General features: G+C 38.8%; 66 protein-coding genes, 3 tRNA genes and 1 other RNA gene (2 of these 70 running past the window's edge). 38 read left to right on the forward strand and 32 right to left on the reverse strand.

The features are described from left to right. From A994_RS00680 to A994_RS00720, 9 genes are all read left to right on the forward strand, one after another. Positions 1-228: the final stretch of a DNA-directed DNA polymerase gene (locus A994_RS00680; RefSeq protein WP_048203982.1), read on the forward strand. The gene continues 1,563 nt to the left of window position 1, outside the view; the window shows 228 of its 1,791 coding nt (coding positions 1,564-1,791); its start codon lies beyond the left edge, outside the window; it ends in the stop codon at positions 226-228. A gap of 74 nt (positions 229-302) precedes the next feature. Beyond that, positions 303-1,463: a nicotinate phosphoribosyltransferase gene (locus tag A994_RS00685; protein WP_004029317.1), complete on the forward strand. Its 1,161-nt coding sequence runs from the start codon at positions 303-305 to the stop codon at positions 1,461-1,463. Between the two features lie 72 nt (positions 1,464-1,535). Further along, positions 1,536-2,099: a cysteine hydrolase family protein gene (locus tag A994_RS00690; protein WP_004029319.1), complete on the forward strand. Its 564-nt coding sequence runs from the start codon at positions 1,536-1,538 to the stop codon at positions 2,097-2,099. 460 nt (positions 2,100-2,559) lie between these two features. After that, positions 2,560-2,799 (forward strand): hypothetical protein, encoded by a 240-nt coding sequence (locus tag A994_RS00695; protein ID WP_004029320.1) that lies wholly within the window; start codon positions 2,560-2,562, stop codon positions 2,797-2,799. An 82-nt stretch (positions 2,800-2,881) separates the two neighbouring features. After that, complete coding sequence (locus A994_RS00700; protein ID WP_004029322.1) at positions 2,882-3,853, forward strand: prenyltransferase/squalene oxidase repeat-containing protein; 972 nt, start codon at positions 2,882-2,884, stop codon at positions 3,851-3,853. A gap of 75 nt (positions 3,854-3,928) precedes the next feature. Then, a complete protein-coding gene (locus A994_RS00705) occupies positions 3,929-4,456 on the forward strand; it encodes a cysteine hydrolase family protein (protein ID WP_004029324.1) in 528 nt (175 codons plus the stop codon). Positions 4,457-4,587: 131 nt separating this feature from the next. Further along, entirely contained in the window at positions 4,588-5,052 is a 465-nt protein-coding gene (locus tag A994_RS00710) for a GNAT family N-acetyltransferase (RefSeq protein ID WP_004029325.1), read from the forward strand. A gap of 150 nt (positions 5,053-5,202) precedes the next feature. Continuing rightward, positions 5,203-5,928 (forward strand): class I SAM-dependent methyltransferase, encoded by a 726-nt coding sequence (locus A994_RS00715; protein WP_004029326.1) that lies wholly within the window; start codon positions 5,203-5,205, stop codon positions 5,926-5,928. Positions 5,929-6,024: 96 nt separating this feature from the next. Next, complete coding sequence (locus A994_RS00720; RefSeq protein ID WP_004029328.1) at positions 6,025-6,756, forward strand: 4Fe-4S double cluster binding domain-containing protein; 732 nt, start codon at positions 6,025-6,027, stop codon at positions 6,754-6,756. A gap of 82 nt (positions 6,757-6,838) precedes the next feature. On the opposite strand, the gene A994_RS00725 is transcribed toward A994_RS00720, so the two are convergent. Next, a complete protein-coding gene (locus A994_RS00725; RefSeq protein WP_004029330.1) occupies positions 6,839-7,351 on the reverse strand; it encodes a nitroreductase family protein in 513 nt (170 codons plus the stop codon). A gap of 400 nt (positions 7,352-7,751) precedes the next feature. On the opposite strand from A994_RS00725, the gene A994_RS00730 reads away from it, so the two are divergent. Together A994_RS00730 and A994_RS00735 are read left to right on the forward strand one after the other, a co-directional pair. Next, a complete protein-coding gene (locus A994_RS00730) occupies positions 7,752-8,096 on the forward strand; it encodes a winged helix-turn-helix transcriptional regulator (protein ID WP_004029331.1) in 345 nt (114 codons plus the stop codon). 122 nt (positions 8,097-8,218) lie between these two features. After that, a complete protein-coding gene (locus A994_RS00735; RefSeq protein ID WP_004029332.1) occupies positions 8,219-8,992 on the forward strand; it encodes a phosphatase PAP2 family protein in 774 nt (257 codons plus the stop codon). An 83-nt stretch (positions 8,993-9,075) separates the two neighbouring features. Here the strand turns inward: A994_RS00735 and larB are convergent, their stop codons facing one another. Continuing rightward, the gene (gene larB, locus A994_RS00740; RefSeq protein WP_004029333.1) at positions 9,076-9,840 is read right to left on the reverse strand and encodes a nickel pincer cofactor biosynthesis protein LarB; all 765 of its coding nucleotides are present in this window, start codon (positions 9,838-9,840) and stop codon (positions 9,076-9,078) included. Positions 9,841-9,991: 151 nt separating this feature from the next. Here larB and hypF point away from each other — a divergent pair, with 151 nt between their 5' ends. Next, positions 9,992-12,304: a carbamoyltransferase HypF gene (gene hypF, locus A994_RS00745; RefSeq protein ID WP_004029334.1), complete on the forward strand. Its 2,313-nt coding sequence runs from the start codon at positions 9,992-9,994 to the stop codon at positions 12,302-12,304. A 168-nt stretch (positions 12,305-12,472) separates the two neighbouring features. On the opposite strand, the gene A994_RS00750 is transcribed toward hypF, so the two are convergent. Continuing rightward, on the reverse strand, positions 12,473-12,976 hold the full coding sequence (locus A994_RS00750; protein WP_004029335.1) for an ArsR/SmtB family transcription factor: 504 nt from the start codon (positions 12,974-12,976) through the stop codon (positions 12,473-12,475). Between the two features lie 384 nt (positions 12,977-13,360). On the opposite strand from A994_RS00750, the gene grpE reads away from it, so the two are divergent. The 4 genes from grpE (at position 13,361) to A994_RS00770 (ending at position 18,300) form a co-directional block, all read left to right on the forward strand. After that, positions 13,361-13,906 carry a nucleotide exchange factor GrpE gene (grpE, locus tag A994_RS00755; RefSeq protein ID WP_004029336.1) on the forward strand — a complete coding sequence of 182 codons (546 nt, stop codon included), beginning with the start codon at positions 13,361-13,363 and terminating at the stop codon, positions 13,904-13,906. 13 nt (positions 13,907-13,919) lie between these two features. Then, positions 13,920-15,794 (forward strand): molecular chaperone DnaK, encoded by a 1,875-nt coding sequence (dnaK, locus tag A994_RS00760; protein ID WP_004029340.1) that lies wholly within the window; start codon positions 13,920-13,922, stop codon positions 15,792-15,794. A 464-nt stretch (positions 15,795-16,258) separates the two neighbouring features. Continuing rightward, positions 16,259-17,434 (forward strand): molecular chaperone DnaJ, encoded by a 1,176-nt coding sequence (dnaJ, locus tag A994_RS00765; protein ID WP_004029341.1) that lies wholly within the window; start codon positions 16,259-16,261, stop codon positions 17,432-17,434. 482 nt (positions 17,435-17,916) lie between these two features. Next, positions 17,917-18,300, forward strand: coding sequence for a carboxymuconolactone decarboxylase family protein (locus tag A994_RS00770; RefSeq protein ID WP_004029342.1), 384 nt, complete (start codon positions 17,917-17,919; stop codon positions 18,298-18,300). 137 nt (positions 18,301-18,437) lie between these two features. Here A994_RS00770 and A994_RS00775 read toward each other — a convergent pair whose 3' ends face one another. After that, entirely contained in the window at positions 18,438-19,085 is a 648-nt protein-coding gene (locus A994_RS00775) for a DedA family protein (RefSeq protein ID WP_004029343.1), read from the reverse strand. A gap of 288 nt (positions 19,086-19,373) precedes the next feature. Here A994_RS00775 and A994_RS00780 point away from each other — a divergent pair, with 288 nt between their 5' ends. After that, positions 19,374-20,228: a hypothetical protein gene (locus tag A994_RS00780; protein WP_004029344.1), complete on the forward strand. Its 855-nt coding sequence runs from the start codon at positions 19,374-19,376 to the stop codon at positions 20,226-20,228. Positions 20,229-20,449: 221 nt separating this feature from the next. Next, positions 20,450-20,929 carry a DUF308 domain-containing protein gene (locus A994_RS00785; protein ID WP_004029345.1) on the forward strand — a complete coding sequence of 160 codons (480 nt, stop codon included), beginning with the start codon at positions 20,450-20,452 and terminating at the stop codon, positions 20,927-20,929. Positions 20,930-21,119: 190 nt separating this feature from the next. Here A994_RS00785 and rnpB read toward each other — a convergent pair. The 5 genes from rnpB to A994_RS00805 all read right to left on the reverse strand — a co-directional run bounded on the left by rnpB (position 21,120) and on the right by A994_RS00805 (position 23,017). After that, positions 21,120-21,426: RNase P RNA component (gene rnpB / locus A994_RS12805), an RNA gene on the reverse strand. Between the two features lie 14 nt (positions 21,427-21,440). After that, positions 21,441-21,515: transfer RNA gene (locus A994_RS00790), tRNA-Met, on the reverse strand. A 140-nt stretch (positions 21,516-21,655) separates the two neighbouring features. Then, positions 21,656-21,979 carry a DUF1622 domain-containing protein gene (locus A994_RS00795; protein WP_004029346.1) on the reverse strand — a complete coding sequence of 108 codons (324 nt, stop codon included), beginning with the start codon at positions 21,977-21,979 and terminating at the stop codon, positions 21,656-21,658. 27 nt (positions 21,980-22,006) lie between these two features. After that, entirely contained in the window at positions 22,007-22,594 is a 588-nt protein-coding gene (locus A994_RS00800) for a hypothetical protein (protein WP_004029347.1), read from the reverse strand. Between the two features lie 3 nt (positions 22,595-22,597). Further along, positions 22,598-23,017 carry a hypothetical protein gene (locus tag A994_RS00805; protein ID WP_004029348.1) on the reverse strand — a complete coding sequence of 140 codons (420 nt, stop codon included), beginning with the start codon at positions 23,015-23,017 and terminating at the stop codon, positions 22,598-22,600. A gap of 404 nt (positions 23,018-23,421) precedes the next feature. Here A994_RS00805 and map (A994_RS00810) point away from each other — a divergent pair, with 404 nt between their 5' ends. Both map (A994_RS00810) and map (A994_RS00815) read left to right on the forward strand, forming a co-directional pair. After that, on the forward strand, positions 23,422-24,348 hold the full coding sequence (gene map / locus A994_RS00810; RefSeq protein ID WP_048203985.1) for a type II methionyl aminopeptidase: 927 nt from the start codon (positions 23,422-23,424) through the stop codon (positions 24,346-24,348). Between the two features lie 339 nt (positions 24,349-24,687). Next, a complete protein-coding gene (gene map, locus A994_RS00815; RefSeq protein ID WP_004029350.1) occupies positions 24,688-25,614 on the forward strand; it encodes a type II methionyl aminopeptidase in 927 nt (308 codons plus the stop codon). A 243-nt stretch (positions 25,615-25,857) separates the two neighbouring features. Here the strand turns inward: map (A994_RS00815) and frhB are convergent, their stop codons facing one another. From frhB to frhA, 4 genes are read right to left on the reverse strand one after another with little or no spacing between them, the layout of a single operon-like run. Further along, positions 25,858-26,742, reverse strand: a complete 885-nt coding sequence (gene frhB, locus A994_RS00820) for a coenzyme F420 hydrogenase subunit beta (protein WP_004029351.1) — start codon at positions 26,740-26,742, stop codon at positions 25,858-25,860. Positions 26,743-26,753: 11 nt separating this feature from the next. Then, the gene (gene frhG / locus A994_RS00825) at positions 26,754-27,542 is read right to left on the reverse strand and encodes a coenzyme F420 hydrogenase subunit gamma (protein WP_394295002.1); all 789 of its coding nucleotides are present in this window, start codon (positions 27,540-27,542) and stop codon (positions 26,754-26,756) included. A 5-nt stretch (positions 27,543-27,547) separates the two neighbouring features. Then, positions 27,548-28,021, reverse strand: a complete 474-nt coding sequence (gene frhD / locus A994_RS00830; RefSeq protein ID WP_004029353.1) for a coenzyme F420-reducing hydrogenase, FrhD protein — start codon at positions 28,019-28,021, stop codon at positions 27,548-27,550. Between the two features lie 9 nt (positions 28,022-28,030). Then, positions 28,031-29,248 (reverse strand): coenzyme F420 hydrogenase subunit alpha, encoded by a 1,218-nt coding sequence (frhA, locus tag A994_RS00835; protein ID WP_004029354.1) that lies wholly within the window; start codon positions 29,246-29,248, stop codon positions 28,031-28,033. A 375-nt stretch (positions 29,249-29,623) separates the two neighbouring features. Here frhA and A994_RS00840 point away from each other — a divergent pair, with 375 nt between their 5' ends. From A994_RS00840 to A994_RS00860, 5 genes are all read left to right on the forward strand, one after another. Beyond that, on the forward strand, positions 29,624-30,073 hold the full coding sequence (locus tag A994_RS00840) for a PepSY domain-containing protein (RefSeq protein ID WP_004029355.1): 450 nt from the start codon (positions 29,624-29,626) through the stop codon (positions 30,071-30,073). Further along, on the forward strand, positions 30,074-30,793 hold the full coding sequence (locus tag A994_RS00845) for a proteasome assembly chaperone family protein (RefSeq protein WP_004029356.1): 720 nt from the start codon (positions 30,074-30,076) through the stop codon (positions 30,791-30,793). It begins immediately after the preceding gene. Positions 30,794-30,801: 8 nt separating this feature from the next. Beyond that, positions 30,802-30,875 (forward strand) — tRNA-Arg (locus tag A994_RS00850). Between the two features lie 123 nt (positions 30,876-30,998). Continuing rightward, positions 30,999-31,073, forward strand: a tRNA-Arg gene (locus tag A994_RS00855). Between the two features lie 62 nt (positions 31,074-31,135). Then, positions 31,136-31,852 (forward strand): hypothetical protein, encoded by a 717-nt coding sequence (locus A994_RS00860; protein WP_157787241.1) that lies wholly within the window; start codon positions 31,136-31,138, stop codon positions 31,850-31,852. A gap of 577 nt (positions 31,853-32,429) precedes the next feature. On the opposite strand, the gene A994_RS00865 is transcribed toward A994_RS00860, so the two are convergent. The 11 genes from A994_RS00865 to A994_RS00915 all read right to left on the reverse strand — a co-directional run bounded on the left by A994_RS00865 (position 32,430) and on the right by A994_RS00915 (position 39,797). Further along, positions 32,430-33,668, reverse strand: a complete 1,239-nt coding sequence (locus A994_RS00865; protein ID WP_004029358.1) for a TIGR00375 family protein — start codon at positions 33,666-33,668, stop codon at positions 32,430-32,432. Between the two features lie 97 nt (positions 33,669-33,765). Further along, positions 33,766-34,539, reverse strand: coding sequence for a proteasome assembly chaperone family protein (locus tag A994_RS00870; RefSeq protein WP_004029359.1), 774 nt, complete (start codon positions 34,537-34,539; stop codon positions 33,766-33,768). Positions 34,540-34,613: 74 nt separating this feature from the next. Continuing rightward, positions 34,614-34,784 carry an RNA-protein complex protein Nop10 gene (locus A994_RS00875; RefSeq protein WP_004029360.1) on the reverse strand — a complete coding sequence of 57 codons (171 nt, stop codon included), beginning with the start codon at positions 34,782-34,784 and terminating at the stop codon, positions 34,614-34,616. Next, positions 34,781-35,560 carry a translation initiation factor IF-2 subunit alpha gene (locus A994_RS00880; protein WP_004029361.1) on the reverse strand — a complete coding sequence of 260 codons (780 nt, stop codon included), beginning with the start codon at positions 35,558-35,560 and terminating at the stop codon, positions 34,781-34,783. Before A994_RS00880 ends, A994_RS00875 begins: the two co-directional genes overlap by 4 nt. A gap of 8 nt (positions 35,561-35,568) precedes the next feature. Further along, complete coding sequence (locus A994_RS00885) at positions 35,569-35,745, reverse strand: 30S ribosomal protein S27e (protein WP_004029362.1); 177 nt, start codon at positions 35,743-35,745, stop codon at positions 35,569-35,571. Between the two features lie 8 nt (positions 35,746-35,753). Then, positions 35,754-36,035 (reverse strand): 50S ribosomal protein L44e, encoded by a 282-nt coding sequence (locus A994_RS00890; RefSeq protein ID WP_004029363.1) that lies wholly within the window; start codon positions 36,033-36,035, stop codon positions 35,754-35,756. A 113-nt stretch (positions 36,036-36,148) separates the two neighbouring features. After that, positions 36,149-37,162, reverse strand: coding sequence for a DNA replication complex subunit Gins51 (locus tag A994_RS00895; RefSeq protein WP_004029364.1), 1,014 nt, complete (start codon positions 37,160-37,162; stop codon positions 36,149-36,151). Positions 37,163-37,175: 13 nt separating this feature from the next. Then, positions 37,176-37,910 (reverse strand): proliferating cell nuclear antigen (pcna), encoded by a 735-nt coding sequence (gene pcn / locus A994_RS00900; RefSeq protein ID WP_004029365.1) that lies wholly within the window; start codon positions 37,908-37,910, stop codon positions 37,176-37,178. An 18-nt stretch (positions 37,911-37,928) separates the two neighbouring features. Further along, positions 37,929-38,786 (reverse strand): CvpA family protein, encoded by an 858-nt coding sequence (locus A994_RS00905; protein ID WP_004029366.1) that lies wholly within the window; start codon positions 38,784-38,786, stop codon positions 37,929-37,931. A gap of 26 nt (positions 38,787-38,812) precedes the next feature. Continuing rightward, on the reverse strand, positions 38,813-39,127 hold the full coding sequence (locus tag A994_RS00910; protein ID WP_004029367.1) for a transcription factor S: 315 nt from the start codon (positions 39,125-39,127) through the stop codon (positions 38,813-38,815). Between the two features lie 265 nt (positions 39,128-39,392). Further along, positions 39,393-39,797: an NUDIX domain-containing protein gene (locus A994_RS00915; RefSeq protein WP_004029368.1), complete on the reverse strand. Its 405-nt coding sequence runs from the start codon at positions 39,795-39,797 to the stop codon at positions 39,393-39,395. 6 nt (positions 39,798-39,803) lie between these two features. Here A994_RS00915 and A994_RS13335 point away from each other — a divergent pair, with 6 nt between their 5' ends. Further along, complete coding sequence (locus A994_RS13335) at positions 39,804-39,950, forward strand: hypothetical protein (protein ID WP_192812690.1); 147 nt, start codon at positions 39,804-39,806, stop codon at positions 39,948-39,950. Between the two features lie 49 nt (positions 39,951-39,999). On the opposite strand, the gene A994_RS00920 is transcribed toward A994_RS13335, so the two are convergent. From A994_RS00920 to hpt, 5 genes are all read right to left on the reverse strand, one after another. Beyond that, the gene (locus tag A994_RS00920) at positions 40,000-40,704 is read right to left on the reverse strand and encodes an endonuclease dU (protein ID WP_081580310.1); all 705 of its coding nucleotides are present in this window, start codon (positions 40,702-40,704) and stop codon (positions 40,000-40,002) included. Next, positions 40,616-40,963: a DNA-directed RNA polymerase subunit L gene (locus A994_RS00925; RefSeq protein ID WP_004029370.1), complete on the reverse strand. Its 348-nt coding sequence runs from the start codon at positions 40,961-40,963 to the stop codon at positions 40,616-40,618. The genes A994_RS00920 and A994_RS00925 overlap by 89 nt, the downstream gene beginning before the upstream one ends. 1 nt (position 40,964) lies before the next feature. Continuing rightward, positions 40,965-41,534, reverse strand: a complete 570-nt coding sequence (locus A994_RS00930) for an exosome complex RNA-binding protein Csl4 (protein ID WP_004029371.1) — start codon at positions 41,532-41,534, stop codon at positions 40,965-40,967. A gap of 593 nt (positions 41,535-42,127) precedes the next feature. Further along, a complete protein-coding gene (dph2, locus tag A994_RS00935) occupies positions 42,128-43,117 on the reverse strand; it encodes a diphthamide biosynthesis enzyme Dph2 (protein ID WP_004029372.1) in 990 nt (329 codons plus the stop codon). Between the two features lie 45 nt (positions 43,118-43,162). Then, positions 43,163-43,741 carry a hypoxanthine/guanine phosphoribosyltransferase gene (gene hpt / locus A994_RS00940; RefSeq protein WP_004029373.1) on the reverse strand — a complete coding sequence of 193 codons (579 nt, stop codon included), beginning with the start codon at positions 43,739-43,741 and terminating at the stop codon, positions 43,163-43,165. A 610-nt stretch (positions 43,742-44,351) separates the two neighbouring features. Here hpt and A994_RS00945 point away from each other — a divergent pair. The 8 genes from A994_RS00945 to A994_RS00980 all read left to right on the forward strand — a co-directional run bounded on the left by A994_RS00945 (position 44,352) and on the right by A994_RS00980 (position 50,917). Continuing rightward, positions 44,352-45,683 (forward strand): signal recognition particle protein Srp54, encoded by a 1,332-nt coding sequence (locus tag A994_RS00945; RefSeq protein ID WP_004029374.1) that lies wholly within the window; start codon positions 44,352-44,354, stop codon positions 45,681-45,683. A gap of 301 nt (positions 45,684-45,984) precedes the next feature. Beyond that, positions 45,985-47,205 carry a tRNA pseudouridine(54/55) synthase Pus10 gene (locus tag A994_RS00950; RefSeq protein WP_004029375.1) on the forward strand — a complete coding sequence of 407 codons (1,221 nt, stop codon included), beginning with the start codon at positions 45,985-45,987 and terminating at the stop codon, positions 47,203-47,205. 303 nt (positions 47,206-47,508) lie between these two features. Beyond that, positions 47,509-47,802 carry a 50S ribosomal protein L21e gene (locus tag A994_RS00955; RefSeq protein WP_004029376.1) on the forward strand — a complete coding sequence of 98 codons (294 nt, stop codon included), beginning with the start codon at positions 47,509-47,511 and terminating at the stop codon, positions 47,800-47,802. A gap of 5 nt (positions 47,803-47,807) precedes the next feature. Continuing rightward, positions 47,808-48,149: an RNA polymerase Rpb4 family protein gene (locus A994_RS00960; protein WP_004029377.1), complete on the forward strand. Its 342-nt coding sequence runs from the start codon at positions 47,808-47,810 to the stop codon at positions 48,147-48,149. Positions 48,150-48,288: 139 nt separating this feature from the next. After that, positions 48,289-48,867: a DUF655 domain-containing protein gene (locus A994_RS00965; RefSeq protein ID WP_004029378.1), complete on the forward strand. Its 579-nt coding sequence runs from the start codon at positions 48,289-48,291 to the stop codon at positions 48,865-48,867. A gap of 60 nt (positions 48,868-48,927) precedes the next feature. Continuing rightward, a complete protein-coding gene (gene rsmA, locus A994_RS00970; RefSeq protein ID WP_004029379.1) occupies positions 48,928-49,782 on the forward strand; it encodes a 16S rRNA (adenine(1518)-N(6)/adenine(1519)-N(6))-dimethyltransferase RsmA in 855 nt (284 codons plus the stop codon). Beyond that, positions 49,766-50,161 carry a carboxymuconolactone decarboxylase family protein gene (locus A994_RS00975; protein ID WP_004029380.1) on the forward strand — a complete coding sequence of 132 codons (396 nt, stop codon included), beginning with the start codon at positions 49,766-49,768 and terminating at the stop codon, positions 50,159-50,161. Before rsmA ends, A994_RS00975 begins: the two co-directional genes overlap by 17 nt. Before the next feature lie 159 nt (positions 50,162-50,320). Continuing rightward, complete coding sequence (locus A994_RS00980) at positions 50,321-50,917, forward strand: HemK2/MTQ2 family protein methyltransferase (protein ID WP_004029381.1); 597 nt, start codon at positions 50,321-50,323, stop codon at positions 50,915-50,917. Positions 50,918-50,975: 58 nt separating this feature from the next. Here the strand turns inward: A994_RS00980 and A994_RS00985 are convergent, their stop codons facing one another. After that, positions 50,976-51,989, reverse strand: a complete 1,014-nt coding sequence (locus tag A994_RS00985) for a hypothetical protein (protein ID WP_004029382.1) — start codon at positions 51,987-51,989, stop codon at positions 50,976-50,978. A 57-nt stretch (positions 51,990-52,046) separates the two neighbouring features. After that, the gene (locus A994_RS00990; protein WP_237739673.1) at positions 52,047-53,051 is read right to left on the reverse strand and encodes a hypothetical protein; all 1,005 of its coding nucleotides are present in this window, start codon (positions 53,049-53,051) and stop codon (positions 52,047-52,049) included. Between the two features lie 472 nt (positions 53,052-53,523). Here A994_RS00990 and A994_RS00995 point away from each other — a divergent pair, with 472 nt between their 5' ends. From A994_RS00995 to amrS, 4 genes are all read left to right on the forward strand, one after another. Beyond that, complete coding sequence (locus A994_RS00995; RefSeq protein ID WP_004029384.1) at positions 53,524-53,922, forward strand: Zn-ribbon domain-containing OB-fold protein; 399 nt, start codon at positions 53,524-53,526, stop codon at positions 53,920-53,922. Then, complete coding sequence (cfbA, locus tag A994_RS01000) at positions 53,894-54,343, forward strand: sirohydrochlorin nickelochelatase (protein ID WP_004029385.1); 450 nt, start codon at positions 53,894-53,896, stop codon at positions 54,341-54,343. The genes A994_RS00995 and cfbA overlap by 29 nt, the downstream gene beginning before the upstream one ends. 5 nt (positions 54,344-54,348) lie before the next feature. Continuing rightward, positions 54,349-55,416, forward strand: coding sequence for a thiamine-phosphate kinase (gene thiL, locus A994_RS01005; RefSeq protein ID WP_048204019.1), 1,068 nt, complete (start codon positions 54,349-54,351; stop codon positions 55,414-55,416). Positions 55,417-55,606: 190 nt separating this feature from the next. Next, the gene (amrS, locus tag A994_RS01010) at positions 55,607-56,611 is read left to right on the forward strand and encodes an AmmeMemoRadiSam system radical SAM enzyme (protein ID WP_004029387.1); all 1,005 of its coding nucleotides are present in this window, start codon (positions 55,607-55,609) and stop codon (positions 56,609-56,611) included. Positions 56,612-56,851: 240 nt separating this feature from the next. Here the strand turns inward: amrS and A994_RS01015 are convergent, their stop codons facing one another. Further along, on the reverse strand, positions 56,852-57,671 hold the 3' portion of the coding sequence (locus A994_RS01015; RefSeq protein ID WP_004029388.1) for a UbiD family decarboxylase. The gene runs 464 nt beyond the window's last position; 820 of the gene's 1,284 nt are visible here — the last part of the coding sequence; the start codon falls outside the window, past its right edge; the stop codon is at positions 56,852-56,854.

Here is a 57,671-nt window from a genome sequence, read left to right on the forward strand (position 1 = left end):
TTGAATGTGCAACAGGAAGCACTTAAGAGGCTGGCCAACTCCATGTACGGAGTTTACGGCTACTCCCGCTTCAGATGGTATCGTCTAGAGTGCGCCGATGCCATCACCGCATGGGGAAGGGATTACATTAAAAAAACCATGGAAAAATCTGAAAAATTCGGTTTCAAACCCGTTTATGCTGATACTGATGGGTTTTATGCAGTTTATGAGGGTGAAGTATCGGATTAAGATGTAAATTTTTTAATTTGATTTGAATGATTGACTAAGCACGTGTGGTTAATAGTTTAAAGCAGGTGTATTGTATGTTCCATGTTGCTGGAGAAAAGGAAATCAAAGAGGGAAAAGTCACCGATGTATACTTCCAGAGAACCCTTGAAATACTGAAAGAGAAAGGAATTAACCCTAAGGTAAAAGCAGAATTTGTGGCCAAATCCCTACCAGATCAATGGCCCTGGGCTGTACTGGCTGGTTTAGATGAAGTTGCCTATCTTTTGAAAGATTTACCAGTTAAAGTACGAGCCATGAAGGAGGGAACTGTTTTTTATCCCCACCAACCTGTTCTGGAGATAGAGGGTTATTATCAGGATTTCTGTGTTTATGAAACTGCTATTCTGGGGTTAATGTGCCAGGCTACTGGTATAGCCACCAAATCAGCCCGTTACAAGAAAATAGCAGGGGACCGTCTGGTGATGAGTTTCGGTGCCAGGAGGATGCACCCGGCAATAGCACCCCTGATCGAAAGAAGTGCATTTGTTGGGGGATGTGACGGTGTTTCTGTCGTTAAAAGTGGAGAGGTTATTGGGGAAGACCCCTTGGGAACCATACCCCATGCCCTGATAATCTGCATTGGTTCTACTACCGAATCAGTACAGGCCTTTGATGAAGTTATAGACCCTGATGTTAATCGAGTGGCACTTATCGACACCTTTAACGATGAAAAATTCGAATGCCTGCGTGTGGCCGAAGCCCTGGGAAATAAATTATACGCAGTGCGCTTTGACACACCCTCCTCGAGACGTGGAGATTTCAATCATATCCTCCAAGAAACAAGATGGGAACTTGATTTAAGAGGATTTGAGCACGTTAAATTCTTTGTAAGTGGCGGTATTAAAGAAGAAGAAATATCCCATCTGAACTCATTGGTGGATGCTTATGGAATTGGAACTTCAATCAGTAGCGCTCCAGTGGTGGATTTTTCCATGGACATAGTTGAAGTGGATGGAGAGCCACTGGCCAAAAGGGGAAAATGTTCCGGGGAAAAAAATGTGTTAAGATGCCCTGATTGCCACGAAGATCTGATTGTACCCGTTCAAAAGGCAGTTGAAACCTGTTCCTGCGGTGGAAAATATGAAGATCTGCTCATTCCTCTGGTGGAAAATGGGAATATTCTTTACGACCTTCCAGAACCTGGCGAAATCAGAGGATACGTGTTAGAGCAGGTTAAACACCTCCCTGATTTATAAGCTACCATTTTAACATTGCATAATTAATCAATCCAACCAGGACTAAATTTATCATTTTTGGAGAAATAGAAGATGAAAAGAGCCCTACTGGTAATAGATGTGCAGAATGAATATTTTTCAGGGAAGTTACCGGTGACTTATCCTCCGAAGAGTCTGGAGAACATTTTAAATGCCATGGACACAGCCCAGTCTCGTGATGTTCCCATTATCCTCATTCAACACACAGCATTGCAAGAAAACGCGGCAACATTTGTTAAAGGAACTGATGGCTGGGACATTGTACCCGAAGTTTTAACCAGAAAATATGATTATCTGGTGGAGAAAAACCTTCCGGGAAGCTTCACTGGCACGGATCTGGAAAGCTTGCTCAGGGAAAATGACGTTGACACAGTGACTATTTCCGGTTACATGACTCAGATGTGCTGTGATACCACTGCCAGGCAGGCATTTCACCGGGGTTTAAAGGTGGAGTTTCTGTCTGATGCCACCGGCACCCTCAATGTCTCCAACTACGCGGGAAGTGTCACTGCCCAAGAATTACACAATGCAGTTCTGGTTACCCAGGCCATGCGATTCAGTGATGTACTAAGCACTGCTGATTGGATTCAAGGAGTCGAAAATAGCACAATATATTAAAACTGCTTTATCCATTGAGTGATAGAAAAATAAGTAGAAAACAAGGGCATTGAGTTATACATTGAACTATAATATATGAAATTAAATTGAGAGAAATTAACTAGGAATTAAATTGATTAGGAATTAAATTGATTAGGAATTAAATTGATTAGGAATTAAATTGATTAGGAATTGAATTAACTAGGAATTGAGGGGTTTTAATGGGAGAGGAATGTTATGAAAGCTATCCCCGGTGGATGGTAATTCTTTCGAATATTTTATCCATATCCACCTACATCATCGGTGCTTACATTCTTTACGGCCTAGGAATAATACTTACAGTTTTATACTTACTTTTCTGCCCGGCAATGGAAATTAGACTTTTACGAAAAGGTTGTACCAGTTGTTACTATTACGGGAAGACTTGCGCGTTTGGTAAAGGACGTCTGTCATCCTACTTATTTAAAAAAAGGGATCTTCTTTGTTTACCAACAAAAAGGTCTCCTGGTACGCGATTCTACCGGATTTTCTGGTGTTTTTATTCCCTCTGGCCGGCGGAATAATGCTCTTCAATGGGTTCAACTGGTCAATTTTTTTACTCATTATCCCCATTGTAATTCTTTCTTTAGGCGGAAATGCATTTATCAGATCTTTAACTTGTAAACATTGCAAGCAGAGAGAATTGGGCTGTCCAGCAGCAGAACTTTTTGGCGAAAAATAAATGATTAAAATACATCATTTGATTAGATACGTCATTTTTGTAACCATAAAAAACAATTAAAGAGACTTTAAGAGGGATTAAAATGAATTCAAGCGCAGATAAGTTGAAAGTAGACCCCATTCCTGCCCTAATTTCCTGCGGTAATCCTGCAATTGAGTATTTTACGCGCCAGGATATTTTAAATGAAAAAATGGGACCAATTGAGGAGTTATGGAAAATTCCCAGTGTTTTAAGGATTCTGAAAAAACAGGAAAATGATGGTTCCTGGAAATATCCAGGTAAAATCAGGAAAGATATACGTTCCAGGGAAAATTATGACCAGTTAGAGACTTATCGGATTTTAGGAGAACTGGTTGAGAAATATGGACTTAACAAAAATCATCATCAAATACAAAAAGTATCAGAATACTTTTTTAGCTGCCAAACTCCTGAAGGAGACTTTAGAGGGATTTATGGTAACCAGTATGTACCTACTTATTCTTCAGCCATCATGGAACTGTTAATAAAAGCTGGTTATGAGAATGATAAACGGATTAAAAAGGGTTTTCAATGGTTTTTATCTATGCGACAGGACGATGGAGGCTGGATCATTCCCTTCCGAACTTCAGGTATGAATTTGAAAGAAGCATTATTATCTGATGAACCGAACTTACCGGATCGATCCCGACCATTTTCCCATTTAGTAACAGGTATGGTTCTTCGGGCTTTTGCAGCACATCCTGAATATCGTAAATCAGCAGAAGCAAAAAAAGCAGCAGATTTACTGACCAACAGGTTGTTTCTGGCAGATAAATATCCTGATCGGAAGGATAGGAAATATTGGGAAAGGGTTTCCTACCCTTTCTGGTTCACTGATATTATCAGTGCCCTGGATTCCTTATCATTTCTGGGATTTGAAAGAGATAATCATCAGATTCAAGAGGGATTACGCTTTCTAATTAAACAACAAACTAATGACGGGCTTTTTGACTTAAAAATTGTTAGAGGAAGTGATAAGGACCTTAAATATTGGATTTGCCTTGCTATCTGCCGACTGTTCAAAAGATATGGATAAACTGGAAAATAAATAATAGGGCTTAACTAATATTGATGAGGGAGTATTTAAGGTAACACCACTGAGGAAACCAAAATGAAGGATAAAAAGGCGCTCTTAATAATTGACATGCTAAATGACTTTGTAGGTGAAGGTGCACCCCTGGAAGTTCCATCTACCCGAAACATAATCCCACATCTTAAAAAAGAAATCAAAGAAGCCAGAAAAGAAGGATTGCCCATTATATATATTTGCGATACTCACCAACAGCATGATAGGGAATTTGTGAAGATGAACTGGCCAGTTCACGCTATAAAGGGAACCACTGGATCAGAAGTGATTGAGGATTTAGAGCAAAAAGATGAGGATATTTTTATAGAAAAAACCACCTACTCTGCATTCTACAATACCGACCTTGATAAAATCCTGAAAGAACTGGAAATAAACGTATTAAGGATTACAGGCACAGTTACTCATATCTGTATACTCTTTACAGCTGCAGAGGGAGGTATAAGGGGTTATGATGTGGAAGTACCCTCAAATTGTGTGGCTGGACTGGATGAAAATGATGAAAAATACGCTTTCAGACTCATGCAAAATGAATTTGGAGTAAAACTTCTCTAATTCATTTTAGGTCGCATCATATCACCAAAAGGGTATTATTTCACTAATTAATAAGAATACAATAAATTCATCTTTAACTCAATCTTAAAAACGTCAAAATCAATGCGACTAATCAGATGGAGACTAAATCCATGGAAGATATAATATTCATTGAAGCAGATGCTCGTGGTCTGAATTTAATCCAGCCTCTGTGGGAGAAATTAAACCAGCATCACCTCCAGCAAAAATCTGATTTCAAGGAACACTACGAAAATTTCACCTTTCCAGAACGTTGCGAAACTCTTTTAAAGAAATCTATTGGCGGTAAAATGCATATTGGCATGTTTAAAGATAAAGAATCAGAAATTATGCTGGCTTACTGCATCACCACCATCTCCTCTGACAGGGAAGGGGAAATTGATTCCATTTACGTCGAGAAAAACTACCGTGGTCGTGGTTTTGGTGATATATTGATTAAACGGTCACTGGAATGGATGGATGAAGAAGGTGTGAAGAAAAAGACGGTAAGGGTGTCTGCTGGTAACCCGGAAGCAGTGTCCTTTTATGAGCGTTATGGATTCCGTCCTAGATCTTTAATGCTTGAACAAGTGAGTTAATCCGGAAGGTATTAATTAAGGTATAAAATATATGTTTATATACTAGACTAAATTCAATATTAGACTGAATACAGACGCCTAATAATCTTATCATTAATTAATAGAATAATTACAAAGTAATTGAAATAACTGCAGATGGGAGGAATCTTTTTGGAGGGAAAAAGTCGTGACCAGTTACTAAGGGAAAAATTCAATCAGGGTGCTTCCTCTTACGACCGACAGAGAAAGCATGTGATTCCATGTCTGGAAGATCTTTACAGGATAACCTCTGATCTAGCCACGGTAAATAATTCTCAGCCCAAAATACTGGATTTAGGTGCTGGAACAGGACTTCTTACCAGTTACCTTCATGAACGCTATCCACAGGGGCATTTCACTCTTCTGGACTTATCTGAGGAAATGCTGGAAGTGGCCAGAGCCAGGATGAACAGTGCTCCCCTGAACAATGATTCCGTTAACAATGATTCCAATTTTAGTTACATTGTTGGAAATTATTTAGAACATGATTTTGAAGGAACATTTGACATTGTGGTTTCATCCCTATCCATACATCACCTGGAACACCAGGATAAAAAGTTTCTGTACCAGAAGATCTATCAGCATCTTAACTCAGGAGGGGTTTTCATCAATGCGGACCAGGTTTTAGGACCACACCCTGCCAATGAAAAGGAATATCAAAGAAAGTGGATGGAAAAAATAGATGTTGGTTCCATTTCTGAGTCTGAAAAAAAGATAATCCTTGACCGTATGGAACTGGATAATCCCGCCAGTCTCCAGGATAACCTGAATTGGCTTGAGAAAATTGGGTTTAAGGATGTAGACGTTTATTACAAGTATTACAACTTCGTAGTGCTCTATGGTAAAAAAATAAACTAATACAAAACAGAATTTTAAACAGAATTTTATAAATTAAAAGATTTCAAATAACAGAATTTCAGTTGATTAATTACTGATTAACATGGGATGATGATTATGGTGGGTGAAAACAAACTGGATAAAAAGATTAAAGAGTTAGCACTTAGGGAAGGTGCTGATTTTTACGGAGTGGCGGATCTTGCACCTGCAAATAATTTCATCCAGGATCAGGGCGGGGATGAAGTTGCATCATACCCACTTGCCATTTCACTGGGGATCAGGATCATGGATAGTATTGTGGATCAACTTCCCCACCGCAATGAAAAGGCAGTAGCAGTTAATTATCGGTACCACGGCTATAATATAATCAACAAGAGGTTGGATCTTTTAGCATCCCGTTTAAGCAGTCAGATCCAGAGGGAAGGTTTCCGTGCCTTGCCCCTACCTGCATCGGAGCGCTACGATGATGAACGGATCTGTGCAGTCTTATCCCATAAACTGGCCGCCCACCTGGCTGGACACGGCTGGATTGGGAAAAGTTGCCTTCTCATCACACCTAAAGCAGGACCAAGGGTACGTTGGATAACCATACTTACCGATGCGCCCCTGAAAGTCACCGGAAGCATGATGAATGAACATTGTGGAGATTGCACAGAATGTGTGGATATCTGCCCGGTTTCTGCATTCACCGGGACTCCTTTTCACATGGATGACCCTAGAGAAGTGCGGTACAATGCCCGGAAATGCGAAAAATATCTGGAAGATGGTGAAGAGTGGTCAGTGTGTGGATTGTGTGTCTATGTTTGTCCCCATGGACGAAAAAAGAAAGATAAAAGAAGGCTACCATAGCTGAATAAATATCTAATTACATCAGGGATAATCTTACATATCTGGAATGAATATCTAAAAAAAGTAAATTAAAAAGTAGAAACTATTCATACCTTTCATAACAGATTATGTCATTTAAATCCTTTCTAGGCCTTGCGGGAGGATTTTCATCTGGATATCCCAATGTGAACATTGCCGGAACTCTGATTTCATCAGGAATACCCAGAATCTCTTTAACTTTTTCTTCATCATAGGCGCCCAGCCAGCAGGTTCCAAGATCAAGTTCAGTAGCTTCCAGTATCATAAAAGATACTGCAATTGACAGATCAACTGTGTAAGCATACTGACCACATGGCATAACCCTCTCAGATTCTGTTGAACAGGCCACAATAGTAACTGGTGCTTGTCCCACGAATTTCTGACCATGGGCCGCTTCAACGAGTTTATCACGGGTTTCTTGATTTTTTACCATCAGAAATTTCCATTCCTGCCGGTTGCCTGCTGAAGGTGCGATCCTGGCAGATTCCAATATTTTATCGAGTTTTTCGTCCTCGATTTCCTTGTTTTTATAGTTTCTAATGCTCCTTCTTTCAGCAATTGCTTTAAAAACATCCATATAGTTAACCCCCTATATTTGATTCCGATGCTTGCTAATCTCATAACAAAACTCCAATGAAAATAAAAGGGAAAAATAAATTAAAAATAAGTGAAAATTAAAAAAAATAAGAATCTATTTTATTCTGCGTCCATCATTTCGCCGTATGCAACTTCTATCTGACATCCTTTAGGACCACAGCAAAAGTGTTGTAAATCGAATTGTACTAGCATTTTTTCACCTCGTAAACAGTTCACAATATATAAAAGTAACTAATAGTATTTAAAGTATGTACTGACACTAATCATATATACTTACATAAAGTATACCTAGTAGCAGTGATTATATCATTAATTAGTTAATCCCCCATAAATAGGTACACCCCAGTACTAATGAAAATATCATATATCCCGGTGATCGAATGCCCCAGAACGGAAAAAATCATGAATATATATGTTCAGTTGAAACCGCCATTAATGAAATAGGTGGAAAATGGAAATCATTAGTATTATGCTCTTTAAAAGATGGTAAACTAAGATTTAGTGAAATAAACAATAAGTTACCCGATATAAGCCAGCGAATGTTAACCAAAACATTGCGTGAATTGGAAAAAGACCACATAATCAGTAGAAAAGTTTATCCAGAAGTACCACCCAAGGTGGAATACTCATTAACCACAAAGGGAGAGTCAGTTCTACCAATCCTGGATTCTTTATGTGAATGGGGTAAAAAATACGGTGAAGGTGAAGATTACTTAGAAGACTGACCAATAATTATGCAATATTAGCCATATTCTTCACTACATCATAAGAATAAATTATATAGATTATTTGAAAAAATATCTTAAGTATCATTTATAAAACTTATTTTAACCAGAGCGGTAATAGAATGGCTGTGAACACCCCGGAAACTTTCCAACTGAGATTATTTGATTTCGGAACCAAAAAGAAGTTGGTTTTGATTTTATGCACCGCTATTTTATGGGCAGGTGCACTAATTGCCTATTTCACTCCTGGTTTTGATTACTGGCTGGTAGCCAGTTTTAGTTCACTGCGTGCAAATTATATGTTTGCAGGTTTCTGGTATTATTACACCAAATACATGCTTTATGTGGTTGGATTCCCACTTATAATCATTTACATTGCTTCGTTTAAAGTTAATAAACTGAAACCATACCGCTTAGTGCTCTTATTGGCCATAATGACTTCTGCAATTGGAAATCCACTGGTTGATCCCATTTTAAAAGATTTAATTGCCCGGCCACGCCCATTTGTAGCCCATCTTGATCTTAACAATTTGTATTTTGCTAATGGTTTTTCTTTTCCATCTGGACACTCTTTCCAGGCATTCGCAAACACCTTACCCCTGATAATATGTTTTTTAACCAACGATGAAACATTTAAAAGAAACTGGAAAAAAATAGTTTTAGCATCAATTCTTCTGGTTTATGCCATAACCCTTGCTTTCAGCAGGATTATCGTAGGCGTACATTACCTATCTGACATGCTATTTGGAATTGGAATAGCAGTCCTCCTAATGGTGATTTTAGCCAGTTTATTGCAATGGTTACTTAAAAAAGACTATTTAAATCTTCAAAATGAAAAAGGTTATGCTTTGGTCTTTTTAACCATGACCATAATGAATATTATCTTCATTTATTGATCTCACTTATTGGAAACTCCAATTAGATTATTAATAATTGCTTCAAGTGAATCAGCCATATACTGTAATACTCAAGCAATCAATCATTTTATTCTTTGTTTTATCACAGTAGCAGCAAATATTGCCGCTCCAAATCCATTATCAATATTCACTACTGCTATTCCAGGTGCGCAGGATTGTAACATGGCGTTAAGTGCTGTGAAACCTCCTTTCCCCACACCGTAACCCACTGATGTTGGTACTCCCACTACTGGAACATCTACCAAACCAGCAACCACTGAGGGTAGTGCCCCTTCCATACCAGCAACCACTATGATGGCCTTAACATCCTCTTCCAGCATCCACCTGATTTTTGAAAATAATCGATGAATTCCAGCAACACCCACATCGTAGGAGGTTAATACTTCACATCCTGCCTCTTCAGCAACTATACGTGCCTCTTCTGCCACTGGAATGTCTGAAGTACCAGCGGTGATAATACCAATTTTCCCCCGCTTCTCTATTTCTCCATCTTTAAGGAGTAAAATCCTTGCTTTTCGATTGTACTCAACTTTAAGGGATTTATTTTGAATAAAATTAATTTCATCTTTAATATTATGGTATCTATCCTCTTCCAGTCTGGTTACCATTACTCGGCCACGCTTTGCACACCCCTGGATTATTTTAATCAAATCCTGATCATCTTTACCTTCCGCCAAAATTGCCTCTGGAAAACCGGTTCGAAGGTCACGACCAGTGTCTATCTTCGCAAAATCCCCTAATTCTTCTATTTGCATGGTTTTTAGCTTTTTTTCAGCTTCTTCCATGGTGATATTACCATTGATTAGTTCCTGAAGTATTTTCTTCATAGTATCACTGCCTGATCAAACTTATATATAAAGTTGGAGTATTAAAAAGAATTCTATAAACTAAAACTAACTTAATAACTCCAGATCAACAATGCAAATAACTGAAGTTGTAGATAATTTCCAATTAAAAACATCATTATGAGGTATGGACTTGAAAAAAGCACGTATACTGGTTCAAGGGATTGTACAGGGAGTGGGCTTCCGTCCCAATGTTTACAGAATAGCTAAAGCTCTGGGCATTAATGGATACGTGCGAAACCTGGGTAATGTGGTTGAAATTGTGGTTGAAGGGAATGAAAAAGATATAATGACCTTTTCAAATGATCTAAAACTTAAAAAACCACCCATATCCAAAATTGATTCTGTGAAAATAGAATGGCTAGATGAGGACAGTTCACCAGAATTCAATGGTTTCCAGATACTGGAAAGCTCCTCTAACTTTTCTGGATCTTCAGTTATACCACCGGATGTTGCCACATGCGACCGTTGCATGGAAGAGGTTATGCTAGCTGGTGATCGGCGTTACCTTTATCCTTTCACTGCATGTACTGATTGTGGACCTCGTTTCACTGTTATTAACGCCATTCCCTATGATCGGGACCGGACCTCCATGGAAGAATTCCCATTATGCCCGGACTGTTTAGATGAATACCAGGATCCAGAAGACAGACGCTACCATGCAGAAGCCACTTGTTGTCCAGTATGCGGGCCTGAAGTTTTCCTTTACCGTGAAGATAGGATTGAATCTGAAAATCCCATTAAAGAAGCTGCTCAACTGCTGGATGAAGGTAATGTGCTTGCAATTAAGGGTATTGGAGGCACCCATCTGGTGGCCAGTACCACTGATGATCTTCCCGTTATCAAGCTGCGTGAAAGACTGGGTAGAATGAACCAACCCTTTGCCTGCATGTCCCCGGATGTTTCTACAATCTACAGCTTTGCTGAAGTGGCAGATTACGAAGAAAAAGCGTTATTATCTAGGAATAGACCCATTGTGGTCCTTAAAAAGAATGTAGATTATTATCTATCCCCTCAGGTTGCACCGGATCTGCATAACCTGGGAGTGATGCTCCCTTATTCTGCCCTGCATCATTTGCTTTTCACCTACACCGATGCACCGGCTTACATCATGACCTCGGCCAACATGCCAGGTGAACCCATGCTCACCCAGAATCAGGACATAATTAATAAACTGGATGGTGTGGCTGATTATTACCTCCTGCACAACCGTGAAATTGTTAATCGATGCGATGACAGTGTGGTTCGGTTCCGCGGTGGAGACATGGCATTTATCAGACGTTCCAGGGGTTATGTTCCAGAACCATACGATTTTTCCAATATAAACACTGATTTAAATGTTCTGGCTCTTGGTCCTGAGATTGATGTGACTTTTTCCCTGCTAAAGGAAGGAAAGTGTTATGTATCCCAGCATATCGGGGATACCACCAAGTACGAGACTTTCCTCTATCTCCAGAGGGCCATTGATCATATGATGGGAATTACTCGGGCTCAAAATATTGATGTGGTGGTTTGTGACCTGCATCCTCAGTTTTTCACCACCAAACTGGCCCATGAATTAGGGGAAAAATTCAACTGTCCGGTTTTGAAGGTACAACACCACCATGCCCATGCTGCTGCACTTTCCCTGGACTGGGAGTTGGATGAGTTTATCTGTATTGCCGCCGATGGTGTGGGTTATGGGGCTGATGGTAGTGCCTGGGGCGGTGAAATAATTCATTATCATGGTGCAGAATATGATCGGGTTGCCAGTTTAATGCCTCAAGAGATGCCAGGGGGAGATTTGACCACCCGTTACCCTGCCAGGATGATGATGGGTATGCTTCACCCCCTTTACAGTACAGAAGAAATTGTGGATCTTATGAAAACCCACTACCTTGATTATTTCCCCCACCGATTAAAAGAAATCGAAATAATAGCCACACAACTGGAAAAAAACTTCAATCTTACCAAAACCACCAGCACTGGGCGGGTTCTGGATGCTCTGGCTGCTTGCCTTAAAATATGCGGGGAAAGGACTTACGAAGGAGAATGTGCCATGAAACTGGAATCAACTGCATACCAGGGTGAAGATACACTGGAAATACCTTTAAAAATAACACGTAAGGAGGGTATGAATGTTTTAAATACTTCTCAATTAATTTCATCTGTTTTGAAGAAGAAAATGGATGGAATGCCCCTTGAAGATCTGGCCTGCTCTGCACAGAAGGCAGTTTCCAGGGGTCTGGCTGAGCTGGCCATAAAGGTAGCTAGCAAAAAGGGTGTTGATACCATAGGAGGTTCTGGGGGAGTTTTCTACAACGAAGCCATTAGTATGACCATAAAAGAAGTTGTGGAAGATGCGGGCTACAATTTCATTCAACATAAAAATAGCTGTGCTGGTGATGGTTCTGTTTCCCTGGGGCAGGCCATGGTGGCTGCTTTAAAATGCGGGAAACAATCATAATTCGGAGGAAAATCTTAATTCATGGAAAAAGACATAAACTCATTCTAGGTTATGAGAAACAACTTTAATCTATTAAAAAAAATTAATCTACAAAAAAGCTTTACCTATAAAAAAATTAAATCTTTAAAAATAATTATAGAAAAATTAAAGAAAAATTAAATAACAGTTCTATGGTTTTTCATCCTGGGACTCTTCCCCATTAAACATGACTGGTAGGTTCAAGGATCGTATCTTTAAAGCTCTTTTCCTTTCATCCACCTGCTTTAACAGGATTTCTGCATGTTTTTTAGCCTCATCATAGTCCCCTATAAGATTTTCCAGTTCCTCTGAAACATCTTCACCCAACCGGGCTCTTTCTTCCAGTAGTTGCAGTTCCTGAAATTCATGTCCAGGGGATTTCACACGAATAGTGCCCTGGCTGATGAATATCTGGAATTCCACATCGTGTGATATATCATAATATTTTCTAGGTCTTCCTCGCTCTATTTTCTGGAAATTTGAGCTTAAAAGACCTGCTTCTTCCATGGCACGTAGGTGTTCAATTATGGCTTTCTGGCCTATCTCCAGTTCTCGGGATATCTGGCTGACAAAGCGAGGCTCATCCCTTAAAAGGTCAAGTATGTTCCTACGGGTTTTGCAGCCCATAACATCCAGTAATAACTCTAAATCCATTTTTCATCCACTTTTTCATATTTATTAGTAATGCTGTTGATTTTTAGATTATATTTAATTTATCCCAATCAATCTTTGTTTATACATTAAGTTATTATAAAATTCCATATTTCATCCAATTTCATATTCATTTTTATTTTAACTTTTTATGGGAATTTAAAACCTTACAGGTATGCTTCATCAGTTATGAATACTTAAAAAATTTTTATAACTGATGGTTACTATAATGCCTATTTTCAGAAAGGTTTATATAACCTTTGGTTACTATAGTTTTATATAACTTTTGGTAACTATAACCATGGTTTAGAGAAAGGTTTATATAACCAATGGTAACTATAATGGTAAAGTTACTCAAATCTTCCCATCCCCAATAAAGGTGAATAAATGACTGATAAAAAAGATGTTGCTAAGATGAAGGATGATCTGAATGAATTAGAGTCAGAGATCCAGAAAAAAAATGATGAAATTAAGGAGAAGGAAGAGGAAATCACCAGAAAAGATGAGAAAATAGCACAATACCACGAACAGGTGTTAAGACTTCAAGCAGATTTTGATAACTTCAAAAAACGAACAGAGAAAGAGTTGAGTGATCAAATTCATTATGCCAATGAAAAACTCATTCTTAAAGTACTGGACTCCTATGAAGACCTGGAAAGAGCCCTTAAATCAGGTAAATCCGATGATCTGCATGAAGGAGTGGAAATGATCTACCAGAACCTGAAAAATATCCTGGAAGGAGAAGGTCTGGAAGAAATCTCTGCAAAGGGAGAAAAATTCGACCCCTACCAGCACGAAGCACTCATGGCAGAAGCCCATGAAGATTTTAAGAATGGAGAAATAATTGAAGAACTTTGTAAAGGTTATAAATTGAATTCTAAGGTTATAAAATATTCTAAAGTTAAAGTTTGTAAGAAAACTGATGAAAAATAAGAGGTGAATTTGTATGGCTAAAACAGAAAAAATTATAGGAATTGATCTGGGAACCAGTAACTCTGCAGCTGCAGTGCTGGTGGGTGGTAAGCCAACCATCATCCCCAGTGCAGAGGGAGCTACCCAGTACGGTAAATCATTCCCCAGCTACGTGGCCTTTACTGATGATGGTCAGCGCCTGGTGGGAGAACCTGCCAGAAGACAGGCAGTAACCAACCCTGAGAAAACCATCACATCCATAAAAAGGCAGATGGGTACCAGTTACAAGGTAGACATATCTGGAAAACAGTACACCCCACAGGAAATCTCCGCATTCATCCTGCAAAAGATTAAAAAAGATGCAGAAGCATTCCTGGGAGAAGAAGTGAAAAAAGCAGTCATAACCGTGCCTGCCTACTTTGACGACAACCAGAGAACCGCCACCAAAGACGCAGGAACCATTGCCGGACTAGATGTAGTACGACTGGTCAACGAACCCACCGCCGCCAGCCTGGCCTACGGTATTGACAAATCCAGTGAAGATGATGAACTGGAAATCATGGTTTTCGATTTCGGTGGAGGTACACTGGACGTAACCATCATGGAATTCGGAGGAGGAGTCTTCGAAGTTAGATCCACCAGTGGGGACACCAAACTGGGAGGAACCGACATGGACGCCACCATCATGAACTACCTGGCAGCAGAGTTCAAAAAAGAAACCGGTGTCGACGTCTTAAATGATGATCAGGCAGTGCAGAGATTGAGAGAAGCTGCTGAAAAAGCCAAGATCGAACTATCCACCACCTTAAAAACTGAAATTAACCTACCATTCATCACTGCCACCCAGGACGGTCCAAAACACTTAACCCACACTCTAACTCGAGCTAAACTGGAAGAACTGGTTGATTCCATCATCAAACGCTGCTCTGCACCAATGGAACAGGCCTTAAAGGATGCTAAAATGTCTAAAAGTGATGTGGATAAGATCATCCTGGTGGGAGGACCTACACGGATGCCCATTGTCCAGAAATTCGTGGAAGACTACATTGGTAAACCAGTAGAACGTGGAATCGACCCTATGGAGTGTGTGGCTGTAGGAGCTGCAATTCAGGGAGGAGTACTGGCTGGTGAAATCAAAGACCTGGTCCTTCTGGATGTAACTCCATTATCTCTGGGTATTGAAACCCTGGGAGGAGTTTTCACCAAGTTAATCGAAAGAAATACCACCATACCCACCAAGAAAAGTCAGGTGTTCACCACCGCTGCTGACAGCCAGACCTCAGTGGATATACACGTCCTGCAGGGTGAAAGATCAGTGGCCACTGGAAACACCACCCTAGGCAGGTTCCAGCTAGTTGGAATCCCACCAGCACCCCGTGGAATGCCACAGATCGAAGTAACCTTCGATATAGACGCCAACGGTATCCTCAATGTGTCAGCTAAGGATATGGGAACTGGTAAGGAACAGGCCATTACCATCACCGCCCCTAACAAGTTATCCGAGGACGAAATTGACCAGAAGATCAAGGAAGCTGAACAGCACGCCGATGAGGACAAAAAACGTCAGGAAGAAGTGGAAATCCGGAACAATGCCGATTCCATGATCTACACCGCCGAAAAAACCCTGGATGAACTGGGTGATAAGGTCCAGGCCGACCAGAAGACCAAGATCGAAGGACTGGTCAAAGAACTCCGGGAAGTCGTTGGTGGAGATGATCTGGAAGCCATTAAAGCGAAAACCGAAGAACTGACCAAAGTTGTGCAGGAAGTTGGAGCTGCCATTTACCAGCAAGCCCAGCAAGAACAGGCCCAGCAGCAACAGCAGCAGGGACAGGACGCGCAAGATCAGCAAGGTAAGGATCCTAAGGATGATGACACCATCGACGCCGACTATGAAGTAAAAAAATAAAACCTATGGGAAAGTATGAATGGAGCGGATTGAGATCATTCTCATACCCCTCCCCACTACCCAACACTTTTATTATATTTATCCCACTAAAATTGAATATACTGTAAGTTAGATATTATTTGAAATTTAAGAAATTTAATTTAAAAAATTCTAAACTAAGTTCAATTAAAAAAAATTAATTAAAAAATGTAAATCAAATTTAATAAATAAACAAATCAGGTTTAGTAAGAAATTGATTTTATATTTCACACTCATAAATCATATTCATAACTTAAATTACAATATTAATATATTTCCATACTACTATAGTAGATTGGGCCCATATTAGAAGAGATAATTCATTAAATAGAAGAGATATTCAATAAATAACGTTATTATTTAGAATTAGGGTTCAAAATTAATAAGTTAAAATTACTAAAATTAAGGTTAAAATTAATGTTTAGAGTATTTTAAGGAAGATTAACATGGCAGAGAAGCGCGATTATTACGAAGTCCTGGGAGTGGAGAAAGGATCCACTAAGAAAGATATTAAAAAGGCCTACCGTAAATTGGCCATGGAATATCACCCTGATGTAAGTGAAGACCCTGAAGCAGGTGAAAAATTCAAAGAAATCAGTGAAGCTTACGCTGTGTTATCCGATGAGGAGAAAAGAAACACTTACGACCAGTACGGCCATGCAGGAATGGGTGGATTCAGTCAGGAAGATATTTTTAACAATATCAACTTCGAAGACATTTTCCGTGGATTCGGATTCGGAGGAAACCGAGGTGGAAGCGGAGGAGCAGGAGCAGGTGGTTTCGAGAGCATATTTGACCTTTTCGGATTTGGAGGAGGCCGACGCAACGGTCCTCAGCAGGGCGATGACGTACTTTACGAGATGAAGATCACCCTGGAGGATGCAGCCCAGGGCCTGGAAGAAGACATTGAAGTCCCTCACAAGAAAACCTGTCCCCACTGTAATGGATCAAAGGCCGAACCTGGAACTGATAGCAGAACCTGTGACGTCTGTGGAGGAAGCGGTCAGGTAAGACAGGTACAGAACACCCCACTGGGCCAGTTTGCCACCATACGCCCATGCAGTGCCTGTAGGGGTGAAGGGAAAATAATCGAAACTCCATGTCATGAATGTCATGGAAAAGGTATTGTGAGGCAAAAAAGTACCATTCACGTGAAAATACCGGCAGGAGTGGAAGATGGATCCCGCCTGCGAGTTACTGGTGAAGGAGATGTTGGTAAACAAGGTGGACCACCAGGTGATCTTTACGTTCTCATACGGGTGAAACCCCACAAGTACTTCCAGAGGGAAGGAGCCAACCTTCACTATGAAAAACCCATCAGCTTTGTACAGGCCACACTGGGAGCTAAAGTTGATGTGCCCACCATTGATGGAGAGGTGGAACTTAAAATCCCTGCTGGAACCCAGACCGGGACATCATTCCGTATAAAAGGTCATGGCATGCCCCATTTAAGATGGAATGGTAAAGGTAACCTGTATGTTAATGTTAAAATCATAACCCCTAAAAAGCTCAGCCCCCGTCAAAAAGAACTCCTGGAAGAATTTGCCGATATAAGCGGCAATGAAATCTACCAGGAGGAAAAAGGTTTTTTTGATAAGGTGAAGGATGCCATTAACCATTGAAAAGAGACATGTTGCTTGGTACAACCGAAACCATTAGAATATAAAACCATAGAATTAGCATCAATTTTCCATTTAACAATTCAAAATCAATTCAATTACCACATTAACTCAATAATCCAACATCCCATTTCATAATCCACATCTAACTCAATAATCCAACATTCTATTCAATAATCCACATCTAACTCAATAATCCAACATTCTATTCAATAATCCACATCTAACTCAATAATCCAACATTTTGTTCATGTCACATCCAATTACAATCTCTTAAGTTTTTTACAACAACCTTAACAGTTCTTAACTCACCAAAATTATTCATCTGATTTTAATTTAAACTGTTGGGAACATTCCCTAAGCCTGCCTTATTTTTACAATTTCATCTCACTAAATAATTAGAATAAGTGAAACTATTTATTTTACATAAGACTATTCTCATTTAATTGAAGATGTCTTGAAAAAAGTTTTAAAGAAGTGATTAGGTGAACACTGAAACTACACAGAGTAATGATCAGGAGATAAATGTTGAAGAAATAATGGAAAAGATAAGCAGTTACTTTGGTTTTGTACCCAAAATATTCCAGGTTTTATCCGAAAACCCACCTGCTTTAAAGGTTTACTTTGACAAAGTAGAAGTTATGATGGTGGATGAGTCTCTTCCCCCTCTCACCAAGGAATTTGTATCCATTGGGGCAGCTGCTGCTCTGGGATCACCCCATTGCCTTAACACTCACTTGGAGGTAGCCAGGGAATTCGGAGCCACCAATGAGCAGCTGCTACTGGCAATTATTCTCGGAGCTTCCATCACTGAAACCACAGCCCTGTCACAGTCATTAAGGGTCTACGACCAATTTACAGGAGAATAAACTCATTTTAATCCCCCTAATTTGATTACTCCCTAAATCTGATTGTTCCCTAGTTTGATTATTTGATGCCTAATTGATTACATGATGATTTAAGGGCTTATTAATATTTTTTAAAAAAGACTAATATTTTAATTAGACTAATCCTTTTTTCCTTTATTCTGTCGTCTTTTTGCAAAAACAAAACAAACAACAACTAATACAATGATTACAAGGATTATGTTGTCTATAAATGATAACCCCTCAGATATAGTAAGATAAAAGTTCCCAAACTGCCATCCAATAATCCCCAGAATTGATGCCTGTACCAGTGCTCCGAAAAAGGTTATTAAAACGTAATTTCGTGGATTATACCTTATCATGCCACAAAAGAGGCTGATTGCTATGCTGGGGATTACCGGCACACATCTGGCTGCAAATAGGAACAGATTTTCATACTTACTGGCCTTCACTTTCCTTTCCACACCTTCCAGATCATCCACTGTCACCCCCAGATATTTCCCAGCTCGCTGAACAAATGGAATTCCAATTTTATAACTTATTCCATAATATAAAAGTGAGCCCAGGGTTACTCCCAGTGCAGCAGGAATGCTTATGTTAAAAAACAGGGTTTTCAGTGCCCCCATCGACAAGGCAACACCCTTCATCATGAAGAAACTGGCACCCAACACCACCAAACTGGATGGGATGGGAGTTACTACCTGTTCCAGTATGGATCCACCAAACACCGCCCAGGGACCGTAGCTGACTATGAATCCTTCCAAACCTGTTAGAATACTATTGAACATTTTTTAAACCTTTCTGTAAATTTCCATTAGAATATCCCATATAAGAATATGAGTGAGAATCTGAACACATTTTAAGATCATCTGGGATATCACATGATTTGTAAAAAACTTTAGTGTGTTATTTAAAAAACAATTCACATATACATATTATGGTTTTGAGCCATTACTAGAACAACCTGAAATTTACCAGAACAATCCGTAATAACTAGTCTGTCCAGACAAATGATAAAATAAATGATATCTGATCATTTATACCACAGGGAATTTTAAAAAAATGGGGGGATTAACTTGTTTTTATCTAAAAAGAATCGTGTTTATATTGAAGACCAGATAGTTCCGTCTCCAGCTCGTAGGGTGCGAATTGTAATGGATCTTCTTACTGATGAACCCCTTATTAAACTTCCAATGGAAAAAGGACTCTTAGAAGACATGGAAATATTTGGGGTTAACCGAGACTGGTTTATTCCATTTTTAGAAGAAGATGACGAGTTAATAATCAATTTGGGTAATCTGGATCAGTGGATCGGGATTCGGGACGAACGAGGACTCAAACATGTCAAATTAGACGTTAAATTCATTCTAGTTAACCCAGAATTTGAACTTGGACGATTCAATCGCGGATATATGGGTATTGTTGAATTTACTGAAGCTGAAGAAATGGAATTACACATAACGCTCCCTTTAGGAATGAAAATGTCCAATAATGGAAAAGTAAATGAAATAAAACTTTCCAAAAAAACCAATGAATCAAAAACTATTTTCATACCCTCCAGTAGTATACTTGATAAAAATCGCAGACGGCGTTATGACTTTCTGATAAAACCGGACCACCTTAAATCTATTTTAAACCCAGAAAATCCAGATGAACTGATTAAGTTAAACTACTCTGTGACCAATGAAAGAGAATATTACGTTATAACTGTAGTAGGGCTAGGTTTATTTGTATTTGCACTTTTTAGAATGGCAAATATGTTAAATGGCCATATAGAATTTGATATTCGTTATTTAGCAGCTGCTGTTGCCTTCATCAGTTTGTATATAACCATGCTGCGGGAAAAATATGAACTACCCTTCCGAAAAGTACTGATTTACACCACCATATTTATTGGTATTGAACTGATTCTGGAACTTTTAATGGAATAAAATTATTTAAAAGAATTTAAAAGTACTATAAATATTCTAAACTATTATATGAGTTTATATTCAATTAAACATTCGAATTTATAATTATTTTTATATTTCAGTTTCATCTGCCTGTTTATAAGTTAATTATTGGTCAGGGAGTAATGGATCAAAAAATATAATACTAATGCGAAATATAATACATCAAACAATAGGGAGTTAATTAAATAGGAGGGAAAAATATGCAAAAAAATACCCTAGCAATAGTACTGATAATTTTAGGTTTAATCGTTTTGGCCTTTCCCCTGCTGGGACTAGTTCCAATTAGTATCCTAACTGGCCTTGGAGTGGCATTTTTAGGTATAGGCCTTATACTAGCTGGTTTTTCCGACAGAGCAGAAAACAGTGGGCTTGGGCTTCTGGAGATAGTGCTGGGAATTATTGCCCTGGTACTGGGTCTTGGATTCATCCTGAACCCGGGTCTTTTCAGCTTTGTGGCAGGATTATTAGTCGCAATGGCAGGTTTATTCCTGATAATCATCGGTATTGTTGCTGTATTTACTAAAGCTGGTGGTAGTCGTTGGAACGGAGTTGTGGCCATAATAATAGGTATTATATACCTTATATTTGGATACATCATAAAAGATCCATTCTGGTTAGGTGCACTAATCGGTTTATGGCTACTTATAACTGGAATTTTGATGTTCTTCCAGAAAGATTGAATAAAAAATCCCAGTTAATCTTTTTTTATTTTTTAACTTTTTTCAAGGATTATTTTTAAAGAATCCAATCTTCTATTAAAGAACCAATCTTCTATTTTGGATAAATATCCTGATAAAAAAAAATAACTCTTTTTCTACTAAAAAATAATTCATGAAAATTGGATAATCCCGGTATAAAATAAAGATAATGGCCTGCCGAGAGTAACCCACCTTCTGTTGGTGGCAGCATTCATCTATGCGAGTTACCTCTGCCTCATACAGGGTTCATAGGCAGTGTTTACCCTTGCATCCCGTGGAATGGCCGTTTCACCGTTCCTTCTGGTGTCAATCAGACGAATCATCATGTTCATCCACCAGAAGACGTGTCGTTTCTGCTCCAGAGTCCTGCTTCTCAGCAGATGTCTTATGACATCACGGTTCTGTATGATGGGTGGAGTTTCCTCAGTTTAAACTACAGACATATATCTATAGAAACCGGTAGCTGCCCTTCGGCTGGCCATTAAAAAATAAGTAGCGGGGCCTAGATTTGAACTAGGGCTCTCGGGGTTATGAGCCCCGCGGGATCACCAGACTACCCCACCCCGCTGTATACCAGTGTTGGGTCTCCACACTATATAAAGGTTTCCCTTAATTATCAGGATTTATTTTTAATCTTACCCCATAATCCCATTTAATTGAATTTTTTTATTATAAATACGTAAAGAATTCATGAAATCATTCAACTAATCATTTAATATCTGATAGTTCCTTTAATTCCGCATTTAAAGAATAACCTACCACTGTTCTTATGCCCACAATCACCGCCAGAACAACAACATCACTTAGGGTTGGTTGCATTATGCTCTTGATTAGATCAGCAGCTATAAAAAATTCCAGAGCTAACACTATCTTGTTGGTGAAGTCCAGGCGGATGTCATTGTATTCATAAGTTCTCCTCAAAAGTTCCTTGGAGATAACCTTGATTGCTGCCCTTATTCCGCCATAAAAAACTAAAAGAGCCCCAAATAGGGCTAAAGAATAAGAAATATAATATATTATCTCAGTATACATTTGGAATCTTTATTTCTGGTTGAATCATTATTTTTCTACTTTTTTCTCAGGATTCTCCAGACTATCCAGACGTTCCTCAATATTTTCCAGTTTCTTGTTGGTTGATCCACGGTACTCATTGAAACGTTTTTCCAGGGTTTCAATATCAAGGGATACCACATTGAAACGTTTTTCCAGCTGGGAAAGATCCTTTTTTGTGGCCAGATCCCAGTCTTCTATTAACTGATCACTCTGCTCATTCAGGAAAAGATCGATACGGTGGGATAAGTTATCAGTACTGATGGGAACACTTACCTTTCCCTTGATCTTTTCTCCCATTCCTGAAACTTTTTCACTGACTCCTGAAACATTTAACTTTTCTCCAACACCAGAAACTTTTTCACCCATTCCAGACATTGACCCCTCTCCTGAAACTTTTTCACCTAAATCATTGGCTCCGCCTTGAACCTTTTCACCAAGATTGCTAGCCCCTCCATAGACCCTTTCCCCCAAATTAGTGGCATCACTTTTCACCTGTCCGAAGTTAACCTTACGGTTATCTTGCAAGTAGTAATATAATAATACAACCACTGCTCCTGCTAAAACCAGAATAGCAAATACTTCTAAAGGAGTCATAGGTTACTTACCCCCTTTTTTACCCTTTTTATTTAATTCTGCTTCTTTTTTCTCGATGTCGTCTAAAAGTGTCTTGAGTTTTTCATACTCCGCTCGGGTTTCCAGGCGGGTGACTCTTTCATTGATTTCACTGTGGAGAAAACCTACTTTCTGCATCATTTTTGATGTTTCACCCCTGATCTCAGAAAGTCTTTCCTGCTGATCTTTAGGGAGTGGTATCACATTTTCCATTAACCGTTTGGATTCAAGATCACGTTCAACCAGTTCGATTTTCTTTATTTCTGCCTGTTTTTCAAGGAATGTTACATTGCTCTGGGCTTCCCTAACCTTTCTCCATTGCATTACAATAACGATTACTGCTACAAGCGCTATCACTGCAATGATAATCAAAAAAATGTTTTGTGGAATGTTTATATCTGCCATAGGTATTCCCCTCGTCTATATTTATTACAGATTATTAAATCACAAATGAAATTTAATGGTTTTAAAAGGCTTTGAATGACTAGATTCAATTTTTAAATTAGAACATCCTTAAGTACATTAAATCAGAATGTTTTAACCCCCTTCTAATTCATACGTTTAATCTGAGTGCTTGAATACCTAAAACCTCTTATTGACTTCTCATATGAAAAGTACATATAATATATTGGTTTTATATAATTAATGCTTTGTTATTTTAAGTTTCATCTTGGAAACAGTCCCCCCTCACTTATACTGACTAACTATGAAAAGGGGATCCCAAGAAATGATTATGGTCATTGAATTATAATAGGTAGTAATGTAGTTTAAAATTATTAAATTTAATAATCAGTTCTATGCGTGATGTCATGATAGATATGTACCAAAAAGCAGGCAAAATTGTAAAAGATGTTAGGGAACTTGCAGTTAGCGAAGTTCATGAAGGAATGAAAGTTTTAAGTCTAATAAATCTCATTGAATCAGAAATCATTAAAAGAGGAGGTTTGCCCGCCTTCCCCTGCAACATATCAATAAATGAGGTTACTGCCCATTACACCTCCCCACCAGGGGATGAAACCATCCTGCAAGATGGAGATCTGGTAAAAATTGACCTGGGAGCCCATGTTGATGGTTACATAGCAGATTCAGCCACTACCGTGATGATAGGCTCAGGAAAAGGCCCTTACACATCTGGAGATAAAAGTTACACCCCCGAAAAACAGCTTGAACTTATTGAAACTGCAAACCAGGCCCTGGAAGTTGCCATCAGCAACATACGGGCCGGTGCTGAGCTGGGTAAAATTGGTGGGGCAGTGGAGGAGTATGTGAAATCTCAGGGATTTTTACCAGTTTCCAACCTGACCGGCCATAGCATGGATCAGTGGATCTTGCATTCAGGATTATCCATACCCAACGTTAACGAAAAAAACCATCACAGAATAGAGGAAGGTGATATCCTGGCCATTGAACCCTTCGTAACTGATGGTGTAGGAGTAGTGGGAGATATGAAAGACACATTTATCTTCAGATTCCTACGTGACCGACCTTTACGCCTGGCACCTGCCAAAAAATTGCTTGATATCATAAAATTAAAGTATGCTAACCTTCCCTTCGCCCAGAGATGGTTAAAGGAAGAACCAGGGATACGGCAGCTTAACCCTGCCATGAGACAGCTGATTTCTTCCAGGGCAATCTACCCTTACCATGTACTCCGTGAAAAAAGTGGTGCCAGGGTAGCCCAGGCCGAACATACGGTTATAGTAGAATCTGACGGGTGTACAGTTTTAACTAGATAAGATATTTTTTATTTCTTAATTTTTTGAAAACTTCAAAAAAATATAAAATATAAGTAGAATGTTTAATAGTTGACTAAACGTTTAAACCAATCAATTGAATACATTATACTATTTATTGACTTTTATAAGAAACACAGAGATAATATACCGTATTTAATGTAATTAATAATTTATTTTAACTTTCAGCGGCAAATAATGTGATAAGATAGTTTTTATTGATTTGAATCCTGAAAAGGATTTATATCAGCGTTACAGAATAATTAAGGAATGTTAATTGATAAAGAGTATTAAATTACGGGAATCATGTAAACTAATTACCTATTATTACGTAGTGATGTCATGACAGATATGTACCAAAAAGCAGGTAAAATTGTAAAAGATGTTAGAGAGATGGCAGTTAGCGAAGTTCACGAGGGGATGAAAGTACTAGACCTGACAAATCTCATTGAATCAGAAATCATGAAAAGAGGAGGTTTGCCCGCCTTTCCCTGCAACATATCCATTAATGAAGTTACTGCCCATTACACCTCCCCACCAGGGGATGAAACCATCCTGCAAGATGGAGATCTGGTAAAAATTGACCTGGGAGCCCATGTTGATGGTTACATAGCAGATTCAGCCACCACCGTGATGATAGGCTCAGGAGAAGGTCCTTACCAATCCGGAGATAAAAAGTACACCACCGAAAAACAATTGGAGATGATTGAAACTGTTAATCAGGCCCTGGAAGTTGCCATCAGTAACATAAGGCCCGGTGTTGAGCTGGGTAAAATTGGTGGAGCTGTGGAAGAGTATGTGAAGTCGCAGGGGTATCTACCCGTAGTCAATCTCGCTGGTCATAGTATGGATCGGTGGATACTGCACTCTAAATTATCCATACCTAATGTTAAGGAAAATAACCCACATAAAATAGAGGAAGGTGATGTTCTGGCAATTGAACCCTTTGTAACTGATGGTGTAGGGGTAGTGGGAGATATGAAAGATACTTTCATCTTCAGATTCCTACGTGACCGGCCATTACGCCTTGTTCCTGCTCGAAAATTACTTGAAGTGATAAAAACAAAATATGGTACCTTTTCCTTCGCCAAAAGATGGTTGAATGATGAACCGGGCATAAGACAGCTTAATCCTGCCATGAGACAACTGGTCTCTTCCAGGGCAATCTACCCTTACCATGTACTCCGTGAGAAAAGTGGTGCCAGGGTGGTCCAGGCTGAACATACGGTGATAGTGGAATCTGATGGTTGTAGGGTGATAACCCAATAAAACAGAATATTACCCGCTAACAGCAGTTAATATTTTTTTTATTTTAGTGAAAGGTCGGATCATAATAATTTAAACTAAGAAGTTAATTAACAAAGCAGTTGAATACGATAACATTAATCAAAAACTTAAAATAACAATTAGGATTATTTAGGATTATTGATTTTCAAATGTTTCTTTTAAATGATAAATTAATTCTTTTAAAATCTCAAATCAAAAAAAATAGAAAAAATAGGGATATTATCCCTATACATTAGCTAATGGATCTTCCTTTTCAGCGCTGCCTTTGAAAGGTACAGGTAAGCCCATGGCTTTCCTTTCATCGATTACTTTCATGGCTTTGGTTTTCTTGTCGGTGGCCAGTTTTTCAAGTAGACCTAGGCCTGGTTTCACATTATCCATTGGTTTGGTTTCAATGACTCCAGCTTCTACAGCCTGTTTGAATATGGTTTCACCAGCATCGGTTCTGACGAAGACTGTGGACCAGCCGTCTGGGGTTCCAACTGAACCAGTTGATACATCAGCTAGTTCTGCTACGTAATCCAGACAAACTTTGCATCCATTCTGTTCGTATCCATGAGTTTCTTTGAGTGGTATGCTCAGGGTTTGGTCGGCAGTTTCAATCCAGAATTTACCTTTGCCTATGTCCATTTTTTCCACTAGGTCGAAGTCCACTCCTGCTTTTTCTGAGATGAAAGTCCTGAGGGACTCGTATGGGAAGTTTTCCATGCAGAAAATACCTAACATTAAGGCAATTTTACTTGCCACGTTTTTTACTCCGAATGGGTAGGACTGCATTTTCCGGATTCCCATGCTCTGACAGGGTATGGCTACGGTTCCAAGTTTCTCTAGACCATACTGTCGGACTGCTTTTTTGAGCATCCATACGTTAGGGGAGAAGGTGTATTTAGTTCCAGCGGCGGCCAGTATCTCATCTGAGGACATGGCTACCATTGGTTCTGGTTTCCACATTACATCTGATGGTCCAGCTACTACTGCACCATCAATGAGTCCTTCATCTAGGGCATAGCAGAATAGACCTGATACTATTCCTCCATCCTGGGCTAATTTTTGGATCTGTTTATCAGTTGATCTTGCTGCAACAACTTCTTTGTAGGTTCCTAATACCATTTTTTCACCTCCTATAAGCCTAAGTCCTGGTTGATCCTTTCAGCAGGCCACCAGCTTCGTGGGCACTGCACGTAGCAGACTCCACATTTAATACAACGATCACTGTTTATTTCAGGTCTTCCGTTGGTCATGCTCACAGCTCGGGTCTGGCAAGCCATGGCACAGGTTCCACATCCAATACATAATGCTTGGTTCACCACTTTCAGCTGCAGGTCGCAACCACATGCTTCGGTGTAACCAGCCAGATCCATCATGGGCTGTAAGTAGTCCATATCACCGTTTAAGACTGCTACTACAGTTTTGGCAATTATTTCGGGTGATGGTGGGCAGCCAGGTATGGCCAGGTCAACTTTTACCAGATCAGCAATTGGCACGAATGATTCGTGATTTGGTTGTGCTTGCTGTCCTCCTCGGGAGTATCGGGTGAAACAGCCGGTTGCTGCGCAGGATCCGAAAGCAACTACTAAGCCTGCTTTTTCCCGTACTTCCTTGAGTTCATGTAAACTGTGTTCATCTTGTAGACATACTGATCCTTCAACCAGGGCTATGTCCATTTCAGGCATTTCCCATAGGTCTACCAGGGTTTGTCCGTAAACTATATCCACCATTTCAGTAAGTAAAGGTGCTAGGATGTCGTAGTTCTCTGTTAACGACATTCCATCTCCAGTACATCCACTCAGGTGAATGTATCCTATTCTTGGTTTAGCTTTTTCTTCAGCCACTTTTTCAACCTCCTCTTGTGAAGCTTTATTGTCAGGTTTTGCCTCCATTCCAAAAAACGATTTGATGCGGGCTAATATTGACATTAACTAACCCCTATTTCTTTTAATATTAGTTTAATGGCCTCGGGAATGGCATCTTCCACACTTTTGGTTAACCCCATTTCTACATCGGGGGCAGAGATATGTTCTGGCTTGCATCCAATCACCATAACTTCGCAAACATTTGCTAAATCATGTAATGGTTGGTTAACTGGCCATGAATGCACGTTTTCGTAGGAACCTTCGGGTATTTCGTCAACACTGAATTTACGAACTGTACCGGGCTCTGCATTAAACTGTACCACATCCACCACTATCATCTTCTTCCATTCTTCGTGAGGAAGGCTGAACACGAAGTGCGGGCCACCGGTACCTGCATCGATTAACATGACATTATCTGGTAAGGGATTTTCCTTAGAGTAGTCTCCAAGTGCTTTTATTACTTCAGGGCCGAATCCATCATCGGCAAAAAGGATGTTTCCGCATCCGACCACTATTATCTCTGCACTGTATGGCATGCTTTTCCCTTATATCCTGACCATCTCGTTTTTGAGAATGCTCCTGTCTTCATCGTCTACTACGATCATGTGAGTCGCACAGGACAGACATGGGTCGTAGGCTCGGATAACGTGAGGTCCGAATTCATGGTGGAATCCTTCGGTGGCAGGTCCCATAGTGGGTATGTTCCAAGTGGTTGGTACCAGACAACTGTAGAACTGAGTTTTTCCATCGGCAACTTGAGCCATGTGAACATCCATTCCACGTGGTCCTTCAATAGCTCCGACTCCCAGTTTGTTAGTTCCAGTTACATCGAAATCAGCCATTGTTGGTGCAGATGTGTCCAGTTCACCCAGAATGTCTATACATTTGGATAGTGCGGTTTTCATCTCCAGTGCTCTGGCTACGTGCTGAGCAACTACACCTCTTTCGGTGAATCCTCCGTACACTGATGCCCTGGCCCTTGGACCTACTTCAACATTCCTTCCATCGTAGAGAGGGATGGTTGAACAGGCTCGTTTAGCTACTTCTGGGTCATCATACCAACTTTCTGGCATTATTTCTGTGAATCTGTCCAGATCGAAGTTTTCCCGGTCACCATATAATATATCAGTGGCGAGTGTTGGTGCGTTTGTTACACCTAATCCTTCTGGGAATCCTTTGTCTGCAACTAAACCAATGATTAACTCGACGTGAGCATCTAATTTTGGTTTGAGTTGTTTACATCGGGCATATAGCCTTTTTCTTGCAACTTCACTTATGTTATCAGCCATTCCACCGATCCTTACATCGGATGGGTGTATTCCTTCCCCAGCTACAGTTTCCACCACAGACTGGGCGGTTTTTCTGATTTCAGATACTGATTCTACTGCGGTAGTGAACAGATTTTCTGGTACAACATCAGGAGCTATAAGGAACTGGTGTATAGCGTGGCTGTTTACGTGATGAGCAGCAAGAGTAAGTTCTCTTAGCTGTCTAGCTGCTTTTGGTATTTCTATACCTAATGAATCATCCATAGCTTCTACTGAAGCAAGGGTGTGAGGTATTGGACATACACCACAGATCCTCTGCACCATTACTGGTGCGGATTCTGGGGCTTTACCTGTTACCATCTTTTCTAAACCTCTAACAGGAGTAATACTGAAGTATCGGCCTTTGGTTACTATTCCTTCATCATCTACTTCCATGACCAACTCTGCGTGTCCTTCCTGTCGTGAGGTTGGCGATATAACTATTTTTTCGCTCAAATGTATCACCTCTTAGTTTTTATAAGAACATCATTATCTCTAACTTTTAAATAATATTATAAGCTTTTCTTTAAAAATCAAAATGAAAAATTTAAATAGCAGTATATACTTAACTATAAGCTCCTATAAAAATCAGAAAAAAATATATATAATATTTTATGGGTGGTTCTTTTTATTGGAAGAAATTATGGGATTAAAAAACCAATATAACGAAAACATAAGAATTAAATCTTCAAAATCTTAATATACGATTATATTCTTAATATAAGATCAAGGAATATATTAAGAGAAAATATAAATTCTTCAACTGAGAATAAAAAATTGGTCTTAAGTATATTATACCCATAGTAAAAATAACCTAAAAGAGGTGAGCTGATGATAGACTCCAAAATTCTGGTATCGGTGGTTATAGTCCTTTTAATTGGTGTGGCTGCCGCGGGTTACCAGATATCCACCCAGACTCCAGGACTATGGCAACCAGTAACATCAACCAGTGCGGATACAAGCCAACAATCAAGTTCAACCACTGGAACTGATTCTGGAAACCAGCAAAGTTCTGCATCCAGTGTTTCAACATCTTCCAGTCAGAAATCAACTGCATCAGGAAGTGATACTACCGTGAAGATATCCTCTTCAGAAGCTAAATCCATTGCTTCAAAATACATTCTACAGGAAGGGGCAACTGCCGGAACTCCTAAACTGACTACTTACGGTAGCACCAAAGCTTATTTAGTACCAATTATAATGAATGGTAACCAAGTGGGAGAAATATACATAGATGCCCAAACTGGTAAAAACTTAGGCGGAGCTGGGGGTGTTTCGTAGATGGTAGAAATGGTGGAAACTGAAGTAGAATGCTGTAAAATAATATCTAAGGATGTTGAAAATGCAACAGTCATTGAAGGATCCCCTGAATTAGGGCTTATTGGTAACATAGTGGGATGGCTTCTAGTGGAAGAACTAAAAATGGAGGAAATTGGACATATTGAGTCTAAATACTTTCCACCTCTAGCAGTTCTCTACAAAGGAGTAGCTATACACCCATTCAGAATTTATGCTGCCGATAACCTGGTTCTATTCCTATCAGACTTCGTGGTTCCACCAAATGTTACCTACGATATGACCAATGTCATAGTTGAATGGATGAAGCGAAATAACAGTAAAGAGCTCATCACCCTGAATAGCATTGCAGTCAGGCAGAAAACCAACGGAGTTGCAGCTGCTGCCAATTCTCTTGAAGGGTTAAAACTGTTAGGAGACCTTGATCTTCCTATACTTCCATTTGGAAACATAAACGGACTATCTGGAACCCTGTTAACCCGTACCATGACCAGTGATATTCCTGCCTCATGTCTGTTTGCCGAGGTATTAAATCAGTATCCTGATCCCCGTGCAGCTGCAAGTGTAGTGGATGTTTTAAATAGGATGTTGAACATAGAGGTTAACTCCGAGCCACTTTTGAAAGAAGCCGAAGAAATCGAGTCAAGACTTAAAGAACTGGCTCAAGCGGTTCAGGGCGAAGGAGAATCACCTGCATACAGTTAAATTCATACGGGCCCGTAGCCTAGTTGGATAGGGCGTCGGACTTCTAATCCGAAGGTCCCGGGTTCAAATCCCGGCGGGTCCGTTACTTGTACCCTTTTTAAATATAATATCAAAACAGGCAGGATATTGTAAAAGTACTGTAAAAATATAAAATTATAGTGAAATAAAAAAAATAATTAAATTGGATTGCTTAATAATTCAACATGGGCCCGTAGCCTAGCCAGGATAGGGCATCAGACTCCTAATCTGAGGGTCCCGGGTTCAAATCCCGGCGGGTCCGTTATTTTCATATAATTTTTTATATACTTATTTTTTTAAAGTTATTAAACATATTTAATGCACATGAATAATGAAAGCCTAATTAAAAATGCAAAAGAAGACGCCAAAGAATTATGTCTTTTCCAATTCCTTCATCTTATAAAATTAGGATTTATTTTTAATCATTGTATGGCCTTTAAAGTAGAAATGAAAGAATCTAAATATAATTTAAAGGCATATATAGAAGAAGATCAGGAAGGAGTTTATGAACTTGTTATTGATGAGGATAGTGCTCCATTATTCAAAAAACAGACATTTAATGAACTTTATATCATATCGGGAGTCTCAATATTTGAAAAATGTTGTAAAGATTGGTTTAAATGGGGTTTAAAATATAACCCGAAAAGGATTAAATTTTTTAACAAAAAAATTGAAATTCGCGAAATTATAGAATCAAATGATCCAAATGAAATTTTTATTAAAAAAATAACAGATAACATAAATTTTCAAAACGTTCAAATTTCTAGTGAATATTTTAAAAATGTCTTTGGATTAAACATATTTGAGAGTAGGGAAGAAAAATATTCTATGCAGAAATACATTGATCATAGACATATAATTTCACATAATTGTGGGTTTGCAGATTTTAATTACGTTAAAAAAACTGGAATCACTGAAGAACATATAGGCAACGTAATGGCTTTGACAGATAAAGATCTTGAAGAATTTAACAATCTGATTTATAATTTTATTACAAAAATAATTCTTAATTTTCCGCCAATAATTTATGATAAAATTTGATAAAAATTAAAGAAATTTCAATTTTACAGTTTTAACCCCAAACCCAATGAATAAAAAAAAGTTAATTGAAAAAAAATATTCAAACAACTATTAGTCCACAAAAAATGCTTTTATTCTGCCGGATTTCTGTTTAAAAATTGTGTCATTAAAGATACTAAAATGAAACCACCAATAATTGTTCCAAGAATCACCCATGAATAGTCCATAGCAATACCCATTATAATACACCTCAAATTTCTTTTTTTATTTTCAACATTTAAGTTGTGCCAACAGCTAAGTTAAGCATTATTTTAATAAAATTTGGTTAATCGAATTAACACTACATATCTTAAACTTGGATTAATCATCAGATTATAAAAACTTTTTCCATGACTTAATTGATCTAACCATGACTTAATTTTTATGGACTTATTGTGATCATTTACCAAGCTTTTAAAGTATTTCATATTTTTAAATATTTCCTATAATACATCTGCTAAAAAAAATGAATGAACAAAACTCTGCATTTATGAAAAGGAACAAAAATCATCATTTTCCACTAAAAGGGAAGAGTGAAAAATGACTGTGAAAAATCAATCTATAAAAAAGAGTCCAAAGAGGATTTTGTGGAATTTTCTTCGTTGAAAATTAATTCCCCGTATTTTCCACCACCACCTACTTTTATTTGCAGTGTTTTATCCCGGAATGCCTGTATTCTACGGGCCAGTTCTGGATCGATTTCCACTAACTCTTCCAGGGGAGCATCAATGAGTGCCGAGATTTCATCACCGAATTTTAAAATGAGTTCCTGCCATATCCTTTGCACGAACTTGGTGGTAACCCCTTTACTGTAGGTGAGGCTTATGATCTCTGCCAGGGGCATGATATGAATATAAGGGGGCCTGTGTGGAGGGTGGTGTGGTTTATCCCAGGTGGCCAGTTCTTCCACACGATAGTCCACCCCTTTTTTTATGGTACCACCACAGGGACATTTCATGTTCATTTTGATGGCTTCTTCAGGATGGAACTGCTGGTAACATTTGGTACAGGCAGTGTGATGATACTTACCCAGTCTCGGGTCAAACCCATAGTTTGCAGTGATCTTCTTATCAGCAATTGCACTAGCTAGTGAAGGGAAGTTCAGATCTTTAACGTTAATTTCATTAAACTCACGTCCCAAACGATGGGGCCATGGAGAATGAGCATCAGAGTTGGTGAGGAAAGGTATATCCTGTAATTCCTCAATGCGATCTGCCATGTCCGTGTCTGCAGAGAGTCCAAGCTCCACAAAATCGGGTGTTTCACTGTAACAGTCCATTATACTATTATATTCTTTGTAGATGCTGGTCCATGGTGTGAATGCATGGGAGGGTCCCATTATACATCCATTTTCAATGGCTAATTCCTGTATTTCAGCACCGCTCATGCGTACTCTGGGCCTACCATCAGAATCCAGGTTTCCTTTAAGTTTTTTCCTCATCTGGTATGCTGCTTCAAAGGAAGGGATGAGGATTAGATGGTGAACTCTTTTGGAATCTTCCACTTCCGAAGTTAGAATTAGTTTGGTTTCTGGATTTTTGGAAATCCCCTCTGGAATTTCTTCCTGGAGAAATTCATTGTGCATTTTCTTGCTTTCGGTGATCCTGAAAATCCCTTCAGCAGCTTCTTCAGTGGCTTCTTCTATCATACTAAGCCAGCCCTGATGAAATGCATCACCAGTTGCAACTAAATGCAATCCTTTAAGACTTCCCTGAGATGATAATAGTTCAGGAGTCATGTTTTTAGATGTGGCCATGGAGTAACGGCCGTGAATATGCAGATCAGCCCTTATAATCATGTTTTTACACCCTTTCTTAAATAAAATACTTTAAATCATGTAAAAAGAAGAATAAAATAAAAAATAAATAAATTAATTAATTAATTAATTAAGATTATTAACCTATGTATCGCAGGTCTTCTTCTCCCGGTGCGATGTTCATCCGTTCAGCCATTTCCCGTTCCATCTGCTGAGCTTTACTGATCATCTTGCGGGTTTCTTCAGCCCGTTCTTCCAGTTTCGCCACATCTACTTCGATTTTAAGTATTTCAAGTAGAACAGTGAGCACTGCTTTGGATGCATCGGCATCAATGAAGTATCCTGGTGTTTCACCCATTAAACAGGCACCATTCATGCCCCTGGAAATTCCTAAGCCCAAAATAAGGCCAGATGCACCTATTATTCCACCATCAGCTGATCTTAGGGTTACTTCATGTTCTTTGAGCATTTGAGCCAGTTCTTTGTTGGTGGCTGCTCCAAAAACCTTTGGTTTTTCCACGGGTTGGCCTGTTCCCAGACCACCAAGGGTGTATATTTCTTTAACACCATATTTTTCAACGAAATCTAATATATGTCCACAGATTTCGTATTGACCTTCTGGACTGAGTCCCTGAGTGTTTCCTCCTAGGAAAATGAAATCTCTCTCATTTTCTCCCTGGCTTTTTAGGTAATAAAACTCATTTTTCATGGGCTCTATGAGTCCATCTTCATCTACAAAGACCTGTGGGGGGAATGATGGTGAGTAAAGTTCTGCGAATTTTTCGGCCCCTAGTTCGTGTATGATGTGCTCTGCAACCAGTTTGCCCACGTGACCTATACCGGGTAGGGCTTCAATAAATATGGGATCATTGAGATCCACTGCTTTAATCATTTTTATGAAGGTTTCATTCATCTAAAACACTCCTACATGACTAATAAATGATTATTATGATATTTCCCTTAATCAATAAGGTGGGATCATGAGGATTAAGGAGATTCACTGAGTTGTTTCTTGAGTATTCTTCGGTATTTACCGTATTTATCCTCAGGAGAATAGCGTGGAGGATATATTACTTCAATTTTTCCTCCACAGTGCGGGCAGTGGTCTTTAAGGGTGTATTCCTTGCAGGAACTGCACCGCATCATTTTCATCTTCATTCTAATTCCCGGTGGAACTCACCTGTGCCACCAGCTTCTAAAACAGTTGCAATGGCTTCATCTGCTGCAGCTTTAAGAAGGGTTTCGGCAGTGATGTAATCCGATGATTTAACCAGCAACCGATAACGTGGCGCACCAACGCATTGTACGGCTATGTTATCCTTATTGATTGACGTAAGGGCGTTGCGTATTATATTCACGCCATCAGGGGCGTAAGAAGTTAAATCAACGTATCCGGTGATCTGTACTTCAGGTGGAGAGATGTTCTTTTGGGCTACTTTAGTTATGGCATTAGCCCATATTTCATCCATTCCTCTTTCTATGAGGGAATCTGCTCCTTCTTCAGCAGATATTTCAAATGCACCGTAGAGATCTCCAAATTCTTCCATCATGGCGTAGCCTACTTCATCGTAAGCTGCGTCCAGATCCTTGTCTATACTTTTTGCTGCAAATTCCAGGAGTTTCTCTGCTTTTTGTTCGATTTTCCACTGTTGGATCTTACGGGTTCTTTGATCTTCCCTGATCCGTTTCATGGAAACATCAACATGGCCCTTTTTAGGGTTAACACGGAGTACTCGGGCAACAATCTTCTGATTTTCCCGTACGTGGTCCCGAATGTTCTTAACCCATCCAGCAGATACCTCGGAGATGTGTATGAAAGCTTCTTCTCCAGGGTATTCTTCCAGTTTGGCAAATGCGCCATAATTAAGGACCTTATGCACGGTGGCCACGATTAAATCGCCTTCTTGTGGCCACTTATGCTTCATTCTTACCATTAAAACACCTAGTCCAGAACTTCGATTATTTGGGCTACAACTTCAGATCTTCCGCCCTTAGATTTTACCAGAGATTTACCACAGATGATGCACTCCACTTTAGAGGCAGCATGATCAAAAACAACTTGTTGGTTGCCACAGTCTCCACATTTTACTCTTAAAAAGTTACTTTTACTTTTTGACATTTTTTCACCTACTGCTGAATGAACTCTACTTTTCCAGCACGGAATGTTGAGCGTTTTATGTGGGATTTGTTGCACTCTTTACATTTGTATCTTAAGTCCAGTTTTTTAGTTGGTTTGTTACCTGAAGGTAATGGTCGAGGGTATCCGCGGTAACCACTGGTTACACGCCTGAATTGACGTTGACCCCATTTTAATTCGCTGGCTTTTCTTCTTTTTGATTCTAATACTGTGTGAATTGTGTGTTTCTTGCAATTAGGGCAGTAAGTTTTCCTTTCTTTAGGAATCTTCATATAATCACCTCGTTGGCTGTAAAAATAAGTCATCTGACCCGTAAAATTGATTAATGGTCCTCGGACTATTATAAAAAGCCTGACTCTATATCTCGCTATTTATATTTCACTGTTTATTTATACCTTTGGATGGACTTACCTTTTTGGTTCTTGATAAGTATACGGGCATTGGGTTCAGGCATGGTTATGATGTCACCAGGATGGAATGGTCCGTAAACCTTACTATCCACCCCCATAATAGAAGGCAGTTCATCCAAAATCATTAAAATCTCTGTGGATATTTTATGAAGACCAGAACTATTTTTTGATACTTTTGATACATCAGTATTTACTGGTTGAACTGTATCTTCATTAAATTCCCTTTTTAAATTATCAGGAGTATCCGACCTGTCTTTCGGAGTTCCTGGTTTAATCTCTCCTGAAGAACCAGTGCCTGACTTTTTAGAACCCTCTTTTGATGGTTCCCTACCAAACTGCCTGTATATTTCATCCTGAATTTCAGGAGGAATCTCATCCACTGCAGGGTTTGTCCTTACAGAGTTTTTTATCCTTTCTTTAGAAATTGAAGCATGGTTAAAACTTTCAGTTCCACCTATGTTACTTTCAGTTCCACCTATGTTCTGCTCATTAATACCCTCATCAATAGGGTTTACCTTTACTTCATCTTCAACAGGTTTAGAAGTTCTTTTAGGTGAATTCAAAGCACTTGATTTAATATCTTTTTTATGAGAGTAAGATACAAGAGGAGATCTCATCTCCACCCTGTAGGCAGTTAAAGACTTATAAATCTCCAGGTATAGTTTTTCCTCTTCAGGAGTGGAATTTGATGGAATTTTAGGCCTTCCATCTTCTCGAGAGTTTTTAAAAAGATGATACGAACGCTGAGCGTTCATCACTGCACTATTGGTTATTTTATACTCTCTTCTCTCACAAATTTCAACCACTATTCTCTGAGCATCACGAAGAAGATATGATTCAAATGAAAAGGGATTACTATCTATCCTTTCCATTAAAAGGTTGAAATAACTGGAGATCTGTTGATAAAAATCTTCTCCCACAGGGGATAGACTACTTAAACTCCTTTCCTTTTTTTGGATCTCCCTCAAATTCTGGAAAAATTCATCCAACCCTATTCCTCACTTATTCCTCACTTTCTATCCGGGGTGCTAGAAGGAAACTCAGTTCACCCTCATCAGAAGCCATTTTAAGGGCAAGATTCAAGGGCATGTCATTTCCAAGCCTTAACACTGCAGATTCTGAGAATTTATCAGCTTTTAACATCTCTTTAACTTTTTCTAGGGAAAATATTGATCTAGCAGATTCCTCTATCTTCTCTCCATGCAGGTACTCGATTTTAGCATCCCCAAACTCTCCCTCTGCCGAGGCTTCGAATTTTTCCTCATTCACATGAAGAGATATCTTATCAGAAACTATGCCAATGTCCTGAATAGAGTCTTTAAGAAGACTGAAAGGCACTTCAAACTCTGTGGGATACTCAAGTTGTGGAGGACTTGGAGCCTCGTATTCTATGTCTATAAGACGGATCTTGAATTTTCTGCGGGCTTCACCTTCAAATGATAATATAAGGTTACCTTCATCCACAGTAAGCTCCACCATGTCCTCTGCCTTTGCCCTTTTTAAGACCTTCATCAATTCTTCGGTGTCCACGTTGATCTTCATTGGCTCATCACACTGGTATTCATCGAATACTCCTTTTTTGAGCTCCAGGTGGACGAAAGTAATGTGACTGCGGTCAAGAGCATCCAGGCGCAAGCCTTCTTCATCAGCCTGCATCTGCACTTCATCTACAATGGATGATATGGCATCAAAACTTGTCTTCAAAATATTGGAATCACTTAAAACTGCCTTGAACATGTACATCCTCCTTATATATTACTTTTTATCATTCTCCTCTATATTACCCTTTTGTTTTCCTTTCTTATCATTGGAGTTTTCCTTAGAATTAACTTTCTGATTTTCTTTATTATCCTTCAACTCCCCAGAATCCTGGTCTTCAGCTACTTCCAGTTCACTGTGTATGTTTTTTAGAAAACTTGCTTCTAAAATTCTGCGGGCAAAAATACTTGCAATTATCAGCACCCCCACCAATACTAAAAAAGCAGAAATCACTGCTCTTTCACCGGATACTACATTATCCGCAACCCTTACTGGGGAGCCCAATAGATATAATACTCCCACGATGATAAAAAGTGCTCCAATTATTCCCCCAATGATTTTTACAACCTGTTCCTTATTGGATTGGAACTTCCTGTAAAAGTCAAATTTCATGAGTTCCTGACTTAAATGAAAATCGTGTGAATCAGATGAACTTTTATTATCTTTTTCCGTATTATCCTGAGATTTTTCTTCAGAACCTTTAGCCGGAGTATTAGGTGAGAATGAAGAGGGTTTAGATGAATCCATATCCCCATTAGTCAAAAAATCTCTGAAACGCCTTTTGGGTTTTTTATCCGTTAATTTATCCTCAGCAACATTATCAGTTACATCATCAGGCTCACTAATTGATTCATCTTCAATCCTAGCGGTTAAACCCTCTTCAAACCTATTATTTGATTTATCTTCAACCTTATCAGTTGAACTATTTAGAGGTTCGTTTTTAGATTCTTTGGATTCATTAAATTCAGCGGATTTATTCGATCCATCCTGTGCAGAGGATACTTGAGATGTTTGAGATTCATCAATTTCAGAGATTGGCTGATTTTGACTTCCCTTTTTGGGTTCTTCTTCCAATTTAAACATCTCCAATCTAATTAAATTTAATCGTACTCTCTCCAGGTTTGTCCACATTTAGTGCATCTTAAAAATCTGGTTTCAGATTCATCAGCCCTTCTAGTCTGTTGTAACCACCAGAATGCCAGTCTATTGCCACACTTAGGACATACTGCCTTGGTTGTGGGTAGAGTTTTAACATCATCACCTGTTACAATTACATTCTCTTTAGGGGCTACTTTCTCAGAAACCTCATATTCGCTTAGGGATTCCTTGGTTATCTTCTTTTGGTAACCGCATGAACATTCGAAACGGTCACCTTTAGGGAACAGTACTGTTCCGCATTTAGGGCAAAATTCCATTTAAATCCTCCTAATAAGATTTAACATATTATACTATTTGAACGATTTAATATTTTTGAATTAGTTTGATATTTGAATTGGTTTGTATCTGCATATACTATTTTATGCTGATTAAATTCGTAGATTAGTATATTTCCTTAGTATATTTCCAGTTAATAATAATTTGCTAATTATAATGATTTTACTCTTTGACAGTGCCATGATGATTTCTTAAGGGGTGATCTAAGATTGACCGAACATTCCAATTATTCTAATTATATTCTAATTATTTTTTTTCCAAATTGGGATATTTTTTTAAAGCATCCTCTAAGATTTTATGATGATCAAAGGCCAAATTCATCATCATTGCCTCACCAGCTGTAAAACAGGAGACTTCAGCAGCATCAGTATCTGCCATAAGTTCACCCCCATTCAAATTCGCCAGGAAACACACCGTAATCATGTGCCCCCGGGGATCTCTTTTTGGATCTGAATAAACTCCCAATAACTCTTGAATTTCAATAATTGCCCCTGTTTCCTCATTAACTTCCCTTACAACCGCCTCTTCAACGGTTTCCCCATATTCGACAAATCCGCCGGGAAATGCCCATGCACCTTTATAAGGAGGGTTTTTACGCCTTATGAATATTATTTTCCCATCAAAAGTTGTTATTACTGCATCAACAGTCAATAAAGGATGTTTAAAGCTTGTAATAATGTACACGTCCCTTTTTTAATGAAGCTATTACCTGCAGACATACCAAGACAGAACTTTACCGGAACCCCCAATTACCATGAAGTTACTTGTCCATTCCATCTTCATGTAGAAAAAGCATGTTTTTGATGCCCTCCCCCAAATCATCTGATAGAATACTCAAATATTACCTGATAGCTCAAGCATTTCCTTTAGATTCTCCAGTGGTTATACCAGCAGCTATGATATGTGCTACCCTGATTGGTTCTGGTATCGCACTGCGGGTTGTGGAAATTTTCACAATCTCACGGGCATCTTCTTCACTGATGCCACAGAACTGCATGTATACTGGCTCCTGGTTGATATTATCAACTTTATAAATATCCCCTGCTTTAAGGATATTATTCCACCTTTCTTCCCAGTCCGGAAAATTTTTTAAAGCCCTTTTGATGCGTGGCATATCTGGATACTTGCGCATGATAACTATAACCGGCACTCCAGTTTTCTGAAAGATCTTCTGGATGTTAACCACATTAAAGCCACCAAATGTAATGCCATCTAGCATCAGAACCCCCAGCTGTTCCAGGTGTCGGGAGCCATTAACCATCTCAATCAAAGAGCAGGTTGCATCAGTGCCATCCACTGTTACCTGTGTGCGGAGCACTCCATCCAACCAATTTCCTGCTCTAAAAAGAGTTCCAACAAGCATGACCTGTTCCCCACTGTGAGGGGCAAACGGAGCATCATCCACTCCCAGGATTCTAATCTCTGGTTTAATGTTTCTGAACTGCTTGATGGTTTGACACTCTTCTATTTCACTTTTTCTTGGCTGCTTTTTTGGTGGTTTTCTTGGCTGCTTTTTTAGCTGGTTTTTTGGCCTTCTTCTTTCCTTTAGTTTTTCCATCACCATCAGATTCAAGAAGCTCTTTAAATTCATCACATCGAGATTGTAGAGTTTCAGCTGCAACTTTAAGGGATTTTTTAGGATTTTTACCCCTTAAATAGAGTTTTGGTTCCCCAATAATGGGATGTTCAATCACGTATGCAGCAGCTTCCACACCCTTATCTTCCATAAGGGTCTTTCGCAGAGCATTGCAGAGCGTGTGGGTTTCTCCTGTGATTTCTATTTCTAATTCATTTTTCTTATCAGTTATAATCTTCATTTTATCCCTCGTAATCTGAAGAGATGTTTCTGGTCTCTTTTCTGCCACAGTTAGGGCATTTAACTTCTTTTTTGCCTATTTGTTTCATGAAATGTCGGCAGTTAGTACACATAGCCTTCAAAACGCCCAGTTCAGTTTCAGCAGTGGTTAGATCAGCGTTGTCCACTCCCATCACCTTGGTGACCCGGGCTTGTATAAGATCCCCAATATGGAAATCATCAGTTAATTTATCTACATATCCCTTTCTCGCCTGAGAAATATGTATAGCTCCTAAAAACGTGATCGGAAGACTTCTTTTACTGTTCTTGATTCCTTCTACATCAACTAATGCTCTTTGTCCCCGAACATCTCGTATTTGCCCTAAAACTACGTCTCCCTTTTTTAAGATTGCAGGGGATTTTGTTTTGGGAATTATGGATATTTTTTTGTTTTTCTGGTCTATGGTTACTGTTCCCGCCACCAGGGACCTGATTTCACCATGGTCATCATAGGTCCATTCTGACGGAAGAAACTCCTCAGTGACTCCTAATGCGTCACCCGGAAGAACGAAATCTCCGTTTTTTGCTTTCATTTAATTCACCTCATTTAAAAAAACAAGTTTATTGACTAATTCATTGTTTTTTTTGTTTTTTTATCTTTAATATTCAAGAGTGATTTATTCCACTAATTCCTATCTTAAAAAATATTCAAATCCCAATCCTCTTGAAAAGATTAACCAATTGCAATCACTAAATATTAATATTGCACATTAAATGTGCACATAATCACATTTACATCATAATTTATGATTACAAATATAAAAGGCACCTATTTGATTGGAGAATGGGGGATTAAATAATTATTTGGAATATAAATTGTATGCACAATGACCATTAATTTTTCTGTAGTATAATAAGATTAGGTGAACTTGATAACCAAGTAACGGATTTTACATAGATAAATATGGCTTATTGACCATGATTGATTGAGGATTTAATAAAGTGTGTTATTAAAATGTTGTGATAATTAAATTATGATTTACGATATGATATTTGATGATATTAATTAGGTAATTGGTAATTAATAGGAATTGGATTGGAAACTTGTGGTAATCCAATTTGTGATAATTTGTTAGATATATAATTTTTTAAAATATATTATGTTATGAATTAATGATTAATGATCTTAGTATTTAATCTCATCCATCTGATAATCTTCCCACTCCCTCAACCCCAGAACAATTTCCAACTCTTGAGGAGTTAATAGGGGCTTTTTATACATTTTAGAGTCATCAATCGCTATTCTAGGACATGCTGTCACTATGAATGCATCTAAATCCATGTAGGGCAATAAACTGGGAGGATTTATTTCATCCAGAAGTATCAGATACGCTTCCCTGCCTTCATTATATATCATCTTCTTTAAATCTTTTGCCAAGTCCAATCGGCATTGACCTTTCTTAGAAGATATGAGTATTCCAAATTTTTTAGCTTCTGTGGCCTTTGTTATGCGGGCGAATCGTATTCTGAGAATTCTATCAGTGAATTCATCAATATCTCTCACCTGGTTAAGGTAGGGGTCAGCTATAACCACTGGCTTTTGGGTGGAGAGTTTTATACCCAGGGGATGGAAGTTACCACTGCCCAGGTAAAGAAAGGCATCCACTGGAAGATCCTGAACTGATGAAAAATTACACCCCAATACCTGGCCTTTCAATGTTCCTGCACCCTCCTTCATGAGAACTTGCTTGCCATGTTCCTCCAGAAACTGTGCAGCATCTTCCAGAAGATGCAAATGCTGGGTAGTGGTCACCAGACCGATCTTTTCCTTTCCTTCAAGACTTTCAAGTGCTCTTTTTAAAATCTCCAAAGATCCCAACTGATAGTGGGCTTCCACAAAAAGAGTGGGAACATTATAATCAATAGGAAGCGGCGTATGCCCAAAATGCACCAGTAAATCCACTATTCCAGCCATTTCCATATCAGAGAGATCACAGGCACCATAGCAAGGATCACCAGATATTAAAACCAATGCTCCTGTTTCATTTTCGATCCGGCTAGCTAGTTCCGTTGCATGGACCTTTAAACCTTCAGGAAACTGCAAACCTACGACTTCTGCCTTTGTTTCCCTGATTTTATCCAGTACCTGGTCGATTTTAAATTGGTAACTTGTCATGATTCTAAAATCCATTTATTTGATTTAATGAGAAAATATTAAGCTTTAATTGTGCTGCCCGGCAGTGATTTTCTCCACCACTACCTTACCATCAATAACATTGGCTCGTACCAGTGTGTTCACCTTAATTCCAGTTTCTTTCTCCACAAATTCCCGGCCATCACCCTTTTCAATAATAGCCATTACATCCACGATATCTGTTTCTATGCGTTGAAGGGCTTTAATCACAGATGTCATGGTCCCCCCGGTGCTTACTACATCATCCACCAGGAAAACCCGATCTCCCCTTCTCAGACCATTAATGTATAATTCACCTTCACTGTATCCAGTTGTCTGGTGAACCGCTACTTCTCCCTCCAATCCATAAGAACGTTTCCTTACCACCACAAAGGGTATGTTGGTGAGTAGGGAAATAGCAGTAGCCAGGTGGATGCCCATGGCTTCCACACAGACAATTTTATCCACGTCCATGTTTCCAAACTTGGAAACTGCTTCTGCTACTTCCTGTAGTAAATTAGCTTCAACCAGTGGAACACCATCAGTTATAGGATGTACAAAATAATCATAATCCCCTTTTTTCACAACAGGAGCTTCGACAAGACTTTTTACTAACTTTTCCAGCATTTTACCACCAATTAAACACGCAAAATCCATGAAATCAAATGTTTACTATTTTACTCGAATTTCAGTATAAAAGATTATCTAACTTTTATATCTAACTTCTGTATATTCTAATACTTCAAACAATCCTGGGCAACCAGTAGTTTGCAACTTTAAAAACTATTATTTGGACTTTGAATACAATTATAAGCCCATAAATTACCCAAATTAATCTAAGTTGAAACCAATATATATGATCTGATAATGGTTTAAAATAGTTTCAAGTGTATTATCAATAATTATACTAATCAGTATAATATTTTATAACATTCGAATTTTAATTTAATTATTATAACACAACTTAGTTATTATACACAAATTAGTTATAATGAAACGGATAAACCAATTCCAAATTATTTTATAATTTATATATATTAAATTTAGATGTATAACTTAAGTGAATTTTATAGAAATTTTCATAGAATCTAAAGGCAATGATTGGTTTTATTCCTTAAAAAATGTGAAATATGCCCTTGATTTTATGAAAACCAACTTAAATACAGACATTGAAAAAATAACAAATAACACAACATAATTAAGATGATTAAAAAGATTAGGACGTGGTGATGCGATCATGTTGGGTAACCTGGGTAAAAATCTGACCAACACCATGAAAAAATTGGCCGGAATGACCATTATTGATGAAGAAGTGGTTAAAGAGGTCATTAAAGATATTCAAAGGGCTTTAATTCAGTCGGATGTTAACATAAAACTGGTTCTGAATCTATCTAAAACAATAGAGGATAGGGCCTTGAATGAAAAACCTCCTAAAGGAGTTACCGCCAAGGAACACGTCATTAAAATTGTTTACGAGGAACTGGTCCACCTCCTGGGAGATAAAGCAGCAGAAGTAGAAATTGATAAGAAACCTTACAAGATACTCTTTGTAGGACTGCAGGGAAGTGGTAAAACCACCACTATTGGAAAAATGGCCAAATACCTGCAAAAAAAAGGTTTCAACCCCGCATTAATCTGTACCGACACCTGGAGGCCAGCAGCCTACGAACAGTTACGCCAACTCACAGAAAGCCTGAACTTATCCCTTTACGGAGACCCCAATAACAAGGACGCTCTTGATCTGGCCCGTAAAGGTTTAAAAGAGTTTAAAAAGCAGGATCTTATAATTGTGGACACTGCCGGACGCCATAAGGAGGAAAAGGATCTCCTGGATGAAATGGAACAGATATCTGCAGTGGTGGAGCCTGATGAAGTTATGCTGGTCATTGACGGTACCATTGGTCAGCAAGCCAAGGAACAAGCTCTGGCTTTCAGTAAAACCACCAAAATTGGATCCATTGTAATAACCAAGCTGGACGGTTCAGCCAAAGGAGGAGGTGCCTTGTCAGCCGTGGCCGAGATAGGGGCACCCATCAAGTTTATTGGAACTGGTGAACGTATTGAAGACCTGGAAGTTTTCGATCCGGAACGTTTCATCTCCAGATTACTGGGAATGGGAGACATTAGAAGTCTCATTGAACGTGCTGAGGAAATTGCCGAGGAAGACGTTGACGCAGAAGCCATGGACGCCATGCTCAGTGGTAAGTTCACCCTGAAAGACATGTACAGTCAGTTTGAGATGATGAATAAAATGGGACCCATGCAGCAGGTTATGAACATGCTCCCGGGTATGGGAAATAAACTACCCAAAAACGCATCTCAGGTAACTGAAGAGAAACTGAGCAAATACAAGATCTTGATGGATTCCATGACTGAACAGGAATTAACCCATCCCGAAATTATCAAACAGTCCCGAGTTAAAAGAATAGCCCGAGGCTCTGGAATGCGTAACGAAGATGTTAAAGAGCTTTTAAAATATTATCAAGTTACTAAAAAAGCGATTAAGGGCTTCGGAAAACGTAAGATGGGCGGACCCATGGGACAGATGATGCGCCAGATGATGCGGTGACATCTGTCAACTTATTTTAACAGGTAGTTAACAGGTATAACTAATTTTAACTAATCCGAATGAGAATATTACCCTGACCAATCCAAACAATGCTAACCGGTCAATCCAATAGTCTGCAGGGTTAATCCAGATGAACTAAGTTCACCAATCTAAAAAAAATACTAATTTAAATCAATTCTACTAAAAAATTCATTGAAAGCTCATCACATCGTTATTGCATACAATTCAAATCCATTGCGTAATTTTTAACCATTAAATCATTAAAATAACCTAAATAAATTCATTTCAGGATAGATCTACCATGAAAAATGTTAAAGAACAGGCCCAGAAAATAATTGATACCACCCACGGGAACATTTGCAACCGTTGCCTTGGCAGGAATTTTTATCCACAAGTTTCAGGGAATGATAATCATGAACGAGGTGCTTATCTAAAAGATATTCTTAACACAGCTGAGGAAATCCCTGAAAAGGGTGAAGCCTGCTATGTTTGTGGAGACATTTTTAGGGAACTGGAAGATATCCTGGAGAGAATAATCAATACTATCCATGATTCTGGAGTTGAATTTGAAACATTCCTGGTAGGTTGTCGTCTGCCTCCTGAAATCCTGGAGAAAGAGAAAAAAATACAGAATGAAATCGGATCTGAAAATGATAGTCTTAAAAAAGAGATTAACCGGGAGTTAGGTAAAGAATTAGAACTCCGTCTGGAGAAAGAAGTGGATTTTGATAATCCTAACTTGGTGATTATGATGGACTTTGCCAACAACCAAGTGGATCTTCAAATAAATCCCTTGTTCATTGAAGGCAGATACCGAAAACTGATAAGAGGCATTCCCCAAACCAGGTGGCCCTGCCGAAAATGCAGAGGAAAGGGATGCAAAAAGTGTGATTTCACCGGGAAAATGTACCCTGAATCTGTGGAAGAGTTGATGGCAGAAACAGTTTTAAAGGCAACAGAAGGTCAAGAATCCAAATTTCACGGTGCAGGTAGGGAAGACATTGATGTGAGAATGCTGGGCAGAGGACGACCATTCGTATTAGAGATAAAAGAGCCGAAGATCCGCGAATTGAACTTGGAAGAGTTAACATCCAAAATAAACGAGTACTGCCAGGGAAAAGTAGAGGTTCTTGATTTAAAAATGGTGAGTAAGGATCGCAGAAGTGGTATTAAAGCATCTTCCACAGAGACCTATAAAATTTACCGTGCACTGGTAGAACTGGATCAGGAAACTGATGAAGAGAAATTAAATGCCTTAAATTCTCTTAATATTATAAAACAACGTACTCCTATTCGAGTTTCACACCGAAGAGCAGATAAAATCCGTACCAGGGAAGTGAAGGAGATTCAAGTTAAAATGCTGGATTCCAGTCATCTGGAGTTGGTTGTTAATTGTGAAGGGGGATTATATATCAAAGAACTTATATCTGGGGATGAAGATAGAACACAGCCCAGTGTAACTTCCCTTTTGGGTATAAATGCCAAGTGTGTAGAGCTGGATGTGTTGGAAGTTAACATTTAAATGAGTGGAAGGATAGTTTTATAAACTCCGTCACATCATAAATAATTTTAATCGATTTACCAAGGAGCCATAACCACATCGAGATTCATACGAATTTTATCTTAAATTGTAAGTTAAGCTCTGTGAGAAATAATATCATAAAATTAACAAATTGTGCCTGGGCAAATCCCCTGAATAGAGCAGATAATCTATATTATCCAATAACTCCGATGGAATCAGGATACTCATATAACAGGCAATTTGAAGTAAATTTAATAGCTAAATTTAATTAACCCATTTCTTATGGAAGTGGAGGTTTTGAAAATGACTCAGAGATCAAGAGGTTTTAGAAGTAAAACAAGGTACAAACTTAAAAAGACTTTAAGAGCAGGGAGAAGCAATCCCATAACCAAAAAAATCCAGACTTTCCAGGAAGATGACCTGGTTCACATCATAATAGACCCTAGCGTTCACAAAGGCCAACCCCACCCACGTTTCCATGGTAAAACCGGGAAAATTGCTGAACAAAGAGGCCGAGCATATATAGTAGCAATAAATGATGGGAATAAAGCTAAAAAACTGATTATTCGACCTGAACACCTGAAAATACAGGAGTGATGGGGATGATTGGGAAAAAAGTTCTTGAAACCGATCCAATACCCCTGGTTAAAGTTAAACCACTCCTAGAAGAGCGAGAAACAGTTCACGAACTCAGTTATGAACAGAATCTGGCCCTGGATCATGTCACCAAATTCTCCAAAATATCCGTAGATAATGCAGAGAAGCTGGTTGGTGAACTGGAAGAGATCATCAAAAAGACCCAAGCCATAAAAATAGCAGATGTCATGCCAGAAGATATGGATGACATGCGACTTATTTTCGCCAAGGAAAGGGGATCCCATAAAAAGGAAGAAATGGAGAATATACTTAAAATAGTTAGTAAATACAGGGAAGAAGAAGAATAAAAAACTTTTTAAAACCCTTTTTCCTTTGAATTATTGCCTATTTACAGTTTATGGGATATGGACATCGGCTGAAGTTTCGCTTTGTTAGTGAACGGATTAATGTAATATTAAAATTATAATTAATTATCAGGGTGGTCAAATGGAGGATTATGCTATTATTTTAGACTATTTACCTCTAGGTTATGTTAAAGAAGGATCAAACTCCTATAAGCGTAAACCTGTGGCTCAGGCAATTGGTACAGAAGAATTCACCCTGTTAGAATTAACACCAAAGGAAAATGTAAACCTGGATATTCATGAAAAAGTTTACATTGGAGCAGGGAAAAGAGAGAAAATTGCCAGGGTTAACCGTAGGTTACCCTTTAACAAAATGACTTCAACTGCCAGAATAGAGGTAAATTATGTCATTGAAGAAATTATAAAGGCAAAAGAAGACAAATTTATCCAATTCTTCAATGAAGCAGGCCCCATATCCACCCGTCTGCACCAGATTGAATTACTGCCAGGTATTGGTAAAAAGCACATGTGGGACATTATACAGGCCCGGAAAGAAGCACCTTTCCAGGACTTTGAGGATGTGAAAAAACGAGTCCCCATGTTATCTGACCCGGTGAAACTCATTGCTAAAAGAATTCATCTGGAACTGGAAGCTGCTGAAGATAGAAAGGGTAAAAAGAAATACATTCTATTCACCAGACCCCCAAAACGGAAATTTTAAATATTTTTTTTAAACTAAATTCCTTTTTTTAAATGATATAGGAATTGGAAGATTAAGGAAATGTTGGCACAAGAAACCTCCCAGCTGTTAAAAAAGCATCAAATAAGGTTAGATCGGAGGAAAGGCCAAAATTACCTCACCAATGATCATATTTTAGCCAAAATTATCGAAAATGCCCAGCTCAATGATTCAGATGTGGTCCTGGAGATCGGAGCCGGTATTGGCACATTAACACTCCCACTGGCTGAAAAATCTAGTAAAGTAGTCGCTTTTGAGCAGGATAAACGAATAGTTCGGGTTCTCAGGGAAAGGCTCCATGAACTGGGAATATCCAATGTGGAAGTTATGGAGGGCGATGCTACAAAAATGGAGTTCCCTTATTTTAACAAAGTAGTTTCCAATTTACCCTACCAGATATCATCACCCATAACATTCAAACTCCTCAATTACAACTTTGATTACGCTATTTTAATGTACCAACTGGAATTCGCCCAGAGAATGGTAGCCCAACCCGGGGAATCCAATTATTCCCGCCTGTCAGTGATGATGAACCTGTGCACACACACAGAACTTCTTTTTAATGTCCCCAAGAATGCTTTTCTACCCCCACCCAGAATTTCCTCAGCTGTAATCAAGTTAACACCCAAAAAAAATCCACAGGCAGATAAATTCTTTGCTAATACTTGCAGAGCATTGTTCCAGCATAAAAAAAAGAAATCAGGAAAGGCTTTACTTCAATCTTTCCATGAAATATCCGACCTAAACCTGGATCGAACTACTATCCGGGATCTAATCTTGAAACTGGATCCTGAACTCACTGAGGAAAGGGTTTTTAAGTTGAATGAGAAAGAAATTTTAACAATTTCCAGAGAACTTAAAGAGTTAATGGAGGGATATGATGAAAAAAATGGGTGATGAAAACAATAATGATACGGATGGAACTGAGAAGGATGTAATCCTAAAAGATAGGAATAAAATCACTGCAATAAACCCTTTTCAACTATTTCAGAATGAATTTCCGGAATTAGCAGGACGTTTCAATGACCTGGTGGATGCCCAGCGTTCTCTTAAAGGAATGGATCCCAAGACCAAACAACTGGTCAATATAGCTATCCAAACTGCAAAATGTAACCCTATGGGAGTTAAAATGCATGCACAGATGGCCAAAAGTCAGGGAGCATCCAGAGACGAGATTTTAGGAGCAGTGGTTATGAATCTTCACCTTTCAGGATTGTCAAATGTGCTGGATTGCCTTCCCACTGCCCTGGAAGGTTTGGAATCTGTGAAAAAATAAGCTCAAGCCCCCTAATAACTCAATTAACCTTATTAAAACTATTAAAAACAAAAGAATATTAAAAATATTTATTAAAAATACCTTTAAAATCATTTTCATTCATAGAATTTAAAATGATATAATTCATACGAATCAAGCTACTAACTTTGAGGATTAAAGATGTTAGATTACAATGGAATTCATTACAAAACCCATCCTGAAGTATACGAACCTGCTGAAGACACTTTTCTCCTTGCAGAAAACCTTCAAGTGGAAAGAAAGCACCGGGTGCTTGAAATAGGAACCGGGACTGGAATTGTGACAATAACTGTTTCCAGACAATGCAGGACAGTTGTAGCAACTGATATCAATCCCCATGCCATTAAATGTGCCACCCACAATATTATCAACAACAAGGCCTATAACGTGGAGATTAAAGAAGGAGACCTGTTTGAACCGGTTTCTGATGAGAAATTCGACTTAATATTATTCAATACACCCTACCTTCCCACTTCCGAAGAGGAAAGGGTTGATGATGAACTGGAAGCTGCATGGGACGGTGGTGTAGATGGTAGAAAAGTCATAGACCGTTTTCTGGATGAATTAATTGATCACCTTAATCCTGAGGGAACAGTCCAGCTAGTGCAATCTTCTTTATCAGATAACGATAAAACCCTAAAAAAATTAAATGACATTGGTATGGATGCATCGATAACTGCCCGTGAAAAGCATTTCTTCGAAGAAGTGGTGGTTATAACGGGAAAATTAAAAATATAACTTTATCTATAACCATTAGGTCTTTTTTATCTTTTTTTATTATCTTTTTTATAAAAAATTAAACCCACACTTTAAAAACAAAATAGCAAACTTGTGGAGCTAAATACTCAACTTTAACCTTTTCATAAGGAGTTCCCTTAGGAAATCCGGCTAGATAAGTATTAAAGGATTTATCAGGATTTCCAGATGAATATACATGTAACCAAAGCACAACAGTACTGTTATTGCCCATAATTTCCTTTATTTTGCCATTGACTAGGATTGGGTTGTTTTGGAATAATTGGGCATTTTCTGTTAGGTTTTCTGGCCGGTCCATCTCCCAGACTGCTGATGGATCTTTTACACGATCCGAATCAGTCATTATATAAAAATCAGTTGAATTTAACATTGTTTGATTTACTCGAAAAGGGTAACATATCCACCCTGCTTTCACATTTCTATAATCCACATTTGAATGTGACAAATTCCCATTTACACCAGAATGTGGACATTTTTCACCTAACTGTTTCTGTTGGGATAATTGAAAGGATTCCTGGGCATTGATAAAGACCAGTATACTGGTATCAAAGTAATTACAAAGAACTGTACGGTTTTCCACCATTATTTCTGTAGAATCAGGGTTGTCACCCATATTCTTCACGAATATTGGTTCTGAAGATGTGTTTACCGGGTAAATAACCATAGAAGATTTATAATATGAGGGAATTACATGTCCCACCATTAATTCATCATAACTTTCTTTAAGGCGGTTTATCTTCCGAATACTTAGAACATCGGCATGAGTTTTCACATTGGACGCGTTCATGTCAGCCAATCCAGGTGTAACCCCACCCAAATCATATAATTCTTCCCAATTTTCTGGAGATCCAGGTGTTTTCACCAGCATATCTGCACCGGAGATAGTAATTCTTTCCAGAGAATTTCCATAGGCATAATCCTCCATTTTTGAACCAACAACGTCCAGGGCATTTGCTGAAACTCCCAATATGACTGTTATTATCACAAGCGCCAGCATTAAATCCATTGAAAATACCATTCCCTGCTTATCTTCAGTAAATTGATTTTTAGACATTTTATCACTGGAATCATTCAATATCTTAATTTCAATCTAGAAGTCTCGTATTCAATTTTAAAAATTAGGTAATCCATATTTTTGTCTATGGGAATTGTCCAGATAGATTTGGAAATTGTGAGTTCCATTGGTAAAGTAGATGAGTCTACAGCCAGAGTAGGTTCCGTGGGAACCAGTGTCATTGAATATAACATGATCCACCGAACTAGGAGCATTTGATGAATTATTTGACAGGGAAACATTACCCAGGGGATTTGAAAATAAGGTATTATCAGATGGTGCGGGTGTGATGAAGGTTTCCATACCGTAATGGGGGCAGGTACCCCTCCCCTCCAGTCTGCAGAGGAAACAAGACCCATCACTACTTTCATGATAGAATCCATTGTCAATGCAATTTTTCAGGTTTACCAGTTCATCTGTGTCTCCGTGGAGAATATAAGGATCATAGGGGCATTTTTTTATGGATAACGCAGATGTGGCATTTTCGTAGGCTTCAAAATTTTCGATGCCCCTTGATTTGAGATAATTTTCAAGGCTGGAACCATAGTATGTCCGGTCTCCTTTTATGGTTGCACCCCCATAATTCCTGCACTTGATGAATGGCAGTGGATCATAAATAGGGAATGATCCATTAACAAGGGAAATGTTCTGAGTAAGATTTACCTGATGTTTCAGGGTGCCTTTATTAACAGTACACCTTGATTTTACTTCCACACAAAATGGATCAAAACTGTTATCCACATTCAATATTTTACACTCCACCAACATGCCATCACCACAATATCTTGAACAAAAACTATCCATTCTGTTCTGTAATTCTTCCTTAACCTCTTTTCTACTGTTTGAAAGTGGTTTTCCACTATGTATAACCTCCAAAGATTTATCTCTAAGTACTTCCCTTCCCACCAATGGTAAACTTGCTTCCAGATCCGTGGCAACACCCATAACATCCTGGGAGTTCAAGATGTCTTGCTGGATGTTGGTTTGATCCACAGTCATGTCTACCAGTACCGTCAACAGTAAAACAGCAGGTAAAATAAGAAAAAATGAAGATAAACTCATTACATACCCATTATTATCCATAATGCAGCCCTTTTTATTTTAGTGTCAACTCAAACCTAATTCCAGTAGTTGTTCCATTCCTGTTTTGACCCCAGATATTTATTATTTAATATATAAAAAGTAATACAATATAAAGTTATTTCTAAAACAAAAAATTATATTATCCCCCAGTAAAATAGGATAGAGAAAAAAAAGTTCACCACAAAATATTCTCACACATCTATATCACCATAATTTAAAAATTCCTCATAATTAAAAAAATATCCATGATCTTCAAGAAAATATCCCTAGTCACATTATCCTAGATCAGAACCATTCCAATCATAAAACATATAAAAACATCAGAATTATATAAGGATTTATAAGAATTAGATTATAAGAATTAGATCAAATTATAAAATCTGAATTCAAATACTGAATTTTTTCAGCTAAACCATAACCAACACAATAAAATCTTAGCGAGGTATTATAAATGAAAGATATAGTAAGAGGATGGCGTCACATCTCCCAAAGATATAATCTCATCGGATCAAAGTGTTTACAATGCGGCGAAGTATTTTTCCCCATGAGGGTAATTTGCCCTAAATGCAGACGGAAAGGACAATTAGAACCCATAAAATTCAGTGGAAATGGAAAGATTATGAGTTACTCTGTTATTCACACACCAACAGATGAATTCAAAAATATATCACCCTATGCTGTGGCTATTATTGAACTGGAAGAAGGAGCTAAAATCACCAGTCAAATAGTGGATTGTAACACCGATGACATTGAAATAGGTCAGGAAGTAGAGTTAGTATTCCGGAAAATCAGAGAAGAAGGCGCAGAAGGAGTTATATCCTATGGTTACAAATTCAAACTCAAACAGTAATGTAGGGATCGTGTTAGTGGGCCACGGCAGCCGACTACCCTATGGTAAAGATGTTCTAAGCCAGTTAGCAGAGATTTATAGACAGGAAAGTGATCATCCTGTGGAAGTGGGCTTTATGAACATGAACAAACCTTCCATTCCATCATCCATAAATAAACTAGCCCAGATGGGTGTGGAAAAAATAGTGGTAACCCCTGTGTTCCTGGCTCCAGGAGTGCACACCACAGAGGACATCCCCCGTATTTTAGGATTGGGTAATGGTGATGAAACCCATGAACATAGCCATGAGCATGGACACAGCCACGACCACGGTGAAACAGAGGAAATTCACTTTCACGGGGAGATAATCTACACCGATCCCCTGGGCCCCGATCCAAAAATCGTTTCCATAATACAGGACAGGGTTAATGAAGCCCTTTAAAGATGATGCCTTCTAAAGATTCAAAACATCCCCCAAATCTTAAAATATCCAATATTGGTGAGAAAAAGCTTATTAAACGACTTCTATCCCGGAGTCGTGCTTCTCAACCTAATTCTCCTTTTTTTGATGAATTTTATTTTAAAAGTCTCAGTGACGACGCTGCCCTCATTGATCTGGGAGATAATTATCTGGTGGTTACTTCTGACCTTTTACTGGAATCAAGTCACCTCCCATCAGATATGAGCCCAGAAGATAGGGGTAGAAAGGTAGTGACAGTGAATGTCAGTGACCTGGCAGCCATGGGAGCCAAACCCATTGGTTTCATACTGTCTCTGGGCTTACCAGAGGATCTTCCCCTTAATGAATTTGATGAGATAATGGATGGTGTGCTCAAATCATGTCAGGATTATGAAATGGGCCTTATGGGTGGTGACACCAACCAATCCGATGAGTTAATCCTCAGTGGAACCTGTTTAGGGATAGTAGGTAAAAACAAAGTGCTTATGAAAGAAGGTGCACGACCAGGGGATGTGGTGGCGGTTACCGGCTCCCTGGGTGTGGCAGCAGCAGGATTCGAATTTTTATTATCACCACAACCAGTAAAGGAAAATCTTAAAAAGGAACTCAGAAATTCCACCCTGAAACTCATCCAGAAACAGGCCATCCAACCGCGTGCCAGATTAAAAGAAGGAATTTCACTGGCAAATACTGGTGCAGTGACTTCTGCCACTGATATAACCGATGGTCTGGCCAGTGAAGTGGGTGAATTGTTGGAAGCTTCCAAAAACAGCGTGGGAATCAGTCTTTTTGAAACCATGATCCCCATTACTCTGGAAGTGGAAGAACTAGCTACTGCATTAGATCAGGACCCACTTGATTTGGCTCTTTATTATGGTGAGGACTTTGAACTTCTTTTAACCATTGAAAAAGATGAATTCAAACATTTGAAGGACGAATTCGGGCTTCATCAGGTTGGAGTGGTGACGGATTCTGGTAAGATGGAAATAATAAATAAAGATGGTAAAACAAATATATTAGAAGGGAAAGGTTACCAGCACTTTGTAAATAAATAAAGGGGATGTTTAATTTAAGAACCGATCTCAAGAATTTTTATAGACAACCCACTTCATAGACAACCCAAATAATTCAATAAATTATCCCAGGAATTTTAATACTATCCCCAGAATTTTAAGAGCTTATCTTCAAAATAAAAAAATATCTTTATTATTTATAACATTTTTTCAATATAATGGGGGTTTAAAATTGAAAAAGGAAGCCATACTTTATGAGAAGCTAGATGGCGTGCTTAATTGCCATATCTGTAATCGTAGTTGTGTTATATCCCATGGTAAAACTGGTTTTTGCGGGATGAGGCAGAATGATAACGGCACTATGTACAGTTTGAATTATGCATCAGCTTCCTCAGTAGCAGTCGACCCCATTGAAAAAAAACCTCTTTTCCATTTTTATCCCGGCAGCCTATCATTTAGCATGGGGAGCATTGGATGCAACTTTCGCTGCCCTTACTGCCAGAACTGGTCCATATCACAGGCAGATCTTGATGAAATCGGAACCAGGGATATTCCCCCTGAAGAGGCAATAAAGATGGCACTGGATAATAACTGCCAGTCCATTTCATGGACCTACAACGAACCCACCATGTGGTTTGAATATACCTATGATTCTGCAAAACTGGCCCATAAAAATGATTTGAAGACAGTTTACGTTACCAATGGTTACATGAGTTCGGAATCTCTTGATCTGATCGCACCTCATCTTGATGCGGCCAACGTGGATTTGAAGGGGATGTCCGATAAATTTTACCAAGAACTGTGCCAGGCACGTCTGGAACCCGTGCTGGAAAACATCCAGGCCATGCATGATAAGGGCATTCACTTGGAAATCACCAACCTGGTGATACCAGGATACAATGATTCTCCAGAAGACCTCCAATCACTGGTGAAATTTGTGGCTGATGTAGATGTGAACATCCCCCTACACTTAACCCGCTTCTATCCCCATTACAAAATGAACCTGGTACCACCTACCCCAGTAGAAACCCTGGAAAAAGCCTATGAAATGGCCCGAGAGGCAGGTATAAAATATGTTTACGTGGGGAACGTTCCAGGAAGTGATGGGGAGAACACCAAATGTCCGAATTGTGGAGAACTTCTCATTCAAAGGGATGGATTTAGTGTTGAGTCCAATAATTTGAAGAAAAATAAGGAATGCCCCAGTTGTGGGACAAAAATCAACATTAAGTTTTAGTTTATCTTCATATAATTGATAAAATTCATATAACCCTTGATAAAAATTTCACAGGACCATTAATTTGAAGAAAATAATTAAAAAGGGCTAATTAAAAAGGGCTAATTAAAAAGGGCTAATTAAAAAGGGCTAATTAAAAAGGGCTAATTAAAAATAACGATTAAAAAAAATGGCCATTAATTAAAGGCTATTAATTAAAAATCCAAAAAAAAGAAATTAGGGTTATTAGGTATTGAAAACCTAATTAGAGAAACTAACCCTCTCAAATTTCTCAAGCTTGTCCAGTGGTTTGGTGGCATCCACTCCCATCTTGGTGGTTGTTCCATCCGGTTTAGCACAAGGGTCCAGGGATGATCCCCGAGCTCCAGGAACGATTAATATGTCTTCATCACCTTTTACTCGAGTAGCAATGGCGTACTCAATATCTTCAGCATTGAAGATGTTAACATCCTCGTCAACCACCACACAGTGTTTAAGTGAGGGGTGAGCTGCCAGTGCAGCCATTATAACATTTTTCCCATCACCCTGAGTCTGTTTCTGAATTGATATAGCCGCGTGCAGCCAGCAACAACCTCCTTCAGTGAGGGCCACGTTTTTCACAGTAGGTACAGTGTTCTGAACTGCGTTGAAAATCCTTGGCTCCTGTGGAAGACCCTGAAGGAGTTTATGCTCGAAGCCAGCTGGCATTATGGCATGGTACATTGAATCGTGCCGGTAATGCATCCGGTCTAGTTCAATCACCGGTTCCATTCGCACCACATCATAGGTATCAGTCAGGTCCACAAATGGTCCTTCTTCGGCTCTTTCATGAGGCAACATCTTTCCCTCTAAGAGAATTTCACATTCAGGAACTTCCAGATCCACGGTTTCACATTTTATAAGCTTCATTTCCCCCTGATGGAAATTGTTGGCCACTTCCAGTTCATCCACAGTTATGGGTACAGAGGTTGTTGTGGCTAAAAGGGTGGCAGGATGCATTCCAATGGCAATAGCCACCTCTAAAGGTTCATCAAGTGCTTCTGCCCTTTGATGATAAGTGTAAAGATGTCTGGGTACGATC

This window comes from Methanobacterium formicicum DSM 3637, assembly GCF_000302455.1.
GTDB lineage: Archaea > Methanobacteriota > Methanobacteria > Methanobacteriales > Methanobacteriaceae > Methanobacterium > Methanobacterium formicicum_A.

Coding starts and splice junctions, on each gene's coding strand:
- A994_RS00685 (WP_004029317.1), top strand. CDS start 303: ATGTTCCATGTTGCTGGAGAAAAGGAAATCAAAGAGGGAAAAGTCACC.
- A994_RS00690 (WP_004029319.1), top strand. CDS start 1,536: ATGAAAAGAGCCCTACTGGTAATAGATGTGCAGAATGAATATTTTTCA.
- A994_RS00700 (WP_004029322.1), top strand. CDS start 2,882: ATGAATTCAAGCGCAGATAAGTTGAAAGTAGACCCCATTCCTGCCCTA.
- A994_RS00705 (WP_004029324.1), top strand. CDS start 3,929: ATGAAGGATAAAAAGGCGCTCTTAATAATTGACATGCTAAATGACTTT.
- A994_RS00710 (WP_004029325.1), top strand. CDS start 4,588: ATGGAAGATATAATATTCATTGAAGCAGATGCTCGTGGTCTGAATTTA.
- A994_RS00720 (WP_004029328.1), top strand. CDS start 6,025: ATGGTGGGTGAAAACAAACTGGATAAAAAGATTAAAGAGTTAGCACTT.
- A994_RS00725 (WP_004029330.1), bottom strand. CDS start 7,351: ATGGATGTTTTTAAAGCAATTGCTGAAAGAAGGAGCATTAGAAACTAT.
- A994_RS00730 (WP_004029331.1), top strand. CDS start 7,752: ATGCCCCAGAACGGAAAAAATCATGAATATATATGTTCAGTTGAAACC.
- A994_RS00735 (WP_004029332.1), top strand. CDS start 8,219: ATGGCTGTGAACACCCCGGAAACTTTCCAACTGAGATTATTTGATTTC.
- larB (WP_004029333.1), bottom strand. CDS start 9,840: ATGAAGAAAATACTTCAGGAACTAATCAATGGTAATATCACCATGGAA.
- A994_RS00750 (WP_004029335.1), bottom strand. CDS start 12,976: ATGGATTTAGAGTTATTACTGGATGTTATGGGCTGCAAAACCCGTAGG.
- grpE (WP_004029336.1), top strand. CDS start 13,361: ATGACTGATAAAAAAGATGTTGCTAAGATGAAGGATGATCTGAATGAA.
- dnaK (WP_004029340.1), top strand. CDS start 13,920: ATGGCTAAAACAGAAAAAATTATAGGAATTGATCTGGGAACCAGTAAC.
- dnaJ (WP_004029341.1), top strand. CDS start 16,259: ATGGCAGAGAAGCGCGATTATTACGAAGTCCTGGGAGTGGAGAAAGGA.
- A994_RS00775 (WP_004029343.1), bottom strand. CDS start 19,085: ATGTTCAATAGTATTCTAACAGGTTTGGAAGGATTCATAGTCAGCTAC.
- A994_RS00785 (WP_004029345.1), top strand. CDS start 20,450: ATGCAAAAAAATACCCTAGCAATAGTACTGATAATTTTAGGTTTAATC.
- A994_RS00795 (WP_004029346.1), bottom strand. CDS start 21,979: ATGTATACTGAGATAATATATTATATTTCTTATTCTTTAGCCCTATTT.
- A994_RS00800 (WP_004029347.1), bottom strand. CDS start 22,594: ATGACTCCTTTAGAAGTATTTGCTATTCTGGTTTTAGCAGGAGCAGTG.
- A994_RS00805 (WP_004029348.1), bottom strand. CDS start 23,017: ATGGCAGATATAAACATTCCACAAAACATTTTTTTGATTATCATTGCA.
- map (WP_048203985.1), top strand. CDS start 23,422: ATGATAGATATGTACCAAAAAGCAGGCAAAATTGTAAAAGATGTTAGG.
- map (WP_004029350.1), top strand. CDS start 24,688: ATGACAGATATGTACCAAAAAGCAGGTAAAATTGTAAAAGATGTTAGA.
- frhB (WP_004029351.1), bottom strand. CDS start 26,742: ATGGTATTAGGAACCTACAAAGAAGTTGTTGCAGCAAGATCAACTGAT.
- frhD (WP_004029353.1), bottom strand. CDS start 28,021: ATGCCATACAGTGCAGAGATAATAGTGGTCGGATGCGGAAACATCCTT.
- A994_RS00840 (WP_004029355.1), top strand. CDS start 29,624: ATGATAGACTCCAAAATTCTGGTATCGGTGGTTATAGTCCTTTTAATT.
- A994_RS00845 (WP_004029356.1), top strand. CDS start 30,074: ATGGTAGAAATGGTGGAAACTGAAGTAGAATGCTGTAAAATAATATCT.
- A994_RS00860 (WP_157787241.1), top strand. CDS start 31,136: ATGAATAATGAAAGCCTAATTAAAAATGCAAAAGAAGACGCCAAAGAA.
- A994_RS00865 (WP_004029358.1), bottom strand. CDS start 33,668: ATGATTATAAGGGCTGATCTGCATATTCACGGCCGTTACTCCATGGCC.
- A994_RS00870 (WP_004029359.1), bottom strand. CDS start 34,539: ATGAATGAAACCTTCATAAAAATGATTAAAGCAGTGGATCTCAATGAT.
- A994_RS00875 (WP_004029360.1), bottom strand. CDS start 34,784: ATGAAGATGAAAATGATGCGGTGCAGTTCCTGCAAGGAATACACCCTT.
- A994_RS00880 (WP_004029361.1), bottom strand. CDS start 35,560: ATGGTAAGAATGAAGCATAAGTGGCCACAAGAAGGCGATTTAATCGTG.
- A994_RS00885 (WP_004029362.1), bottom strand. CDS start 35,745: ATGTCAAAAAGTAAAAGTAACTTTTTAAGAGTAAAATGTGGAGACTGT.
- A994_RS00890 (WP_004029363.1), bottom strand. CDS start 36,035: ATGAAGATTCCTAAAGAAAGGAAAACTTACTGCCCTAATTGCAAGAAA.
- pcn (WP_004029365.1), bottom strand. CDS start 37,910: ATGTTCAAGGCAGTTTTAAGTGATTCCAATATTTTGAAGACAAGTTTT.
- A994_RS00910 (WP_004029367.1), bottom strand. CDS start 39,127: ATGGAATTTTGCCCTAAATGCGGAACAGTACTGTTCCCTAAAGGTGAC.
- A994_RS13335 (WP_192812690.1), top strand. CDS start 39,804: ATGTTTAAAGCTTGTAATAATGTACACGTCCCTTTTTTAATGAAGCTA.
- A994_RS00920 (WP_081580310.1), bottom strand. CDS start 40,704: ATGGAAAAACTAAAGGAAAGAAGAAGGCCAAAAAACCAGCTAAAAAAG.
- A994_RS00925 (WP_004029370.1), bottom strand. CDS start 40,963: ATGAAGATTATAACTGATAAGAAAAATGAATTAGAAATAGAAATCACA.
- A994_RS00930 (WP_004029371.1), bottom strand. CDS start 41,534: ATGAAAGCAAAAAACGGAGATTTCGTTCTTCCGGGTGACGCATTAGGA.
- dph2 (WP_004029372.1), bottom strand. CDS start 43,117: ATGACAAGTTACCAATTTAAAATCGACCAGGTACTGGATAAAATCAGG.
- hpt (WP_004029373.1), bottom strand. CDS start 43,741: ATGCTGGAAAAGTTAGTAAAAAGTCTTGTCGAAGCTCCTGTTGTGAAA.
- A994_RS00945 (WP_004029374.1), top strand. CDS start 44,352: ATGTTGGGTAACCTGGGTAAAAATCTGACCAACACCATGAAAAAATTG.
- A994_RS00950 (WP_004029375.1), top strand. CDS start 45,985: ATGAAAAATGTTAAAGAACAGGCCCAGAAAATAATTGATACCACCCAC.
- A994_RS00955 (WP_004029376.1), top strand. CDS start 47,509: ATGACTCAGAGATCAAGAGGTTTTAGAAGTAAAACAAGGTACAAACTT.
- A994_RS00960 (WP_004029377.1), top strand. CDS start 47,808: ATGATTGGGAAAAAAGTTCTTGAAACCGATCCAATACCCCTGGTTAAA.
- A994_RS00965 (WP_004029378.1), top strand. CDS start 48,289: ATGGAGGATTATGCTATTATTTTAGACTATTTACCTCTAGGTTATGTT.
- rsmA (WP_004029379.1), top strand. CDS start 48,928: ATGTTGGCACAAGAAACCTCCCAGCTGTTAAAAAAGCATCAAATAAGG.
- A994_RS00975 (WP_004029380.1), top strand. CDS start 49,766: ATGAAAAAAATGGGTGATGAAAACAATAATGATACGGATGGAACTGAG.
- A994_RS00980 (WP_004029381.1), top strand. CDS start 50,321: ATGTTAGATTACAATGGAATTCATTACAAAACCCATCCTGAAGTATAC.
- A994_RS00985 (WP_004029382.1), bottom strand. CDS start 51,989: ATGTCTAAAAATCAATTTACTGAAGATAAGCAGGGAATGGTATTTTCA.
- A994_RS00990 (WP_237739673.1), bottom strand. CDS start 53,051: ATGAGTTTATCTTCATTTTTTCTTATTTTACCTGCTGTTTTACTGTTG.
- A994_RS00995 (WP_004029384.1), top strand. CDS start 53,524: ATGAAAGATATAGTAAGAGGATGGCGTCACATCTCCCAAAGATATAAT.
- cfbA (WP_004029385.1), top strand. CDS start 53,894: ATGGTTACAAATTCAAACTCAAACAGTAATGTAGGGATCGTGTTAGTG.
- thiL (WP_048204019.1), top strand. CDS start 54,349: ATGCCTTCTAAAGATTCAAAACATCCCCCAAATCTTAAAATATCCAAT.